Annotated in this window: 57 protein-coding genes; 29 read left to right on the top strand and 28 right to left on the bottom strand. The window is 67.9% G+C overall.

Annotated features, from left to right (window positions below; genetic code table 11):
* The 4 genes from VBO01S_RS12970 to VBO01S_RS12985 form a co-directional block, all read left to right on the top strand.
* The coding region (locus tag VBO01S_RS12970) for a Bug family tripartite tricarboxylate transporter substrate binding protein (RefSeq protein ID WP_062474632.1) at nt 1-852 on the top strand (852 nt) is incomplete at its 5' end.
* Nucleotides 853-897: 45 nt separating this feature from the next.
* A complete protein-coding gene (locus VBO01S_RS12975) occupies nt 898-1479 on the top strand; it encodes a TetR/AcrR family transcriptional regulator (protein ID WP_062474634.1) in 582 nt (193 codons plus the stop codon).
* Between the two features lie 93 nt (nt 1480-1572).
* Nucleotides 1573-2706 (top strand): thiolase family protein, encoded by a 1134-nt coding sequence (locus VBO01S_RS12980; RefSeq protein ID WP_062474636.1) that lies wholly within the window; start codon nt 1573-1575, stop codon nt 2704-2706.
* 39 nt (nt 2707-2745) lie between these two features.
* The gene (locus tag VBO01S_RS12985; protein ID WP_062474638.1) at nt 2746-3198 is read left to right on the top strand and encodes a MaoC family dehydratase; all 453 of its coding nucleotides are present in this window, start codon (nt 2746-2748) and stop codon (nt 3196-3198) included.
* A gap of 3 nt (nt 3199-3201) precedes the next feature.
* Here the strand turns inward: VBO01S_RS12985 and VBO01S_RS12990 are convergent, their stop codons facing one another.
* Both VBO01S_RS12990 and VBO01S_RS12995 read right to left on the bottom strand, forming a co-directional pair.
* Nucleotides 3202-3882, bottom strand: a complete 681-nt coding sequence (locus VBO01S_RS12990; RefSeq protein WP_062474640.1) for a pentapeptide repeat-containing protein — start codon at nt 3880-3882, stop codon at nt 3202-3204.
* Nucleotides 3879-4691 (bottom strand): ferritin-like domain-containing protein, encoded by an 813-nt coding sequence (locus VBO01S_RS12995; RefSeq protein WP_062474642.1) that lies wholly within the window; start codon nt 4689-4691, stop codon nt 3879-3881. The genes VBO01S_RS12990 and VBO01S_RS12995 overlap by 4 nt, the downstream gene beginning before the upstream one ends.
* 39 nt (nt 4692-4730) lie before the next feature.
* On the opposite strand from VBO01S_RS12995, the gene VBO01S_RS13000 reads away from it, so the two are divergent.
* Both VBO01S_RS13000 and hslO read left to right on the top strand, forming a co-directional pair.
* The gene (locus tag VBO01S_RS13000) at nt 4731-5255 is read left to right on the top strand and encodes a gamma carbonic anhydrase family protein (RefSeq protein WP_062474644.1); all 525 of its coding nucleotides are present in this window, start codon (nt 4731-4733) and stop codon (nt 5253-5255) included.
* Between the two features lie 31 nt (nt 5256-5286).
* Nucleotides 5287-6285, top strand: coding sequence for an Hsp33 family molecular chaperone HslO (gene hslO, locus VBO01S_RS13005; protein ID WP_062474645.1), 999 nt, complete (start codon nt 5287-5289; stop codon nt 6283-6285).
* A 12-nt stretch (nt 6286-6297) separates the two neighbouring features.
* On the opposite strand, the gene VBO01S_RS13010 is transcribed toward hslO, so the two are convergent.
* Both VBO01S_RS13010 and VBO01S_RS13015 read right to left on the bottom strand, forming a co-directional pair.
* Nucleotides 6298-7173: an NAD(P)-dependent oxidoreductase gene (locus VBO01S_RS13010; RefSeq protein ID WP_062474646.1), complete on the bottom strand. Its 876-nt coding sequence runs from the start codon at nt 7171-7173 to the stop codon at nt 6298-6300.
* A 28-nt stretch (nt 7174-7201) separates the two neighbouring features.
* Complete coding sequence (locus VBO01S_RS13015; protein ID WP_062474647.1) at nt 7202-7981, bottom strand: SDR family oxidoreductase; 780 nt, start codon at nt 7979-7981, stop codon at nt 7202-7204.
* Nucleotides 7982-8087: 106 nt separating this feature from the next.
* Between VBO01S_RS13015 and VBO01S_RS13020 the strand changes: the two genes are divergently transcribed.
* Nucleotides 8088-8963 carry an AraC family transcriptional regulator gene (locus VBO01S_RS13020; RefSeq protein WP_062474648.1) on the top strand — a complete coding sequence of 292 codons (876 nt, stop codon included), beginning with the start codon at nt 8088-8090 and terminating at the stop codon, nt 8961-8963.
* Nucleotides 8964-8965: 2 nt separating this feature from the next.
* Here the strand turns inward: VBO01S_RS13020 and VBO01S_RS13025 are convergent, their stop codons facing one another.
* The 8 genes from VBO01S_RS13025 to pyrG form a co-directional block, all read right to left on the bottom strand.
* Nucleotides 8966-9949, bottom strand: a complete 984-nt coding sequence (locus VBO01S_RS13025) for a hypothetical protein (RefSeq protein ID WP_062474649.1) — start codon at nt 9947-9949, stop codon at nt 8966-8968.
* 52 nt (nt 9950-10001) lie between these two features.
* The gene (locus tag VBO01S_RS13030) at nt 10002-10679 is read right to left on the bottom strand and encodes an AAA family ATPase (RefSeq protein ID WP_062474744.1); all 678 of its coding nucleotides are present in this window, start codon (nt 10677-10679) and stop codon (nt 10002-10004) included.
* On the bottom strand, nt 10676-11317 hold the full coding sequence (pnuC, locus tag VBO01S_RS13035; RefSeq protein ID WP_062474650.1) for a nicotinamide riboside transporter PnuC: 642 nt from the start codon (nt 11315-11317) through the stop codon (nt 10676-10678). The genes VBO01S_RS13030 and pnuC overlap by 4 nt, the downstream gene beginning before the upstream one ends.
* 153 nt (nt 11318-11470) lie before the next feature.
* Complete coding sequence (gene ftsB, locus VBO01S_RS13040) at nt 11471-11749, bottom strand: cell division protein FtsB (RefSeq protein WP_062474651.1); 279 nt, start codon at nt 11747-11749, stop codon at nt 11471-11473.
* Between the two features lie 15 nt (nt 11750-11764).
* Nucleotides 11765-13048: a phosphopyruvate hydratase gene (gene eno / locus VBO01S_RS13045; protein ID WP_062474653.1), complete on the bottom strand. Its 1284-nt coding sequence runs from the start codon at nt 13046-13048 to the stop codon at nt 11765-11767.
* A gap of 52 nt (nt 13049-13100) precedes the next feature.
* Nucleotides 13101-13391, bottom strand: coding sequence for a DUF1330 domain-containing protein (locus tag VBO01S_RS13050; RefSeq protein ID WP_062474654.1), 291 nt, complete (start codon nt 13389-13391; stop codon nt 13101-13103).
* Nucleotides 13388-14245 carry a 3-deoxy-8-phosphooctulonate synthase gene (gene kdsA / locus VBO01S_RS13055; protein WP_062474657.1) on the bottom strand — a complete coding sequence of 286 codons (858 nt, stop codon included), beginning with the start codon at nt 14243-14245 and terminating at the stop codon, nt 13388-13390. Before kdsA ends, VBO01S_RS13050 begins: the two co-directional genes overlap by 4 nt.
* Entirely contained in the window at nt 14242-15924 is a 1683-nt protein-coding gene (gene pyrG, locus VBO01S_RS13060; RefSeq protein ID WP_062474658.1) for a CTP synthase, read from the bottom strand. The genes kdsA and pyrG overlap by 4 nt, the downstream gene beginning before the upstream one ends.
* Before the next feature lie 124 nt (nt 15925-16048).
* Here pyrG and coaBC point away from each other — a divergent pair, with 124 nt between their 5' ends.
* The 4 genes from coaBC to VBO01S_RS13080 all read left to right on the top strand — a co-directional run bounded on the left by coaBC (nt 16049) and on the right by VBO01S_RS13080 (nt 18865).
* Nucleotides 16049-17272, top strand: a complete 1224-nt coding sequence (coaBC, locus tag VBO01S_RS13065) for a bifunctional phosphopantothenoylcysteine decarboxylase/phosphopantothenate--cysteine ligase CoaBC (protein ID WP_062474660.1) — start codon at nt 16049-16051, stop codon at nt 17270-17272.
* A complete protein-coding gene (locus VBO01S_RS13070) occupies nt 17272-17712 on the top strand; it encodes a hypothetical protein (protein ID WP_062474747.1) in 441 nt (146 codons plus the stop codon). The genes coaBC and VBO01S_RS13070 overlap by 1 nt, the downstream gene beginning before the upstream one ends.
* 16 nt (nt 17713-17728) lie before the next feature.
* Complete coding sequence (gene dut, locus VBO01S_RS13075; protein WP_062474662.1) at nt 17729-18175, top strand: dUTP diphosphatase; 447 nt, start codon at nt 17729-17731, stop codon at nt 18173-18175.
* Nucleotides 18176-18364: 189 nt separating this feature from the next.
* Nucleotides 18365-18865 (top strand): glycine zipper 2TM domain-containing protein, encoded by a 501-nt coding sequence (locus tag VBO01S_RS13080; protein WP_062474665.1) that lies wholly within the window; start codon nt 18365-18367, stop codon nt 18863-18865.
* A 70-nt stretch (nt 18866-18935) separates the two neighbouring features.
* Here the strand turns inward: VBO01S_RS13080 and VBO01S_RS13085 are convergent, their stop codons facing one another.
* Nucleotides 18936-19460: an FKBP-type peptidyl-prolyl cis-trans isomerase gene (locus VBO01S_RS13085; RefSeq protein ID WP_062474668.1), complete on the bottom strand. Its 525-nt coding sequence runs from the start codon at nt 19458-19460 to the stop codon at nt 18936-18938.
* 14 nt (nt 19461-19474) lie between these two features.
* Here VBO01S_RS13085 and VBO01S_RS13090 point away from each other — a divergent pair, with 14 nt between their 5' ends.
* The 3 genes from VBO01S_RS13090 to VBO01S_RS13100 all read left to right on the top strand — a co-directional run bounded on the left by VBO01S_RS13090 (nt 19475) and on the right by VBO01S_RS13100 (nt 21456).
* The gene (locus tag VBO01S_RS13090) at nt 19475-20617 is read left to right on the top strand and encodes a cupin domain-containing protein (protein ID WP_062474671.1); all 1143 of its coding nucleotides are present in this window, start codon (nt 19475-19477) and stop codon (nt 20615-20617) included.
* On the top strand, nt 20607-21113 hold the full coding sequence (locus VBO01S_RS13095) for a hypothetical protein (protein ID WP_062474674.1): 507 nt from the start codon (nt 20607-20609) through the stop codon (nt 21111-21113). Before VBO01S_RS13090 ends, VBO01S_RS13095 begins: the two co-directional genes overlap by 11 nt.
* 94 nt (nt 21114-21207) lie before the next feature.
* Nucleotides 21208-21456: a hypothetical protein gene (locus VBO01S_RS13100; protein WP_056583267.1), complete on the top strand. Its 249-nt coding sequence runs from the start codon at nt 21208-21210 to the stop codon at nt 21454-21456.
* A 78-nt stretch (nt 21457-21534) separates the two neighbouring features.
* Here VBO01S_RS13100 and VBO01S_RS13105 read toward each other — a convergent pair whose 3' ends face one another.
* The 8 genes from VBO01S_RS13105 to VBO01S_RS13135 form a co-directional block, all read right to left on the bottom strand.
* Nucleotides 21535-22314, bottom strand: a complete 780-nt coding sequence (locus VBO01S_RS13105; protein WP_062474678.1) for an MBL fold metallo-hydrolase — start codon at nt 22312-22314, stop codon at nt 21535-21537.
* A 5-nt stretch (nt 22315-22319) separates the two neighbouring features.
* Entirely contained in the window at nt 22320-23396 is a 1077-nt protein-coding gene (bamC, locus tag VBO01S_RS13110; RefSeq protein ID WP_062474681.1) for an NlpB/DapX family lipoprotein, read from the bottom strand.
* A gap of 157 nt (nt 23397-23553) precedes the next feature.
* Nucleotides 23554-24450, bottom strand: coding sequence for a 4-hydroxy-tetrahydrodipicolinate synthase (gene dapA / locus VBO01S_RS13115; RefSeq protein ID WP_370680965.1), 897 nt, complete (start codon nt 24448-24450; stop codon nt 23554-23556).
* Between the two features lie 71 nt (nt 24451-24521).
* A complete protein-coding gene (locus tag VBO01S_RS13120; protein ID WP_062474683.1) occupies nt 24522-25094 on the bottom strand; it encodes a class I SAM-dependent methyltransferase in 573 nt (190 codons plus the stop codon).
* Between the two features lie 43 nt (nt 25095-25137).
* Nucleotides 25138-25281, bottom strand: a complete 144-nt coding sequence (locus tag VBO01S_RS32680) for a hypothetical protein (protein WP_167395003.1) — start codon at nt 25279-25281, stop codon at nt 25138-25140.
* A 41-nt stretch (nt 25282-25322) separates the two neighbouring features.
* Complete coding sequence (locus VBO01S_RS13125; protein ID WP_062474686.1) at nt 25323-26549, bottom strand: MFS transporter; 1227 nt, start codon at nt 26547-26549, stop codon at nt 25323-25325.
* 131 nt (nt 26550-26680) lie between these two features.
* Nucleotides 26681-27877, bottom strand: a complete 1197-nt coding sequence (locus VBO01S_RS13130; protein ID WP_062474689.1) for an MFS transporter — start codon at nt 27875-27877, stop codon at nt 26681-26683.
* The gene (locus VBO01S_RS13135) at nt 27870-29066 is read right to left on the bottom strand and encodes a serine hydrolase domain-containing protein (RefSeq protein WP_062474692.1); all 1197 of its coding nucleotides are present in this window, start codon (nt 29064-29066) and stop codon (nt 27870-27872) included. The genes VBO01S_RS13130 and VBO01S_RS13135 overlap by 8 nt, the downstream gene beginning before the upstream one ends.
* A 90-nt stretch (nt 29067-29156) precedes the next feature.
* On the opposite strand from VBO01S_RS13135, the gene VBO01S_RS13140 reads away from it, so the two are divergent.
* The 5 genes from VBO01S_RS13140 (at nt 29157) to VBO01S_RS13160 (ending at nt 35781) form a co-directional block, all read left to right on the top strand.
* On the top strand, nt 29157-30068 hold the full coding sequence (locus VBO01S_RS13140; RefSeq protein ID WP_062474695.1) for a LysR family transcriptional regulator: 912 nt from the start codon (nt 29157-29159) through the stop codon (nt 30066-30068).
* A gap of 74 nt (nt 30069-30142) precedes the next feature.
* Entirely contained in the window at nt 30143-32131 is a 1989-nt protein-coding gene (locus VBO01S_RS13145; protein ID WP_062474697.1) for a DNA topoisomerase IV subunit B, read from the top strand.
* Between the two features lie 33 nt (nt 32132-32164).
* The gene (locus tag VBO01S_RS13150; protein WP_062474700.1) at nt 32165-33100 is read left to right on the top strand and encodes a lytic transglycosylase domain-containing protein; all 936 of its coding nucleotides are present in this window, start codon (nt 32165-32167) and stop codon (nt 33098-33100) included.
* 87 nt (nt 33101-33187) lie between these two features.
* Nucleotides 33188-35584, top strand: coding sequence for a DNA topoisomerase IV subunit A (gene parC / locus VBO01S_RS13155; protein WP_062474703.1), 2397 nt, complete (start codon nt 33188-33190; stop codon nt 35582-35584).
* Nucleotides 35584-35781 carry a hypothetical protein gene (locus VBO01S_RS13160; protein ID WP_253252366.1) on the top strand — a complete coding sequence of 66 codons (198 nt, stop codon included), beginning with the start codon at nt 35584-35586 and terminating at the stop codon, nt 35779-35781. Before parC ends, VBO01S_RS13160 begins: the two co-directional genes overlap by 1 nt.
* 22 nt (nt 35782-35803) lie before the next feature.
* Here VBO01S_RS13160 and VBO01S_RS13165 read toward each other — a convergent pair whose 3' ends face one another.
* The 4 genes from VBO01S_RS13165 to VBO01S_RS32400 form a co-directional block, all read right to left on the bottom strand.
* A complete protein-coding gene (locus tag VBO01S_RS13165) occupies nt 35804-36757 on the bottom strand; it encodes an ABC transporter substrate-binding protein (RefSeq protein WP_062474706.1) in 954 nt (317 codons plus the stop codon).
* A gap of 561 nt (nt 36758-37318) precedes the next feature.
* The gene (locus VBO01S_RS13175; RefSeq protein ID WP_082818122.1) at nt 37319-38446 is read right to left on the bottom strand and encodes an MBL fold metallo-hydrolase; all 1128 of its coding nucleotides are present in this window, start codon (nt 38444-38446) and stop codon (nt 37319-37321) included.
* A 216-nt stretch (nt 38447-38662) separates the two neighbouring features.
* The gene (locus VBO01S_RS31810; RefSeq protein WP_082818123.1) at nt 38663-40219 is read right to left on the bottom strand and encodes a hypothetical protein; all 1557 of its coding nucleotides are present in this window, start codon (nt 40217-40219) and stop codon (nt 38663-38665) included.
* A gap of 122 nt (nt 40220-40341) precedes the next feature.
* On the bottom strand, nt 40342-40614 hold the full coding sequence (locus tag VBO01S_RS32400; protein ID WP_157627362.1) for a hypothetical protein: 273 nt from the start codon (nt 40612-40614) through the stop codon (nt 40342-40344).
* A gap of 15 nt (nt 40615-40629) precedes the next feature.
* Here VBO01S_RS32400 and VBO01S_RS13180 point away from each other — a divergent pair, with 15 nt between their 5' ends.
* Nucleotides 40630-41166 (top strand): cysteine hydrolase family protein, encoded by a 537-nt coding sequence (locus VBO01S_RS13180; protein ID WP_062474711.1) that lies wholly within the window; start codon nt 40630-40632, stop codon nt 41164-41166.
* Between the two features lie 7 nt (nt 41167-41173).
* Here VBO01S_RS13180 and VBO01S_RS13185 read toward each other — a convergent pair whose 3' ends face one another.
* Nucleotides 41174-41923, bottom strand: a complete 750-nt coding sequence (locus tag VBO01S_RS13185; RefSeq protein WP_062474714.1) for a metallophosphoesterase family protein — start codon at nt 41921-41923, stop codon at nt 41174-41176.
* 297 nt (nt 41924-42220) lie between these two features.
* The gene (locus tag VBO01S_RS13190) at nt 42221-43915 is read right to left on the bottom strand and encodes a magnesium transporter CorA family protein (protein ID WP_062474759.1); all 1695 of its coding nucleotides are present in this window, start codon (nt 43913-43915) and stop codon (nt 42221-42223) included.
* Between the two features lie 135 nt (nt 43916-44050).
* Here VBO01S_RS13190 and VBO01S_RS13195 point away from each other — a divergent pair, with 135 nt between their 5' ends.
* From VBO01S_RS13195 to VBO01S_RS13230, 8 genes are read left to right on the top strand one after another with little or no spacing between them, the layout of a single operon-like run.
* A complete protein-coding gene (locus VBO01S_RS13195; RefSeq protein ID WP_062474717.1) occupies nt 44051-44722 on the top strand; it encodes an amino acid ABC transporter permease in 672 nt (223 codons plus the stop codon).
* A 31-nt stretch (nt 44723-44753) separates the two neighbouring features.
* Nucleotides 44754-45407, top strand: a complete 654-nt coding sequence (locus tag VBO01S_RS13200; RefSeq protein WP_062474720.1) for an amino acid ABC transporter permease — start codon at nt 44754-44756, stop codon at nt 45405-45407.
* A gap of 56 nt (nt 45408-45463) precedes the next feature.
* Nucleotides 45464-46261 carry a transporter substrate-binding domain-containing protein gene (locus tag VBO01S_RS13205; RefSeq protein WP_062474723.1) on the top strand — a complete coding sequence of 266 codons (798 nt, stop codon included), beginning with the start codon at nt 45464-45466 and terminating at the stop codon, nt 46259-46261.
* 32 nt (nt 46262-46293) lie between these two features.
* Nucleotides 46294-47049 carry an amino acid ABC transporter ATP-binding protein gene (locus VBO01S_RS13210; RefSeq protein WP_056583293.1) on the top strand — a complete coding sequence of 252 codons (756 nt, stop codon included), beginning with the start codon at nt 46294-46296 and terminating at the stop codon, nt 47047-47049.
* On the top strand, nt 47049-47792 hold the full coding sequence (locus VBO01S_RS13215) for a sugar phosphate isomerase/epimerase family protein (protein WP_062474727.1): 744 nt from the start codon (nt 47049-47051) through the stop codon (nt 47790-47792). The genes VBO01S_RS13210 and VBO01S_RS13215 overlap by 1 nt, the downstream gene beginning before the upstream one ends.
* Nucleotides 47793-47802: 10 nt before the next feature.
* The gene (locus VBO01S_RS13220; protein WP_062474731.1) at nt 47803-48756 is read left to right on the top strand and encodes a sugar kinase; all 954 of its coding nucleotides are present in this window, start codon (nt 47803-47805) and stop codon (nt 48754-48756) included.
* Nucleotides 48756-49736 carry a 2-hydroxyacid dehydrogenase gene (locus VBO01S_RS13225; protein WP_062474734.1) on the top strand — a complete coding sequence of 327 codons (981 nt, stop codon included), beginning with the start codon at nt 48756-48758 and terminating at the stop codon, nt 49734-49736. Before VBO01S_RS13220 ends, VBO01S_RS13225 begins: the two co-directional genes overlap by 1 nt.
* A 1-nt stretch (nt 49737) precedes the next feature.
* Entirely contained in the window at nt 49738-50766 is a 1029-nt protein-coding gene (locus VBO01S_RS13230) for a LacI family DNA-binding transcriptional regulator (protein ID WP_062474737.1), read from the top strand.
* Here VBO01S_RS13230 and VBO01S_RS13235 read toward each other — a convergent pair.
* A complete protein-coding gene (locus tag VBO01S_RS13235; RefSeq protein WP_062474741.1) occupies nt 50732-52393 on the bottom strand; it encodes a GMC family oxidoreductase in 1662 nt (553 codons plus the stop codon). The genes VBO01S_RS13230 and VBO01S_RS13235 overlap by 35 nt on opposite strands.
* 228 nt (nt 52394-52621) lie before the next feature.
* Between VBO01S_RS13235 and VBO01S_RS13240 the strand changes: the two genes are divergently transcribed.
* On the top strand, nt 52622-53072 hold a 451-nt coding region (locus tag VBO01S_RS13240), incomplete at its 3' end, for a hypothetical protein (RefSeq protein ID WP_255221114.1).

Consider the following 53072-nt stretch of genomic DNA (forward strand, 5'->3'; position numbering starts at 1 on the left):
GGCGTGAGCGACGTGGTCGCCCGCGCGCTCGGCGACCGGCTCGCCACGCAGCTGGGCACCACGGTGATCGTCGACAACCGCGCGGGCGCGAGCGGCGCCATCGGCATGGACGCCGTGGCCAAGGCCGCGCCCGACGGTGCGACGCTGGGCTTCTCGGCCATCAGCCCGCTGGTGCTGAGCCCGCACCTGGGCAAGCTGCCGTTCGATCCGCTGAAGGACATCGTGCCGGTGGCCAGCGTGATGTATTCGCCCGTGCTGCTGGTGGCCACGCCGGCCAGCAAGGCGAAGGACTTTCGCGCCCTGATCGCCGAAGCCAAGGCGCAGCCCGGCGCGGTGCGCTGGGCCACGTCGGGGCCGGCCTCGCTCGGGCACATCGTGCTCGAGCAAGTGCGCGCGACGGCCGGCGTGGACATCACGCACGTGCCGTACAAGGGCGGCGGCCAGCAGCTCAACGATGCGCTGAGCGGGCAGTTCGAGATCCTGTCGACCAACGCCAGTCCGACGCTCTCGGCGCACATCCAGTCGGGCAAGCTGCGCCCGCTGGCGGCCGGCGCACCCGCGCGGCTCGACAGCCTGCCGCAGGTGCCCACGCTGGCCGAACTGGGCTACAGCGCGGCCAACATCCATTCGCTGTTCGGCGTGTTCGCGCCCGCGGGCACGCCGGCGGCGCTGGTCGCGAAGTACAACGCCGAGATCAACAAGGCGCTCGCCAGCCCCGAGCTGCGCGCCAAGCTCACGGCCACCGACAACGTGCCCGCCCCGGGCACGCCGGCCGCCTTCGCCAAGGAAATCGCCAGCGAGTTCGAAAGCAACGGCCGCATCGTGAAGGCCGCGGGCATCAAGGCCGATTGACCCCGGCGCTTGCAGGGGCGGGTTTCCCTACCTTATAGTAGGTAGATGCACGACGCTTCCACCCTGGCCCCCGGCGGCACCCGCGATCAGATCCTCGCGGTGGCGCGCGGGCTCATCGAAACCCGTTCGTACCTGGGCTTCAGCTTCCAGGACGTGGCCAACGCGGTGGGCGTGCGCAAGGCCAGCCTGTACCACCACTTTCCCACCAAGGAGGCGCTGGGCATCGCGGTGATCCAGGGCGCCACGCAGGGCTTCAAGGACTGGGTGGCGGCGCGCGCGCGCGAGCCCAAGGACGCGCTCGAATCCTATTTCCGCATGTACCGCAACACGCTGAAGGCCGGCGCCGGCCTGTGCCCCGCGGGCGCGCTGGCGCCGGGCTGGGACTGCATCAACGAAGACCTGCGCCAGGCCGTGCAGGCCCTGCGCAACACGCAGGTGATGTGGCTCACCGGCGTGCTCGGCGCGCTGGTGCCGGCGCAGGCGCAGAAAGACAACCCCGTGGCCTCGCTCGCGGCCTTCGTGTTCTCGTCGTGCCAGGGCGCGCTGCTCGCGTCGCGCATGACGGGCCGCGTCGAAGACTTCGACGACGCCATCGCGCAACTGCGGCGCGCGCTGCCGCTGGACTGACCGATCCGTTTCACCACGGGCACGCCAGGCGTGCCTTTTTTGAACCCCGAAGCCTACCGATTGGAAGGTAGTTTTTCTCCAAGGAGTGTTCCCATGAAAGCCGTGATTTCCGCCTACGCCCGTTCCCCGTTTCACTTCGCTAAGAAGGGCGCGCTGGCCGAAGTGCGCCCCGACACGCTCGCCGCCGGCGTGGTGCAGGGCCTGCTGCAGCGCACCGACCTCGACCCGGCGCTGCTCGAAGACATCATCCTGGGCTGCGCCTACCCCGAGGCGTCGCAGGGCAACAACCTGGCGCGCATCGTCGGCCTGCTGGCCGGGCTGCCGCACGAGGTGGGCGGCATGACGGTGAACCGCTTCTGCGGCTCGTCGATGCAGGCCGTGCACATCGCCGCCGCGCAGATCGAGGCGGGCATGGGCGACGCCTTCCTGTGCGTGGGCGTGGAGTCGATGACGATGGTGCCGCAGGGCGGCTTCAACTTCTCGCCCAGCCCCGAGCTGCTGGCCAGCACCGATGCCTACATCTCGATGGGCGAGACCGCCGAGAACGTCGCGCAACGCTGGAACGTGAGCCGCGCCGACCAGGAAGCACTGGCCGTCGAATCGCACCGCAAGGCGACCGAGGCGCGCGCGCAGGGCCGGCTGGCCGGCGAGATCGTGCCGGTGCGCCTGGCCTCCGGTGAGGTGGTCGATGCCGACGGCTGCATCCGCCCCTCGACCTCGGCCGAGGCGCTGGCCAACCTCAAGCCCGCGTTCCGCCCCGACGGCGTGGTGACGGCCGGCACCTCGTCGCCGCTGACCGATGGCGCGGCGGTCGTGCTGGTCACCAGCGACGCCTTCGCCGCCAAGCACGGCCTGAAGCCGCTGGCGCGCATCCGCTCGTTCGCGACGGTGGGCGTCGACCCGGCCGTCATGGGCATCGGCCCGATTCCTGCCACGCGCAAGGCGCTGGCACGCGCAGGCCTGAGCGTGGCCGACCTCGACGTGGTCGAGACCAACGAGGCCTTCTCGTCGCAGGCGCTGGCCTGCATCCGCGACCTCGGGCTCGACCCGGCCACCGTCAACCTCGACGGCGGCGGCCTGGCCATCGGCCATCCGCTGGGCGCCACCGGCGCGCGCATCACGGGCAAGGCGGCTGCGCTGCTGGCGCGCGAGAACGGCCGCTACGCGCTGGCCACGCAATGCATCGGCGGCGGGCAGGGCATCGCCACCATCCTCGAGCGCGTCTGATCGTCCGAGAATGACGGGCAACGCAACAAGGAGACTTCCATGGACAAGCTGTATCTCGAAGACCTGAAGGTCGGCGACCGTTTCCAGAGTGGCGAACACCTGCTCGACGCGGCGCAGATCAAGGCCTTCGCGCAGCAGTTCGACCCGCAGCCCTTCCACACCGACGAAGAGGCCGCCAAGAACACCTTCTTCGGCGGGCTGGCCGCGAGCGGCTGGCACACGGCGGCGCTCACCATGAAGCTGCTGGTCGACAGCGGCATCCCGCTGGCCGACGGCATCATCGGCTCGGGCGGCGAGCTGCAGTGGCCCAAGCCGACGCGGCCCGGCGACGTGCTGCATGTGGTGAGCGAAGTGGTCGACATCACGCCCTCGCGCTCCAAGCCCGGTCGCGCGATGGTCTCGATGCGCTGCCAGACACGCAACCAGCGCGGCGAGGTGCTTCAGTACTTCACGCCGAAGCTGGTGGTGCACAGCCGCACCGCGACGTCCTGAATCTCAGACGACGCGCAGGCCCAGTTCCTCGACCAGCGCGGCGGCCTGCCGGTGGGAGATGGTCGCGCCCTTGAACGGCGCGGCGTTGGCCAGCCGCAGGCCGCCCAGGTCCACGTCGCGCAGGTCGGCGCCTTCGAAGCGCGCGAGCTTCAGGTGCGCGTTGCGCAGGCTGCCGCCTTCGAAGACGGTCTCGCGGAAATCGCAACCCGAGAGATCGGCCTCCGACAGGTCGAGCTGCGCGAGCGTCTGCTTGCGGAACGACAGGCCGCGCAGGTGCGCGTCGACCAGCAGCGAATCCTTGAACACCACGCCCAGCGCCGACACCTCGCCGAAGTGCGCGCCGGTGAGCTTCACGCCCGTGAAGAGCGCCGAGGCCAGCTTGGCGCGCGCCCACTGCGTGTTGTTGAGGTCGCAGTCCTGGAAGCGCGCGTTCGTGAGGTCGGCCAAGCCGAAGTCGGCCTGGCGCGCGCGGCAGCCGACCCAGCGCGTGTCCGCCAGCTGTGCGCGGTCGAAGGTGGTTTCGGCAAAGCTGCACAGCGTGAACTGCGCGCCGCGCAGGTCGAGGCGCGACAGGTCGGCCTCGTCGAAATGGCAGCGTTCGAAATGCGGCGGCGTGTCGCGGCCCTGCAGGCAGGCCTGCAGCTCGGCGCGTGACCAGGTCTGGTCGGAAATCACTTCGGTCATTCGGGGCGGGACTCGGTCAGCGCGCGCAGCTCTGCGGGGCTGAAGCCCGCCCGGCCGCGTGCTTCGAGGTTGAAAGGCGGCTTGTGGCGCGGCGCGTCGTAGCGCGCGACCAGGGCCGGGTAGTTGGCTTCGGCGTCGAGCCCGGCGCGCTCGCACAGCCAGCGGTACCAGTGGTTGCCGATGGCCACGTGGCCCACTTCGTCGCGCAGGATGATGTCGAGGATCTCGACCGCGCGCAGCGCGTCGGGCGTGTTCACGCGCTTGAGCTTGGACTGGATCAGCGGCGTGGCGTCGAGCCCGCGCGCTTCGAGCGTGCGCGGCACCAGCGCCATGCGCGCGAGCACGTCGTCCTTGGTCTTCTCGCACATGTTCCACAGGCCGTCGTGGCCCGGAAAGTCGCCGTAGCGCCAGCCCATGGCCTGCAGGTGCGTGTGCAGCAGCGTGAAGTGCTGCGCCTCCTCGTCGGCCACGCGCAGCCAGTCGCGGTAGTAGGCCTCGGGCATGCCGTCGTAGCGCCACACGGCGTCCAGCGCGAGGTTGATCGCGTTGAACTCGATGTGGCAGATCGAATGGATCAGCGCGGCGCGGCCTTCGGGGGTGAAGGGCGAGCGCTTCTGCACGGCGGTGGCGGCCACGCGCAGCGGGCGTTCGGGACGGCCCGGCACGCCTTCATCGTCGCCGGGCGTGCGCAGGGGCTCGAGTGCTATGGAAATGGTAGCTGCCTGTGCAGCCGTGGCGCGCGTGGCGGCCACCTTGTCGTCGGGGTCTGTCAGGCGCAGCGCGGCCAGCGCGCTCAATCGGGGGTGCATCCCTACAATTCTAGTTTTGCCCCTCCGGAGACAACCACGATGGCGATTTACGAATTGGATGGCGTTGCCCCGCGCCTTGGCGAAGGCGCATGGGTCGCGGACAGCGCCCAGGTCATGGGCAACGTCGAACTGGCCGAGAACGCGAGCGTCTGGTTCGGCGCCGTGCTGCGCGGCGACACCGAGGTGCTGACCATCGGGCGCAACAGCAACATCCAGGACCTGTCGGTGCTGCACGCCGATATCGGCTGCCCGCTGACCATCGGCGACAACGTGACGGTGGGGCACCAGGTGATGCTGCACGGCTGCACCATCGGCGACAACTCGCTGATCGGCATCCAGGCGGTGGTCTTGAATAACGCCAAGATCGGCCGCAATTCGATCGTTGGCGCCGGCAGCGTCGTGACCGAGGGCAAGGAGTTTCCCGACAACTCCCTCATCATCGGCTCGCCCGCCAAGGTGGTGCGCACGCTCGACGATGCCGCCGCCGCCAAGCTGCGGCAAAGCGCCGAGCACTACGTAGAAAACGCCCATCGCTTCGCGAAGGGCCTGAAAAAAATCGCCTGACCCGCGCAGGCACAGACAGAAAGATTCCGTTTTGAGCGAGCTGCACAAATTCCTGTTCGATGGCCTGCCGGTGCGCGGCATGATCGTGCGCCTGACGGATGCGTGGCAGGAGATCCTTGCGCGGCGCGCCTCCAACACCGCCACCGGCCCGTACCCGCCGCCGGTGGCCGAACTGCTCGGCGAGATGACGGCCGCGGCCACGCTGATGCAGGCCAACATCAAGTTCAACGGCGCACTCATCCTGCAGATCTTCGGCGACGGCCCCGTGAAGGTGGCCGTGGCCGAGGCCAAGCCCGACCTGAGCCTGCGCGCCACCGCCAAGGTGATCGGCGACCTGCCGGCCGACGCGCGCCTGCCCGACATGGTCAACGTGAACAACAAGGGCCGCTGCGCCATCACGCTCGACCCGAAAGACAAGCTGCCCGGCACCACGCCGTACCAGGGCGTCGTGCCGCTGTTCGGCGACGACGGCCAGAAGCTGGGCAAGCTCAGCGACGTGCTGCAGCACTACATGCTGCAAAGCGAACAGCTCGACACCACGCTGGTGCTTGCCGCCGACGACAAGGTGGCGGCCGGCCTGCTGATCCAGCGCCTGCCCATCAAGGGCGAGGGCAACCTCGAAGGCACCTCGCAGCAGACGCACGACGAGGCGCACCAGGACCAGATCGGACGCAACGAGGAATACAACCGCATCTCGATCCTGGCGTCGAGCCTCACGCGCGACGAGCTGCTCACGCTCGACGTCGAGACCATCCTGCGCCGCCTGTTCTGGGAAGAGAAGCTGCTGCGCTTTGAACCGCAGGCCGGCCTCCTGGGCCCGCACTTCGCCTGCACCTGCGGCCGCGAGCGCGTGGCGCAGATGATCCGTGGGCTGGGGGTGGAAGAGGCCGAGGAAATCCTCGCCGAGCGCGGCGACATCGAGGTCGGCTGCGACTTCTGCGGCAAGCAGTACCGCTTCGACGCGGTCGATACCGCGCAGCTGTTCAAGCCGCTGGGCGACCAGCTGCCGGGCAGCCCGGTCGTCCAGTAGGCGCGACGCGGTTCAAGCGGGCTGCAGCGGTTGCCGCAGCACCTTGACCATCGCGGCCAGGCGCTCGTTGCCCAGGCCCGCGCGCAGCGCGCGCTCGAACTGCCCCATCAGGAAATCCGGAAAGCCCGCGTCGAGCTGCGCTTCGCGCGCCTGCTTCACGAAGAGCCGGCCCGAGCCCGCGCAGGTGGCCATCGAGCTCTCGGGCTCGCCGTACCGGCCGGCGTGGATCGCCTCGCCCTCGGCCTGGATCATTTCGCCGAGCACCGGTGAGATCGCGCCGATCATCTGCGCGAACCCGTCCACGGGCAGCCCTTCGGCCTCGCAGATGCGCACGCCGTGAAAGAACCCACTCATCGCGCCGAACATGCACGACAGCGTGGCCAGGTCCCAGGCCGCGGCGTTGCCGATCGGCTCGCCCATGTGCTGGATGTTGCCGGCGATGGCTTCGAGCAGCGGCCGGCAGGTGGCGAGGGCGCGTGCCTCGCCGGAGATGAAGAGCGGCGTGTCGGGCCGGCCGATCTGCCCCGGCGTGGCGAGCAGGGCGCCGTCGAGGTACGCCACGCCACTGAGCGCGGCCCAGTCGTCGCGCGCGTCCTGCGGCGTGCCGGTGCTCAGCTGCACCAGCACCTTGCCGCGCAGAGCGTCGTGAACGCCGGGCGCGGCGAGGATCGCGCGCGACGCCGGGTAGTCGGCCACGCAGACCAGCACGACGGGGCTCGCCTGCACGGCGGCCAGAGCGGTCGGTGCGAGCACCGTGCCCTGGTTCAACAGAGGCTTTGCGCGCTCGGCGGTACGGTTCCACACCGTCAGCGTGAACTTCGACGATTGAAGGGCGCGCGCGAGGGCAACGCCCATGGGGCCGAGGCCGATGAGGGAAACGTCGGTCATGTTGTGAGGTCCTTGGTGAGAGATCGGATCAAGCGGCAGCCGGCGTCAGGCCCTGGCCCAGCCCGCCGTCGACGGTGAGGCGTGCGCCCGTCGTGAAGGTCGCCTCGAAGGCGAAGAACAGCACCGCGCGCGCCACTTCGGCCGAGGTGCCGTGGCGCCGCATCGGCGTGATCTGGTCGCCCAGGCGCATGAACTCGGCGCGCTCCTCGGCGCTCGCGTCGGTCACGCCGAGCGTGGGCGTGTCGATGAAGCCGGGGCTCACCACGTTCACGCGGATGCCGCGCGTCACCAGCTCGGCCGCGAAGCCCGAGGCCATCGAGCGCAGCGCGGCCTTCGTGGCGCTGTAGACGCTCATGCCGTGCATGCCGCCTTCGTCCGCGATGGACGAGGTGAAGACGATGGCGCTGCCCGCCGGCATCAGCGGCGCCAGGCGCTGCACGGTGAAGAACGGACCCTTGGTGTTGACGGCGAAGGCACGGTCGTAGCCGGCCTCGGTCACCTGCTCGAAGGGCTCGAGCGACGAGATGCCCGCGTTGATGTGCAGCAGGTCGATGCGGCCGAAGCGCTCGCGCACCGTGGCGGCGAGGGCGTCGATGTCGGGCAGCGAGGCCGTGTCGGATGCCAGCACATGGGCGCGCGGGCCGAGCACGCGGCGTGCGGCCTCCAGGTTCTGCGGGTTGCGGCCGGTCACGAGCACGTCGGCGCCGCCGTCGAGTAGCGCCTGCGCGGTGGCCAGGCCCATGCCGAGGGTGCCGCCGGTGATGACGGCCTTCTTGCCTGCGTAGGGGGTGTGGGGTGTGGTGTTCATGGCCGTCGATGATCCGGATCGCACGGCTTTCGGTCGCGCACGTTCGGCCGTGGGGGAGCACAAACGGCCGACGGCAAGCGCGCCGCGCGCGGCCCATAATGTTTCGATGAGCGATACCGATCTGGACACCGATCTGCACGGGCACGGTGGCGCGGCGTCCGAGGTGGCGCTGTCGGCCGACAGCTTCGTCGCGCCGCCCGCCACCGACAGCCTGCGCGTCGACGTGCGCCAGACCCCCGGCGGCGTGGTCGGCTACGAGGCGCTGCCCGATCACCGCCTCAAGCTGCACGCGGGCGCGCCGGTGGCGGGCGCCTGCCAGTTCCACCGCTTTCTCTACACGCGCGGCGACCTCGACATCCTGCCGGCCGGCAGCACCGACATCTGGCATGAAGAGTCGCCGAGCACCTCGGTCGTGGTGCGCATGGCGCCCGCGCTGCTGGTGCGCACGGCCGACGAGATGGGCCTGCCGGCCGAGCGCGCGGTGCTCGGCGAGCGCCACCAGTTCCGCGACCCGCAGATCGAGCACATCGCCTGGGCGCTCGACGCCGAGCGGCGCGCGGGCTTTCCCAACGGCCGGCTCTACACCGACAGCCTGGGCACCGCGCTCGCGGTGCAGCTGATCGCGGCCGGCCCGCAGGTGGCGCCGTCACCTGTACAGGGGCTGACGCGGTTGCAGCTGAAACGCGTCACGGAGTTCATCGAGGCGCACCTGGACGGCGACCTGTCGCTGGCCGCGCTGGCCGAGGTCGCAGGCCTGAGCGCCTCGCACCTGAAGACGCAGTTCAAGCGCTCCACTGGCCAGGCGGTGCATGCCTACGTGGTGCATCGCCGCGTCGACCGCGCGCGCAGCCTGCTGCTGAACAGCGAGCTGCCCGCCAGCCTCGTGGCGCTCGAGAGCGGCTTCTCGCACCAGAGCCACATGGCGCGCTGCATGCGCCGCGTGCTGGGCCTCACGCCCGGCGAGGTGCGGCGCGCGACCTGAGCTCAGCGCGCTTCGTCGTCGAAGCCGCCGAATGCGATGTCGGGCGCGCTGGTGTTGTGCTTGGAGGGCAGGCTGCGGCCGAAGCGCACTTGCGTGGCGTTCAGCGTCTTCACCTCGGGCAGCGGCAGCGCCTGCTCCGCCGCCTGCGGCGAGGCCTGCCAGCGCACCTCGCTCATGTCGGCGTTGTCGGGCGCCACGTACATCGAGCGCAGCACCGCGAAGGGTTGCTTCGCACTTGCTGTGGGTTGGGAGAGCGTCACGTCGAGCGCGGTGCGGGTGCGGCTGATCTCGGTCACGCGCGCCACAGCGCTGCCGCCGTCGGTGAAGCGCAGGTGGATGGCCAGCGGTTTCGGCACGACGCGGATCGACGCGATGTCCACCACCGGTCGCCCGGCCTGCACGACCGGGCCGAGCAGGAACGACGAACCGTACACGCCGTCGCCGAAGCGCGCCTCGGGCAGCGGCTTGAGGCGCCAGTAGCCGTCGGACGGGTACAGCACGATGGCCTCGAGCGCCTTGCCGTTTTCCTTCTTGAATACCTGCAGCAGGTGAAAGCCGCGGTCGTGGCGCGCGCCGACCTGCACCGGCACGCGCGCCGGACGCCAGAAGGTCGGCAGCGTCATGCCGACGATGCGCCACTGCGCGTTGTCGAGCAGCACGACGGTGCGTTGCTTGAAGCGGTGCGCCGGGTCGGTGGGGTGCGCGCCGCCGTCGAAATTGCAGCCCGAAAAATCGGGCGCGGTGACGTCGTTGCCGATGCTGCCGAGGTAGCTGGGCTGCAGTGCTTCGATGCGCAGGCGGCGGATGCCGTCGCCGCGCAGCACCATCGACACGTTGTCTTCCTCGGCGCAGGCCGTGGGGGTGGTGGCGTTCTCGACGGTGGCGGCAACGGGGGCCGCAGAAGCCGCGCCGGAGGTCAGCAGCAGGGCGAGGAAAGTGGCGGCGGGAGCGCGCGAGGCAAGGCGCGCAGCAATCGAAACGGGCATCGGGTCTCCGTTAAAGGGGAGAGGGCGCGCGAACGCGCAGGAGCCGAAAGGCTCAGGTGGGGTCGCGGCGCGCCATCAGGTCGCTGAAGAGCTTATGTTCGCATTCCGGGTCGGAGCACTTCTCGCAAGGCCATGTCCACGAGGCGGGCTTGGCGTCTCGGCGGGTGCGCGTGCGGGCACGGCCTTCGCTGCCGGCGATGGTGTTGATCGCATTCCAGGCATTCGCCAGCCGTTCTCCACCGCTGCCATGCACCACGGCGTACGAGAGCCCGGCGCGCGAGAGCGCGGCGCGCACCAGCGTGTCGGTCGGCTGGCGCGCATGCGGGCCGTCGCGCATGTCGTCGGCCACCCAGGGCAGGTCGAGCGCGGTGAGCAGCGTGATGGCATAGCGCCGCTGCGCGGCCAGGGCGCTGTCGTAGAGCGAGGTATCGGCGAACAGCTGCTCGCTGTAGACCGCCGTCATGAGCGCCGTGGTGTCGGCCACCACCACGCCCGTGGCGGCGGCGGCGTCGATGCGGCGCCTCTGTTCGTCGGCGATGACCTGCTGCTCGTCGGGGCGCGGCGTGCGGCCTTCGCGTTCGCACCATTCGCGCAGGTACTCGCCCACCAGCGTGACGGGCGTGCCGCGGTCTTGCAGGCGCTGTGCGATGGCGCGCGAGAGCTCGGTCTTGCCCGTGCTCTCGGCGCCCACGAGTGCGATGACGCAGCCGGTCGGCAGGTTCGGCGTCATGCCGGCACCGCCTTCGTCGTGGCCTTCGGCAGGCGTCGCTGCCATGCCAGGAAGCCGGCCACGCTGAGCACGGCGAACACCGCGTACAGCGCTGTCGTGAGCCACAGGCCTTTGTGGATGAACAGGCCCACGCTGACCACGTTCACGGCCAGCCAGATGAGCCAGTTCTCGATGAACTTGCGTCCGAGCAGGAACTGCCCGACCAGGCTCAGGCCGGTGACGAAGCCGTCCCACCAGGGCACGTCGGTGTTGGTGAAGCGGCGCAGGAAGAGGGCGACCACGGGCCACGCAATGGCGCAGGCCACGAGGGCGTACGCGGTCCCGCGCGGCGACAGCCGGCTGACCCGCAAGGCGCTGCCCTCGGCGCGAAAGCCGCGCAGCCATTGCGCCCAGCCCCACAGGGCGACGAAAGCGAAGAAAACTTGAAGGGCGGCGTCGCCGTAGATGCGCGCGTTGGCGAACACCACCACGTAGAGCAGCGAGCTGACGATCGCCAGCGGCCAGCCCCAGTGGATCTCGCGCATGTTGCAGCCGACCATCACGAGCGCGAGCGCGGAGGCCACGAGCTCGAGCCAGGTGACGGGAGAACCCCACAGCGCAAAGGCGGAGGCCGAAAGGAACTCGGGGAGGAGGTTCACACCGAGGCTGTGCGTCTTTCGGGTCGCTCCGTGAACCTCACGCGGTCTGGTCGTGGGACACCGCGGAACCGGCTTTGCCGGGCCGCTGGTGTCGCCCCCTGGAAGGGGGTTGGCGAAGCGACACGAAGTGCGCGGAGACTGGGGGTCATCCGATTACCTCGCGATCTGCACGAAGACTTCGTTCGGTTTGACCATGCCGAGTTCCGCGCGGGCGCGTTCCTCGACCATCTCGAGGCCGTCTTTCAGGTCATTGACTTCGGACGCAAGCCGCTCGTTGTTGAGGGCGGCCTTGGCGTTGGCGTCCTTCTGGTCGGCCAGCTGGGTTCTGAGCTGGGCGACCTCGCGCACGCTGCCGCGCCCGTTCCACAGCTGCCACTGCAGGATGACCAGCAGCAGCACCAGGATGAGAGGAGGGACGAAGCGCGCGCGCATGCAGGCTGCGAGGCGCTACTTGAGGTTGTAGAACGCGCCGCGGCCCGGGTAGACGGCGATGTCGCCGAGGTCTTCTTCGATGCGCAGCAGCTGGTTGTACTTGGCGATGCGGTCCGAACGCGACAGCGAACCGGTCTTGATCTGGCCGGCGTTGGTGCCCACGGCGATGTCGGCGATGGTGCTGTCTTCGGTTTCGCCCGAGCGGTGCGAGATGACGGCCGTGTAGCCCGCGCGCTTGGCCATCTCGATGGCGGCGAAGGTTTCGGTCAGCGTGCCGATCTGGTTGATCTTGATCAGGATCGAGTTGGCGATGCCCTTGTCGATGCCTTCTTGCAGGATCTTGGTGTTGGTGACGAACAGGTCGTCGCCCACCAGCTGCACGCGCTTGCCCAGGCGTTCGGTCAGGTGCTTCCAGCCGTCCCAGTCGCCTTCGTGCATGCCGTCTTCGATGCTGATGATCGGGTACTTGTCGACCCAGGTCGCGAGCATGTCGGTCCAGCTCTCGGCCGTGAGCGACAGGTTTTCGCCCGACAGCACGTACTTGCCGTCCTTGTAGAACTCGCTGGCCGCGCAGTCCAGGCCCAGGGCGATCTGTTCGCCGGCGGTGTAGCCGGCCTTGTCGATGGCTTCCAGGATCAGCTGGATGGCCGCTTCGTGGCTCTCGACGCTGGGTGCGAAGCCGCCTTCGTCGCCCACGGCCGTGCTGATGCCGCGGTCGCCCAGGATCTTCTTCAGGGCATGGAACACTTCGGCGCCGTAGCGCACGGCCTCGCGGAAGCTCTTGGCGCCCACGGGGATGATCATGAACTCTTGCAGGTCCAGGCTGTTGTTGGCGTGCGCGCCGCCGTTGATGACGTTCATCATCGGCACCGGCAGTTGCATGCCGCCCATGCCGCCGAAGTAGCGGTACAGGGGCAGGCCCGACTCTTCGGCCGCGGCGCGGGCCACGGCCATCGACACGGCGAGCGTGGCGTTGGCGCCCAGGCGGGCCTTGTTGTCGGTGCCGTCCAGGTCGATCATCGTGCGATCGAGGAAGGCCTGTTCGCTGGCGTCCAGGCCCAGCACGGCCTCCGAGATCTCGGTGTTGATGTTCTCGACGGCCTTCAGCACGCCCTTGCCGAGGTAGCGGCTCTTGTCGCCGTCGCGCAGCTCGATGGCCTCGCGCGAACCGGTCGAAGCGCCCGAGGGCACGGCCGCACGGCCCATGGTGCCCGACTCGAGCAGCACGTCGCACTCGACGGTGGGGTTGCCTCGGCTGTCGAGAATTTCGCGGCCGACGATGTCAACGATTGCACTCATCTCTATCTCTTTCTCTGGGTCTCTTGGTGGAGTGGACTGGCAAAAAACGGAATCAAAGGCCTTCGACCGCGATCATGTTCATGATGGCGGCGCCGGCACGCGCTTCACGCGCTTTCAGGTATTCGGGCGTCTCGTAGAAGGCCTTGGCCTTCTCGAAGCTGGGGAATTTGAGCACGACGACGCGGGTGGGCTTCCAGTCGCCTTCGAGCGGCTGCACCTGGCCGCCGCGCACGCAGACTTCGGCGCCGTGCGCCTGCATCGCGACGCTCGACCACTTCTTGTATTCCTCGTACTGCGTCGGGTTGGTGACTTCGACGTGGGCAATGACGTAACCGCTGCTCATGCTTGAAAACTGTCCTCGAGGAATGCGTTCTTCTTGGTGACCCGGTCGAGCGCGACGAGCGTCTCGAGCAGGGCCTTCATGTGCTTGAGCGGCACGGCGTTGGGGCCGTCGCTCAGGGCTTTGTTCGGATCGGGGTGCGTCTCCATGAAGAGACCGGCCACGCCCACGGCCACGGCCGCGCGCGAGAGCACCGGCACCATCTCGCGCTGGCCGCCCGAGCTGGTGCCCTGGCCGCCGGGCAATTGCACCGAGTGCGTGGCATCGAACACCACGGGCGCTTTCGTCTCGCGCATGATCGCCAGCGAGCGCATGTCCGAGACGAGGTTGTTGTAGCCGAAGCTGGCGCCGCGTTCGCAGGCCATGAAGCTGTCTTCGTCCAGGCCGGCTTCCTTGGCGGCAGCGCGGGCCTTGTCGATCACGTTCTTCATGTCGTGCGGCGCGAGGAACTGGCCCTTCTTGATGTTCACCGGCTTGCCCGACTGCGCCGCGGCATGGATGAAGTCGGTCTGGCGGCACAGGAAGGCGGGCGTCTGCAGCACGTCGACCACCTTGGCGGCCTCGGTGATGTCCTCGTGGGTGTGCACGTCGGTCAGCACGGGCAGGCCGAGTTCACGCTTCACCTTGGCCAAAATTTCGAGGCCCTTGTCGCGACCCGGGCCGCGAAAGCTCGTGCCCGAGGAGCGGTTGGCCTTGTCGAAGCTGCTCTTGAAGATGAACGGGATGCCCAGCGACGCCGTGATTTCCTTCAACGTGCCGGCCGTGTCCATCTGCAACTGTTCGGATTCGACCACGCACGGGCCGGCGATCAGGAAGAAAGGCTGGTCCAGCCCGATGTCGAATCCGCAAAGCTTCATGCCACTGCCTTGAGCGTCTTGTTGGTGCTGCCCGCGCCCTTGTCCTTGTGGTCGAGCGCCGCCTTGATGAAGGCGTTGAACAACGGATGGCCGCCCCACGGCGTTGACTTGAACTCAGGGTGGAACTGCACGCCCATGAACCACGGGTGCACGTTCTGCGGCAGCTCGACGATTTCGGTGAGGTGTTCGCGCTGCGTGAGCGCCGAGATCACGAGGCCGGCGTTGCGCAGCTCGTCCAGGTAGTTGACGTTGGCTTCGTAGCGGTGGCGGTGGCGCTCGGTGACCACGTCGCCGTAGATGCTGTGTGCCAGCGTGCCGGGCGAGACGTCGGAGCTTTGCGCGCCCAGGCGCATGGTGCCGCCGAGGTCGGACTTCTCGTCGCGCGTCTTCACGGTGCCGTCGCGGTCCTTCCACTCGGTGATCAGCGCGATCACGGGGGTGGGTGTTTCCGGGTCGAACTCGGTGCTGTTGGCGTTCTTCAGGCCAGCCACGTGGCGGGCGTACTCGATGGTGGCGACCTGCATGCCCAGGCAGATGCCCAGGTAGGGCACCTTCGATTCGCGGGCGAAGCGGGCGGCCGAGATCTTGCCTTCCACGCCGCGCTGGCCGAAGCCGCCGGGCACAAGGATGGCATCGTATTTCGCCAGGCGCGACACGTCTTGCGCCGTGATGGTCTCGGAGTCGATGTAGTCGATCTTCACGCGCGCATGGTTCTTCATGCCGGCGTGGCGCAGCGCCTCGTTGAGCGACTTGTAGCTGTCCGACAGGTCGACGTACTTGCCGACCATGGCGATCGACACTTCCTGTTGCGGATGCTCGACCTCGTACACAAGCTCGTCCCAGCGCGTGAGCTTGGCGGGCGGGGTGTTGATGCGCAGCTTGTCGCAGATCAGGCCGTCCAGGCCCTGTTCGTGCAGCATGCGGGGCACCTTGTAGATGGTGTCCACGTCCCACATGGAGATCACGCCCCATTCGGGCACGTTCGAGAACAGCGAGATCTTCGCGCGCTCGTCGTCGGGGATCGGGCGGTCGGCGCGGCACAGCAGGGCGTCGGCCTGGATGCCGATGGCGCGCAGTTCCTTGGCGGTGTGCTGCGTGGGCTTGGTCTTGAGCTCGCCGGCGGCGGCGATCCAGGGCACGTAGCTCAGGTGCACGAAGGCCGAGTTGTTCGGGCCCATGCGCAGGCTCATCTGGCGCACGGCTTCCAGGAAGGGCAGCGACTCGATGTCGCCCACGGTGCCGCCGATTTCGACGATGGCCACGTCCACTTCATGCGCCGTGCCGATGCCGGCGCCGCGCTTGATGTATTCCTGGATCTCGTTGGTGATGTGCGGAATGACCTGGACGGTCTTGCCGAGGTAGTCGCCGCGGCGTTCCTTCTCGAGCACGGTCTTGTAGATCTGGCCGGTCGTGAAGTTGTTGGCCTTGCGCATCCGCGTGTTGATGAAGCGCTCGTAGTGGCCGAGGTCGAGGTCGGTCTCGGCGCCGTCATCGGTGACGAACACTTCGCCATGCTGGAACGGTGACATCGTGCCGGGGTCGACATTGATGTACGGATCGAGCTTGATGAGGGTGACTTGGAGGCCGCGCGATTCGAGGATCGCGGCGAGCGAGGCGGAGGCGATTCCCTTGCCAAGGGAAGATACGACACCACCGGTGACGAAGACAAATTTGGTCATGCCAGTTCCGGACGCGTGAATCCGGGCAGTGGGAAATTGCGATTATAGGTGTCCCCTTTGTGCCTCCACGGCCGAAGGCCATCCGGTTCCTGATCTTGTCGGTATGTGAGCAACAATATGTCCCATGCAAGATCTCGCCGGCAAACACATCGTCCTCGGACTCACAGGGGGCATCGCCTGCTACAAATCGGCCGAGCTGTGCCGCCTGCTCGTGAAGGCGGGCGCCACCGTCCAGGTCGTGATGACCGAGGCGGCCGAGCAGTTCATGACGCCGGTCACCATGCAGGCGCTCTCGGGGCGCACCGTCTACACCTCGCAGTGGGACGCCCGCGAGCCCAACAACATGCCGCACATCAACTTGAGCCGCGAGGCCGATGCGATCGTGTTGGCGCCCTGCAGCGCCGATTTCATCGCGCGGCTGGTGCAGGGCCGCTCCGACGAGCTGCTGAGCCTGCTGTGCCTGGCACGCCCGACCGACCGCGTGCCGCTCTTGATCGCCCCGGCCATGAACCGCGAGATGTGGGCCCATCCGGCCACCCAGCGCAACCTGATGCAGGTGTCGGCCGACGGCGCGACCGTGCTGGGCGTGGGCAGCGGCTGGCAGGCCTGCGGCGAAACCGGCGACGGGCGCATGCTCGAACCGGCGCAGCTGCTCGAGGACATCACGGCCTTCTTCCAGCCCAAGCTGCTGGCGGGGCAGAAGGTGCTCGTCACGGCCGGCCCGACCTTCGAGGCGCTGGACCCGATTCGCGGCATCACCAACCATTCGTCCGGCAAGATGGGTTTCGCCATCGCCCGCGCGGCGCGCGAGGCCGGTGCCGAGGTCACGCTGGTGGCCGGCCCGGTGCACCTGCCGACGCCGCGCGGCGTGAGCCGCATCGACGTGCTGTCGGCACAGGAGATGCTCGAAGCCACCACCCGTGCTGCGCAGGTAGCTAGCATTTTTGTAGCAACGGCCGCCGTGGCCGACTGGCGCCCGGCGACGCACAGCGACCAGAAGATCAAGAAGGACGGCAGCGGCCAGACGCCGGTGCTGCACTTCGTCGAGAACCCCGACATCCTGCTCACGGTGGCCAAAAGCGAACGCGCACAGGCCAGGAAGCTGTTCTGCGTGGGCTTCGCCGCCGAGAGCGAGAACCTCGCCGAGCACGCCAAGGCCAAGCGCGAGCGCAAGGGCATTCCGCTGCTGGTGGGCAACATCGGCCCGCTGACCTTCGGGCAGGACGACAACGCCTTGCTGCTGGTGGACGCGAAGGGCGTGCGCGAGCTGCCCCGCGCGCCCAAGCTCCGGCTGGCGCGCGAGTTGATGATGGAGATTGCAGCGCGACTTCCTGATTGGAGGGCCTGATGAACACCGAATCCAACACACCACCCAACGGCGACTTCGCCCGCTACGTGGAGCAGCTGTCGGCGCGGGCCGGCCAGTCGGCCCGCGTCCCGGGCAAGGAGTCCGAGCACGGGCTGGACGTCGGCATGACGCCTTCGCCCGGCGCGCAGGGCACCGTGGCCACGCGGCGCGAATCGCCGGGTGGCGAGGCCGCGAAGGCAGACGGCAGCAAGGCCATCCCCCTGGGCACGCTCAAGGTGCTGGCCGGCATGGGGGCGATGGTGTTCCTGGTGCTGTGGGCCATCGGCGTGCCGCTCTCCGTGCTGGTCCTGGGCGCGGCCGCGGCGGCCTGGTTCGGCAAGCGTTTTCTCAAGGGGCTCAACCTGAGGCCCGGGGTCGCCAAGTGGCAGCAGGTGCTCGAAGAGGCCGCCCGCAGGCAAAAAGAACAGCAACAGAAATAAACAAGGCAGCAAGTCAGTGAAAGTAGACGTCCGAATCCTCGATCCGCGCATGGTGGATCAATTGCCCGCGTATGCCACCCCCGGAAGCGCCGGCCTCGACCTGCGGGCCTGCCTCGATGCCCCGGTCACGCTCGAACCCAATGCCTGGCAACTGGTGGGCACCGGCATCGCGATCCACCTGGCCGATCCGGCCTATGCGGCGCTGATCCTGCCGCGCTCGGGCCTGGGCCACAAGCACGGCATCGTGCTGGGCAACCTCGTCGGCCTGATCGACAGCGACTACCAGGGCGAGCTGAAGGTCAGCGCCTGGAACCGCAGCAACACGCCCTTCGTGCTGCAGCCGATGGAGCGGCTCGCGCAGCTGGTGATCGTGCCGGTGGTGCAGGCGCAGTTTCGCGTGGTCGCCGAGTTCGAGGCCTCGCAACGCGGCGAGGGCGGCTACGGCTCGACGGGCAAGCACTGAGCCTTTGCCCCAGCAAAGCTGAAGGGCACCTGAGTATCCAAGGCGTAAAGAACGGAACCGCCGGCGCGTGGTTCGTCTCGAAGGTTTCAGCGTGTGTCTTTCGTCATCGCGGCTTCGGCTGAGGCGTTAGACACAGGCAGGCATGCAGCCCGTCCGGGCGCGTGCTGTTTTCTTCGAGGAGCCTCTTTCATGAACATCTCAATGCGCTTCATTTCCGTCACGGCGTCCGTGCTCGCACTGGCCACGCTCACGGCCTGTGTCGCGCCGGCCCCGGTCTACCAGACCTCGCGCTACCCCTACCAGGCCCCGCCGCGGGCGATCCAGTACCAGGAAGCCGCCTACGTCGAGTACGGCCACGTGGCCAACATCGAGGTACTGCGCAGCGAAACCGCAGGCGTCGGCACCACGGGTGGCGGTGCCATCGCGGGCGGCCTCATTGGCGGCGTGGTGGGCAACCAGTTCGGACGCGGCAACGGCCGTGCCGCAGCCACTGCGCTCGGCCTCGTGGGCGGCGCCTTGCTGGGCAACACCATCGAGGCCCAGCAGAACGGCCCGCGCGCCTACGAGAGCTACCGCGTCTCGGTGCAGACCGACCGCGGCGGCTACCGTGCCTTCGACGTGCAAAACCCGGGCGACCTGCGCATCGGCGACCGCGTGCGCATCGACAACGGGCACATCTCGCGCATGTAAGCGGTCGGCCGCGCGCGCAAAGAAAAAAGCCGGGCACTGCCCGGCTTTTGCTTTGTGGAGTGGCGTGGTTTCAGTGCAGCATCTGGCCGCCCGGCGCCATCGGCGGGACCTTGAAGAAGGCGGTGCCTGCCGTGCCGCGGCCGACTTCTTCTTCGGTGGCTTCACGCACCGAACGCACCGTGATGTCCAGGCGGATCGCGATGCCCGCCAGCGGGTGGTTACCGTCGAGCACGAGGTGGTCGGGATAGATCTCGGCCACGGTGTAGATCGCGTCCTTGGGCATGGCCTCGCTCACGCCCTTGGGCAGGGCGGAGCCGTCGAAGGTCATGCCTTCTTCGGTGCCTTCGGGGAACAGCGAACGCGGCTCCAGGAAGAGCAGCTGGTCGTTGAAGTCGCCGAAGCCCTGCTCGGGCTCGATCTGCAGTTGCACGCGCGCGCCGGGCTCATGGCCCTGCAGGGCGGCCTCGATCACGTCGAAGAGGTCGTCGCCGCCCACCATGAATTCCACCGGCTCGTCGAGCACGTCCAGCACATCGCCGAGCGTGTCTTTCATGGTCCAGGTCAGGCCGACCACGCATTGTTCAGAGATTTCCATTGCAGAATTCTCCCATGGAGATCAATCAACCGCTGCCTTTGCTTGGCGGCCTGAGTCCCGCGCAGTTCATGCGCCGGTACTGGCAAAAGAAACCCCTGCTGATCCGGCAGGCCGTTCCCTCGATGGTGCCACCGATCGACCGCCCCGCGCTGTTCGCGCTGGCGGAGCGCGAGGGCGTCGAGTCGCGCCTCATCCGGCATGGGAAGGCCGGCTGGTCGCTCAAGCACGGCCCGCTGACCCGCCGCGCGCTGCCGCCGCTGAAGCAGCCGGGCTGGACGATGCTGGTGCAGGGCGTCGACCTGCACCACGACGGCGTGCACGAGCTGCTGCGGCAGTTCCGCTTCCTGCCCGACGCGCGCCTGGACGACCTGATGATCAGCTACGCGAGCGACACCGGCGGCGTCGGCCCGCATTTCGACAGCTACGACGTGTTCCTGCTGCAGGCGCAGGGGCGGCGCCGCTGGTCCATCGGCAAGCAGTCCGACCTGCGGCTGCAGCCCGACGTGCCGCTCAAGGTGCTCGAGCACTTCGAGCCCGAGCAGACCTTCGTGCTCGAGCCCGGCGACATGCTTTACCTGCCGCCCAAGTACGCCCACGACGGCGTGGCGGTGGGCGACGACTGCATGACGTACTCGATCGGGCTGCGCTCGTCTGCCGTGGGCGAGCTGGGCGCCGACCTGCTGGCGCGCGTGGCGCAGGCCTATGCCGAAGATCTGGAAGACGCGGGCCCGGCCGAACTGGCGCGTTATCGCGACCCATCGCAACCTGCCGTCGAGGCCCCGGCCGCGATGCCGGCCGCGCTGCAGGATTTCGCGCGCAAGGCCGTCGAGGCCGCGCTGCGCGACCCCGACGCCATCGACCGCGCGCTGGGCGAATCGCTCACCGAGCCGAAGGCCAACGTCTGGTTCGGCGAGGGCAACGAAGTGCCCGAGGTGCTGCGCGAGGTCGCGCTTGATCGCCGCACGCGCATGCTCTACGACGCGCGGCACATCTACATCAACGGCGAGAGCTTCCGCGCGAGCGGGGCCGACGCCACGCTGATGCGGCGGCTGGCCGACCAGCGCGCGCTCGGTGCGCGCGAGCTGGCCCGCGCCAGCGAGGGCGCGCGGGCGCTGCTGGGCGAGTGGTGCGAGGCGGGCTGGCTGCATGCCGAATGAAGGCGCCGTACCGGCCCTGAGCGAAGGCCGCTTCGATGGTCGCGAGGCGTTCGCCGACCTCGTTCGCGGGGCTTTGTCCGCCGCCGCGCACCAGGGCTGGAACGAGATCGTCTTCAGCGACCCCGACTTCGCCGACTGGCCGCTGGGCGAGCGCGCCAGCATCGAGGCGCTGCAGGCCTGGTCGGCCAGCGGGCGCCGCCTGTTGCTGCTGGCAGGGCGCTTCGACCTGATCGAGCGCGGCCATGCGCGCTTCGTGACGTGGCGCCGCACCTGGGACCACATCGTCGAATGCCGCGCGGCAGGCCGCTCAGGCACGGCCGAGGAGGTGCCCAGTGCCTTCTGGACGCCCACTTGGTGCCTGCACCGCATCGACCCCGAGCGCAGCCGCGGTGTCTGCAGCAGCGAGCCGCGTGCGCGGCGCGACCTGCGCGAAAGCCTCGACGAGCGCTGGCGCCAGGGGCGACCGGCCTTTCCCGCCTCCACGCTCGGCTTGTAAGCCAATGCCGCAAATACACCCCCGCGACATATCCGGGCGGGGTTGGCGGTCTAGAATTTTTTGGTTCCAGACCTTCATTGCCAAAGGAGTCCTCATGAAGAAGTCGTCGTCCGTCCTGATTGCCTCGTTGATCGCCGCTGCCGCCCTGGTGGCCTGCGGAAAGAAAGAGGACGCCGCCCCCGCGGTCGTGACCCCGCCGCCCGCTCCCGTGACCGAACCCGCACCCGCCGCACCGCCAGCCGCCGCGCCTGCATCGGCACCGTCGGCCGCCGCCTCGTCGGCCCTGGACGCCGCCAACGCCGCGACCGAAGCCGCCAAGAAGGGCGAGGCACCGAAGCAGTAATTCCGCTGCAGGTCCGCACCATGCAAAAAGCCGCCCTCGGGCGGCTTTTTCATTGGGGGAGGGCGATGCCCCGCCTGCTCAGACGTCGAGCCAGGGCGAGCCCTCGGCGGCGGTCGCCGTGAGCATCTCGGCCTCGTCGCCGCCCAGTGCCTCGGCCATGAGGCGTCGCACGATCTCGGGCCGGTTGTTCTGCTCGCTCAGGTGCGCCGCGACCACGTGGCGCAGCCCGTCGTGAAGCACGGCACGCGCGATCTCGGCGGCCGCGGTGTTCGACAGGTGGCCGTAGTTGCCGCCCACGCGCTGCTTCAGGAACGACGGGTAGGCCGAGCCGGCGAGCAGATCGCTGTCGTGGTTGAACTCCAGCAGCAGTGCATGCGCGCCGCGCAGCCGGGCCAGCACATGGCTGGTGGCGTGGCCCAGGTCGGTCAGCACGCCCAGCGTGCGGTTGCCGTCGGTGCAGCGCAGTTGCAGCGGCTCGCGGGCGTCGTGGGGCACGGTGAAGGGCTGCAGGCAGAGGTCGCCGACGGTGAACTCGGCGTCGTCGCGCGCCAGGTGCAGGCGGCCTTCGTAATCGCGCCCGCCGGTGGCAAGCCACGTGCCTTCGCTCATCCAGACGGGGATGCGGTCGCGCAGCGACAGGGCATGGGCGCAACCGATGTGGTCGCCATGCTCGTGGGTGATGAAGACGGCGTCGAGGTCTGCGGCAGCCAGGCCCGCCTGGGCCAGGCGCCGGTCGAGCTGGCGGATGCCGAAGCCGCAGTCGACGAGGAGGCGGGTGGTGCGGCCGGCGCTGGTCGTTGCTTCGACCAGCGCGGCGTTGCCCGTGCTGCCGCTGCCGAGGCTTCGGAAGCGGAGCATGGGGCTTACTTCAGGTCGTCGGCAATGACCTTGACGATGCGCTGCGCGTTGGCCGAGGTTTCGGGCGCGCCGGCGTCGTTCAGAACCGAGACCGTGGTGGCTTCGCCCTGGCTCTTGACCGAGATGCGGAACTTGATCGGCGCTTCGTCCTTCTTGGAGCTGAACAGCTTGCCGAAGAAGCCGTCGTCCTTCTTGTCGGGGTTCGGCGTCACGTAGCGCACGTAGTAGGTGCCGGCGCTGCGATCGCGGTCTTCGACGGTGAAGCCGGTGCGGTCCAGGGCCAGGCCGACGCGGCGCCATGCGCGGTCGAAGCCTTCGCTGATCTGCACGACCGGCTGGTTGCCGACGGTGGCCACGGTGGCGGTCTTGGGCGCCGCGGTGGTCGCGGCGAGGATCTTCGACTGCTCTTGCGACACACCGAGCTTGACCATCAGGCGGCGCAGGAACTCGGTCTCGAGCTCAGGATCGCTCGGGCGGGGCTGCCACACGGTCTGGTCCTGGCGGGAGTTGTTGTAGACCTCCTGCATGCCGCGGTGGCTGACGAAGATCTCGGTGCCGTTGGTGCTGCGCTCCAGGCGGGTGCGGAAGCGATCGAGTTCGCCGGTCGAGTAGACCGAGTCGACCAGCTTGCCCAGCGTGCCGCGGATGATGTCCTGCGGCAGCTTGGCGCGGTTCTCGGCCCAGTCAGTTTCCATGATGCCCAGGTTGCGCTGGTCGGTGGTCAGCAGGAAGCCGTTTTCCTGCCAGAAGTCCTTGACGGGCTCCCAGAGCTGGTCGGGCGTGCGGTTGATGACGATCCAGCGCTGCGTGCCCGAGCGTTCCATGCGCACGTCGCCGATGTTGGCCACGGCGGTGGGGATGCCCGGTGCGTTCGCGATGCCGGCCTGGTAGGCGTTGGCGGTGACGGCGCCGCCCGGCACTGCGTAGCGGTTGTCGCGCGAGAGCTGGGAAAGGTCGGGTGGGACTTCGAGCGTCGGGGCCTTGCCTGCGCTCTTGTAGTCGATCTTGTCGCTCTCGAGGACGGAGCAGGCGGCGAGGCTGGCAACGAGGGCCAGCAGTGCAAGTCGCGAAATGTTCTTCAACGTCGTCTTCCTTGGTGGAATGGTTCGGTCAATCGATGGGCCCCAGCGCCCCGCCCTCTCTGAGCACCGTTGCGGCAAAAGGTTGCTTGACCTTGCTGCGAACAGGGGGAAAGGGCGGACGGGAGGCGGTGTGATCGGTGGGGAAACCCGGGCTCGGTCAGTCCTTGAGCAGGCCGGTGGCGCGCAGGGCGCCCTCGACCGCCGGGCGGCTCGCTTCGCCGAGTTCCGTGAGCGGCAGCCGCAGGGCGCCGCCGCACAGACCCAGGCGGGCCATGGCCCACTTGAGCGGGATCGGGTTGGGTTCGACGAACAGGTTGCGGTGCAGCGGCATCAGTTCGAACTGCAGCTGCATCGCGCGCTTGACGTCGCCGGCCAGCGCGGCCACGCACAGCTCGTGCATCTTGCGCGGCGCCACGTTGGCCGTGACGCTGATGTTGCCTTGGCCGCCGCACAGCATGAGCGCGACCGCGGTCGGGTCGTCGCCGGAGTAGACGGCAAAGTGTTTCGGCAGGTCGCGGATGAGCCACTGGGCACGCTCGATGTTGCCAGTGGCTTCCTTGATGCCGATGATGCCGGGCACCTGCGCCAGGCGCAGCACGGTGTCGTGCGCCATATCGGCGACGGTGCGGCCGGGCACGTTGTACAGCACCACGGGCAGGTCGCCGACGGCTTCGGCGATGGCCTTGAAGTGCTGGTACTGGCCCTCTTGCGTGGGCTTGTTGTAGTAGGGAACGACCTGCAGCTGCGAGTCGGCGCCGACGCCCTTGGCGAACTTGGCGAGCTCGATGGCTTCCTTGGTCGAGTTCGCGCCGCAGCCGGCCATCACGGGCACGCGGCCCCGGGCCTGCTCGACGGATACGCGGATGATTTCGCAGTGCTCTTCCACATCGACCGTCGGCGATTCGCCGGTGGTGCCGACCACGCCAAGGCAGTCGGTGCCTTCGTCAATGTGCCAGTCGATGAGCCGCCGCAGGGCGGGGTAGTCGACACTGCCGTCGTCGTGCATCGGCGTGACGAGCGCGACGATGCTGCCTGTCAGTTGCTCCAAGGGAATCTCTTTGTCGGTGGACGAAAGCGGCCATTCTACTGACTCCGGCCGGGCCGGAGACAGTTGTGTCGGCCAGCTCAGCTGGCCTTCAGGAAGTGGCGCGGCGGGGCGCCCGCGGCCGCTTCGCCGGGCCGCACGGCGGCAATGCGCTGGACGAAGCGCGCCGGCTCCGGCAGGAAACCGTCTTCATAGGCGATCACCTGCAGGCTGGCGCAGGCCCCGAGCAGCTCGCCCGGCTGCAGCAGGAAGTCGGGCCGCGAGGGCTTGCCGACGGTTTCGTTGCCGGCCGCGAAGGTCTCGTACAGCAGCACGCCGCCCGGCGCCACGGCGGCCACGATGTCGGCCATGCGCGGGCGCCAGAGGTAGTTGGTGACGACCACGGCGCCGAAGCGCTGGGCCGCGAAGGGCCAGGGGCCCGATTCGATGTCGGCCGCCACCACCCGGCCGAAGGCGCCGGCCGCCTCGACGGCCTCGGGCGCCCGGTCGACGCCGGTCGTCGCATGCCCGCGCCCGGCGAACCACTGCATGTGCCGCCCGGACCCGCAGGCCACGTCGAGCACCGTGGCGTTCGGGGCGAGCAGGTGCGACCAGCGCACGATCCATTCGGAGGGCGCCGTGCTCGCATGCACGGGAATTGCTACATCTTTCATAGTGGCCTGGGCCCGTCAAGCGGGCGTTTCGGGGCGAAGTCGTTCAGAAACAGGACCACACCTGGTCGACCAGCGTGACCAGGAACGTCGGATGCACGTACAGCGCGAACACGCCGCCCAGCGCCGCCAGCACGGCGGCGAGCCAGGCGGCCTGGGCCAGGTAGTGGTTGCGTGTGCGGGGCGTCATGGCGATGGCTCCTTGCAAACAAGACAGAAAAGCGCGGGCCGTCAGCCCGCCACGGCGACCGGCCGGACCGCGCGCGCAATGGCGCTTTCCTTGACCGGCAGGTTGATCAGCGCCGCGAACACGCCCAGCGCGATCGAGATGTACCAGACGATGCTGTAGCTGCCCGTCGTGTCATACAGGAAGCCGCCCAGCCACACGCCCAGGAACGACCCCACCTGATGGCTCAGGAACACGAAGCCGCTGAGCATCGACAGGTGGGCCACGCCGAAGATGCCCGCGACGATGGCGTTGGTGGCCGGCACGGTCGACAGCCACAGGAAGCCCATGGCCGCCGAGAACACGTACACGCTCAGCGGCGAGATCGGCGCCAGCAGGAAGAGCGCGATCGACACCGCCCGCGCAAAGTAGATGGCCGCAAGAATCTTGGGCTTGGACAGCTTCTGCCCCAGCAGGCCGACCGTGTAGGTGCCGAACACGTTGAACAGCCCGATCAGCGCCAGCGCGTAGCCCGCCACTTCAGGCGACAGGTTCTTGTCGCGCAGGTAGGTCGGCATGTGGATGCCGATGAAGGCCAGCTGGAAGCCGCAGACGAAGTAGCCCGCCATCAGCAAGCCGAAGCTCGGGTAGCGGAAGGCCTCGCCCACGGCCTGCAGCACCGATTGGTCACGGTGGCCGGCCAGGGCCGCGGTCTTGGGTTCGCGCAGGCCGAAGGCCAGCGGCACGATCACCAGCACCAGCACCGCCACCACGGCCAGCGCCGTCTGCCAGCCGAAGGCCCCGATCAGGCGGCCTTCGATGGGCGCCATCAGGAACTGCCCGAATGAGCCGGCCGCCGCGGCCACGCCCATCGCCCACGAGCGGCGCTCGGCCGGGATCTGCCGGCCGATCACGCCGTAGATCACGGCGTAGGTCGAGCCCGCCTGCGCCGCGCCGATCAGCACGCCCGCGCTCAAGGTGAACAGCAGCGGCGTCGGCGAATGTGCCATGCCGAAGAGGCCCGCCGCGTACAGCAGCGAGCCGCCGATCAGCACGCGGAACGCGCCGAAGCGGTCGGCCAGCATGCCCGCGAACACGCCGAAGATGCCCCACGACAGGTTCTGCACCGCCAGCGCGAACGAGAAGGTCTGTCGGTTCCACTCCTGTGCCTGCGTGATGGGCTGCAGCCAGAGGCCGAAGCCGTGGCGGATGCCCATCGAGAGCGTGACGATCATGGCGCCGCAGAACAGCACCTGCTTGATCGAAAGGGTGGGAGCGGGGGAGGCTTGCATCCTTCGAATGTAGCGAAATGGATGCTGCGGCAGGTGGCGCGGTGGCCATGGCCATTGATGATTTGTGGGCGCGGTTTCAATGCGCGGACCGCATCAAAGAAAGAAGGCAGGCGCGGGGCCTGCCTGTGGGGTCAGCGCGCCGGTGCCGCCGCCGCGCCACGCGCGTCCGGAAAGCCGTGCTCGCAGGCCCGCCACGCCAGCACCAGCCCGGGCACCAGCAACGCCAGCAGCGACCAGGGCAGGCTGCCCGCGCCGCCGCCCTGCAGCAGCAGGCCGCCCACCAGCCCGCCGCCCGCGATGGCGAGGTTCCATGTGGTCACGACCATCGACTGCGCCACGTCCGCCGCGTCGCCGGCGGCCTGGGCCGAGGCGGTCTGGAACAGCGTCGCGGCGCCGCCGAAGGCCAGGCCCCAGACCGTGACCGCGAGGTACACGCCCGCCGCCGATCCGCCCGCTGCGGCGAGCATCAGCGCCGCCAGCGCGAAGGCGCCCGTGCCGGCCAGCACCAGCGTGCGCAGCCAGCGGTCGATCAGCACGCCCGTGAGCCAGATGCCGCCCAGCGACGCCGCGCCGAACACCAGCAGCACCCGCCCGACCTGCGCGCCGAGCCCGGCGTGCGCCAGGAAGGGCGCGATGTAGGTGTAGAGGATGTTGTGCGCCAGCACGAAGGCGAACATCACGGCCAGCACCGGCCGCACGCCCGGCAGCAGGAACACGCGGCGCACGCTCTGCTGGCGCCCGGCCTCCTGGCCTGGGAAGTCGGGCACCTGCCAGCGCACCCAGCCGAGCAGCAGCACCGACAGCGCCGACATGATCAGAAAGGCCGGCCGCCAGCCGACGCTCGCGCCCAGCAGCGTGCCCGCGGGAATGCCCAGCGACAGCGCCAGCGGCGCGCCCAGCATCGCCACGGCGATGGCCCGGCCCTGCTGCGACGGTGCCACCATGCGCGCCGCGTGCCCGGCCAGCAGTGCCCACAGCAGGCCCGCGAACACGCCGGCGAAGAAGCGCGCGACCAGTGTCAGCGTGTAGTCGTGCGACAGCGCCGTCACCGTGTTGACCACGGCGAAGCCGCCGATCGCGCCCATCAGCAGCGGCCGGCGCCGCCAGCCGCGCGTGAAGGCCACCAGCGGAATGGCCGCCACCAGCGAGCCCAGCGCGTACACGGTGACGAGCTGGCCGACCAGCGCGGGCGCCACGCCCAGGTCGGCGCCGATCTGCGGCAGCAGGCCGGCCGGCATCGCCTCGGTGAGGATGGTGATGAAGCCGCCGGCTGCCAGCGCCAGCAGGCCGGACAAGGGCAGGGGGGAGGAAGAGGTCGTGTCACGCATAGACGGCGTCCCTCAACTCGGTGACGAAGCGGCCCGACATGCCTTCATAGAGCGTGTTCGTGAAGGCCACCACGCTGAGCCCGCGCGCCCGGTCGACGAACCAGGCATGGCCGTAGGCGCCGCCCCAGCGCCAGGTGCCGGGCGATTCGGGCGTCTGCGTGGGCTGCGGGTCGTGCAGCACCGAGAAGCCCAGGCCGAAGCCCCAACCCGGCGCGTCCGGGGGGCCCCAGGCGCCCGTGTGGTTGCGGCCCATGGTGTCGACGGTGGCGGCGCCCAGCAGCGGGGCGCCGCCGGTGCGCAGCGTGTCGAGCAGGCGCAAAAAGTCGCCCGCGCTGCCGACCATGCCGGCGCCGGCCGAAGGCCAGGCGTTGGCGTCGAAGGCGCGCGCCGGGTCGAAGCGGATGCCGACGGCGCCCTCGAACGGGGTGGCGACGACGGGGCCGTCCATGCGCTGCGGCGGCGTCGCGTCGGCGCCGTTCACATAGGGCGTGGCCAGCCGCGGGTCGTCGGGTGCGGCGGCGAAGCCCGTGTCGTGCATCTGCAGCGGCCCGGTCACCAGCGCGCGCACCGCCTCGGGCAGCGGCAGGCCGCTGGCCGCCTCGACCACCGCGCCGAGCACGTCGATGGCCAGCGAATAGAGCCATCCGGTACCGGGCGGGTACAGCAGCGGCACACCGGCCAGGCGTTGCAGGTTGCCGGCCAGCGTGAGGCCGTCGTCGTGGTCCATGCCGTCTGACACGCCGGCGCGCGCGTACGGGCCGTCGTCCGTGCTTTCGAGGAAGCGGTAGCCCAGGCCGGCCGTGTGGGTCAGCAGCTGCCGCAGCGTGATGACGGCTTCGCCGCCGCCATCGGGAAGGCGCGGGCGGAAATCCGGCAGCCAGCGCGTCACCGGGGCGTCCAGTTCGAGCCGGCCCTGGTCCACGAGCACCATCGCGGCGGTCGAGACGATGGGCTTGGACACCGAGGCCAGCCGGAACAGCGCGTCCTCGCGCATCGGCCGGCCGGCCTCGCGGTCGGCCAGCCCGGCGGCGCGCCGGTGGACGAGGCGGCCGTCGTGGCTTACCAGCACCACCGCGCCAACCAGCCGCTGCTCGGCCAGCGCGCGGTCGATGGCGGCGTCGATGCGCGACGGGTCCGGGCCCTGCCACGCAGGGGTGAAAGTGGGGGAAATGTCGGGAAGAAAGGTCATGCGGCCCACGATAGGAAGAAGCCGACTTCGGATAAAGACGGCTACAGTTCCGCTCAATGCGGACGTTCAAGTCCGCAATGGAGATTCCCCATGGACAGCCTCAGCGGCTTTGCCGTCTTCGTTCAGGTCGCCGAAACCCGCAGCTTCGTGGCGGCCGGGCGCGCGCTCGGCGTGTCGGCCTCGGCCGTGGGCAAGCGCGTGGCGCGGCTCGAGGAGCGGCTGGGCGTGCGCCTGTTCCACCGCAGCACGCGCAGCATCACGCTCACCGCCGAGGGCGCGCTGTTCCTGGCGCGCAGCCGCCGTGTGCTGGCCGAGATCGAGGCCGCCGAGCAGGAGCTGTCGCACGCCGCCGAGGCGCCGCGCGGGCGGCTGCGCGTGAGCCTGCCGCTGGTCAGTTCGCTGGTGCTGCCGGTGCTGGCCGACTTCATGGCCGCCTACCCGGCGATCGAGCTCGACCTCGACTTCAGCGACCGGCTGGTCGACGTCATCGAGGAAGGCTTCGACGCCGTGGTGCGCACCGGCGAGCCGGCGGATTCACGGCTGTCGTCGCGCCAGTTGGGCGAGTTCTCGCAGCTGCTGGTGGCCTCGCCCGCGTACCTGGCGCACCACGGCACGCCCGCCTCGCCGGACGACCTGGCCCGCCACGCCTGCCTGCACTACCGCTACCCGGCGACCGGCAAGGTCGAGGTCTGGCCGCTCGCGCCCGGGCCCGACGGCGTCGAGGTGCGCCCGCCGGTCTCGATGATCTGCAACAACATCGAGACCCGGCTGTGCTTCGCCCTGCGCGGGCGGGGCATCGCCTGCCTGCCCGACTTCAGCGTGCGCGCTGCGCTGGCCGAGGGCGCTCTGCAACCCGTGCTGGCCGACCACCTGCGCCGGCCCCGTACCATCGCGTTCCGCGTGCTGTGGCCGTCGGGGCGCCATCCGTCGCCCAAGCTGCGGGCGTTCATCGATTTCCTGGGCGCGCGGATGTTCGGTCCGCCCGCAGAAACTCCCGCCTGATGTGCGAAAAGACCGAAGCCGGTGCCTGTATGGGTATCCAGTCATTTCAACCCAACTGACTACAATCCGCCCCCATGGCGACTTCCCCCAAGACATCTTCAGACTCCGCTTCCGGCTATTCGGAAGGCTCCATCCGCGTGCTCAAGGGCCTCGAGCCCGTGAAGCAGCGCCCGGGCATGTACACCCGGACCGACAACCCCCTGCACATCATCCAGGAAGTGCTCGACAACGCCGCCGACGAAGCGCTGGCGGGCTACGGCAAGAAGATCAAGGTCACGCTGCACACCGACGGCTCGGTCAGCGTCGAGGACGACGGCCGCGGCATTCCCTTCGGTCTGCACCCCGAAGAAAAAGCCCCCGTGATCGAGCTGGTCTACACCCGGCTGCACGCCGGCGGCAAGTTCGACAAGGGCTCGGGCGGCGCCTACAGCTTCTCGGGCGGCTTGCACGGCGTGGGCGTGTCGGTGACCAACGCGCTGTCCAAGCGCCTCGAAGTCAGCTCGCACCGTGAAGGCTCGGTCGCCAAGCTGGCCTTCAGCGCCGGCGACGTGATCGAGGCGCTCGAGATCCGCAAGCTCGAAGCCGGCGAACGCAAGCAGGGCACCACCGTGCGTGCCTGGCCCGACGCCAAGTACTTCGAGACCGCCGCGCTGCCCATGGGCGAACTCACCCACCTGCTGCGCAGCAAGGCCGTGCTGATGCCCGGCGTGAGCGTCACGCTGGCCGTCGAGAAGACCGGCGAAAGCCAGCAGTGGCTCTACAAGGGCGGTCTGAGCGACTACCTGATGCAGACGCTCAACGGCGACCCGGTCATTCCGCTGTTCGAAGGCAGCGGCCATGCCGACAAGAACGCCGACAACTTCGCCGAAGGCGAGGGCGCCGACTGGTGCGTGGCCTTCACCGAAGACGGCCAGCCGGTGCGCGAGAGCTACGTCAACCTGATTCCCACCAGCGCCGGCGGCACGCACGAAAGCGGCCTGCGCGACGGCCTGTTCAACGCGGTGAAGAGCTTCATCGAGCTGCACTCGCTGCTGCCCAAGGGCGTGAAGCTCCTGCCCGAGGACGTGTTCGCGCGCGCCTCGTACGTGCTCAGCGCCAAGGTGCTCGACCCGCAGTTCCAGGGCCAGATCAAGGAGCGCCTGAATTCGCGCGACGCCGTGCGCCTGGTGTCCAGCTTCGTGCGCCCCACGCTCGAGCTGTGGCTCAACCAGCACGTCGACTACGGCAAAAAACTGGCCGAGCTGGCCATCAAGGCGGCCCAGACGCGCCAGCGCGCCGGCCAGAAGGTCGAGAAGCGCAAGGGCTCCGGCGTGGCCGTGCTGCCCGGCAAGCTGACCGATTGCGAGAGCAAGGACATCAGCCACAACGAAGTCTTCCTGGTCGAGGGCGACTCCGCCGGCGGCAGCGCCAAGATGGGCCGCGACAAGGAAAGCCAGGCCATCCTGCCGCTGCGCGGCAAGGTGCTCAACACCTGGGAAGTGGAGCGCGACCGCCTGTTCGCCAACACCGAAATCCACGACATCTCGGTGGCCGTGGGCGTCGATCCGCACGGCCCTGCCGACACGCCCGACATGAGCGGCTTGCGCTACGGCAAGATCTGCATCCTGTCCGATGCCGACGTGGACGGCTCGCACATCCAGGTGCTGCTGCTCACGCTGTTCTTCCGGCACTTTCCCAAGCTCATCGAAGCCGGCCACGTGTATGTCGCAAAGCCGCCATTGTTCCGGGTCGATGCGCCCGCGCGCGGCAAGAAGCCGGCCTCCAAGGTCTATGCGCTGGACGAGGGCGAACTCACCGCCACGCTCGACAAATTGCGCAAAGATGGCGTGCGCGAAGGCGCCTGGAGCATCAGCCGCTTCAAGGGTCTGGGCGAAATGAGCGCGGAACAATTGTGGGAAACCACGCTCAATCCGGACACCCGCCGCCTGATGAAGGTCCAATTGGGGCGGTTCGATTTTTCGTCCACCCAGGGCGAGATCACCAAGCTGATGGGCAAGGGCGAAGCGGCGGCGCGGCGCGAGCTCATGGAATTGCGCGCAGACGACGTCGACATCGACGTCTGACAGTTTCCTTTTTCTTTCCTTCTTCTCACACGCATGTCGGTTTTCGAGCGTTCGCTGTGGTTGGCCCTTCTGCTGTGCATGCAGCAGGGGCTCGCGCACGCGACCGACATCTATGGCTACATCGACAGCAACGGCGTGGCGCACTTCGCGGCCGAGAAGGTCGACGAGCGCTACAAGCTCTTCTTCCAGGGCGGCCAGAGCTTCGACACCGCCAAGGGCCTGTCGCCGCTGGGCCGCGCCGGCATCCGCCGCCGGCTCGACGGCAAGGTGTCGCCGGCCTCGCAGAACCTGCTCGCCATGTTCGAGGCCTCGCCCGGCTACAAGACCGCCAAGGCGGCGCTGCGCGATGCGTCGAGCAAGCACGCGATCGACTACGAGCTGCTGCAGGCGCTGGTCGCCACCGAGTCGGGCTTCGATGCGAAGGCCGTCTCGCCCAAGGGCGCGATGGGGCTCATGCAGCTCATGCCGGCCACCGCGCAGCGCTACGGCGTGGCGACGGACAAGCGCGGCACGATCGAGAAGAAGCTGTTCGACCCGCACATCAACATCGCCGCCGGCTCGCGCTACCTGCGCGACCTGATCGCGATGTTCCCGGGCCAGATCGAGCTTGCGCTGGCCGCCTACAACGCGGGCGAGGGCGCGGTGCAGCGCGCGGGCAACAAGATCCCGAACTACAAGGAAACGCAGAACTACGTGCAGACCGTGCTGCAGCTGTATGCGTACCTCAAGCCCTCGGCCGTGACCGTGGGCGGCAACCTGCGCAGCGGAAGCGGCAGCAGTGGTGGCAGGACGCCCGGGCGCATCCGCATGGAAATGTCGGTGCCCAAGGGCGGCGCGATCGGGCGCGGCAACATGCCGTCGGAGTCGCCGCGCAACGTGCCGACCATGCCCGATATTCCCGAGCCGTCCGACGTGCCCACCAGCGCGGCGGAGCCGGGCGACGCTTCGCCGCCGTCGCCGCTGTCGTGATCCCGCAGGCCGCCATGCACCCCACTTTCATTTTGGGCTGAGCGCGAACGCACGCCGCCCGTCACTGTTTTTCTTTCTCTCTTCTTCATGGACGACTCTCAACCTCCGCTCGACCTTGCAGGCCCCACCGACGGCGACACCACCCTCACGCTGGCCGACTACGCGCAGACCGCCTACCTCGAATACGCCCTGAGCGTGGTCAAGGGCCGTGCGCTGCCCGACGTGTCCGACGGCCAGAAGCCGGTGCAGCGGCGCATCCTGTACTCGATGTCGCGCATGGGCCTGGGCTTCGGCGGCACCAACGGCACCGTGGGCGCCAAGCCCGTGAAGAGCGCGCGCGTGGTCGGCGACGTGCTCGGCCGCTTCCACCCGCACAGCGACCAGGCCGCGTACGACGCGCTGGTGCGCATGGCGCAAGACTTCTCGCAGCGCTATCCGCTGGTCGACGGCCAGGGCAACTTCGGCAGCCGCGACGGCGACGGTGCCGCGGCCATGCGCTACACCGAAGCGCGCCTGGCACGCATCACCAGCCTCTTGCTCGACGAGATCGACGAAGGCACGGTCGACTTCATTCCCAACTACGACGGCAGCACCGAAGAGCCGCGCCTCTTGCCCGCGCGGCTGCCGTTCACGCTGCTCAACGGCGCCAGCGGCATCGCCGTGGGCCTGGCCACCGAGATCCCGAGCCACAACCTGCGCGAGATCGCCGACGCCTGCGTGGCGCTGATCAAGTCCAACGGCAAGCTCAGCGAAGAAGAACTCTTCGCCCTCGTGCCCGGCCCCGACTACCCGGGCGGCGCGCAGATCATCAGCAGCGCGAGCGACATCGCCGACGCCTACCGCACCGGCCGCGGCTCGCTCAAGGTGCGCGCGCGCTGGAAGATCGAAGACCTCGCGCGCGGCCAGTGGCAGCTCGTGGTCAACGAACTGCCGCCGGGCGTGAGCACGCAGAAGGTGCTCGAAGAAATCGAGGAAATCACCAACCCGAAGGTCAAGGCCGGCAAAAAGGCCCTGAGCGCCGACCAGACGCAACTGAAGGCCGCGATGCTGTCGGTGCTCGACGTGGTGCGCGACGAGTCGAGCAAGGACGCCGCCGTGCGCCTGGTGTTCGAGCCCAAGACCTCGCGCATCAGCCAGGACGAGTTCGTGACCACGCTGCTGGCGCAGACCTCGCTCGAGACCTCGTCGTCGATCAACCTCACGATGGTCGGCATCGACGGCAAGCCCACGCAGAAGTCGCTGCGCCAGATGCTCAACGAGTGGATCGCATTCCGCGAGATCACCGTCGAGCGGCGTTCGCGCCATCGCCTGGACAAGGTGCAGGACCGCATCCACATCCTCGAAGGCCGGCAGCTGGTGCTGTTGAACATCGACGAGGTCATTGCCATCATCCGCGCGGCGGAAGACCCGAAGGCGGCGCTCATCGCGCGCTTCAACCTCAGCGAACGCCAGGCCGAGGACATCCTTGAAATCCGGCTGCGCCAGCTTGCGCGGCTCGAGGCCATCAAGATCGAACAGGAGCTGGCCGGCCTGCGCGAAGAGCAGAAGAAGCTCGAAGACATCCTCTCCAGCCCGGCCACGCTGCGCCGCCTGCTGGTGAAGGAAATCGAGGCCGACGCCAAGACCTTCGAAGACCCGCGCCGCACGCTCATCCAGGCCGAGAAGCGTGCCGTGGCCGAGGTGAAGGTGGTCGACGAGCCCGTCACCGTGATCGTGTCGCAGAAGGGCTGGGTGCGCGCGCAGAAGGGCTGGGCCAGCGAGAAGGCCGCCGGCAACGGCGGCACCGCGCCCGAATACAGCTTCAAGTCGGGCGACACGCTCTACGGCGCCTTCGAGTGCCGCAGCGTCGACACGCTGCTGGTCTTCGGCAGCGCCAAGGACAAGAGCGTGCGCGTCTACACCGTGCCCGTGGCCTCGCTGCCCGGCGCGCGCGGCGACGGCCAGCCCGTCACCACGCTCATCGAGCTCGACGCCGGCACGCACGTCACGCATTTCTTCGCGGGCCCGGTGGGCGCCTGCCTGCTGCTGGCCAACACGGGCGGCTACGGTTTCATGGCCACCATCGAGAACATGATGTCGCGCCAGCGCGGCGGCAAGGCCTTCATCGACGTGGGCGAGGGCGAGCAGCTGTGCCGGCCGTCGCTGGTGGGCGGCGCGAGCGGCGCCGAGCCGATGCCGGCCGCCACGCACGTGGCCTGCGCCTCGACGGGTGGCCGCATCCTGACCTTCGACATCGCCGAGCTCAAGAGCCTGCCCAAGGGCGGTCGCGGCCTGACGCTGATCGACCTCGAGGCCAAGGACACGCTGGCCGGCGCTGCCGCCTACACGCGCAGCGTGCGCATCGACGGCATCGGTCGCGGTGCCAAGGAGCGCGACGAGACGCTGGAGATCCGCACGCTCAACAACGCACGCGGCAGCCGCGCACGCAAGGGCAAGGCGGCCGACCTGGGCTTCAAGCCGGCGAGCATCGTGCGGGTGCTCTGATGCTGGGCGGCATCGACATCAGCATCCTCGGCGTGATCCTCGCCGTGGTCACGGGTTTCGGCAGCTACATCCTGGGGCGCCGCATGCGTGAGAAGCGCCAGGGCAAGCGGCGCGCGAAAGACCGCGCCGCCGCGCAGGCCAACGAGACGCGCCAGGTGCGTCGCGCACGCGAGCGGCGCGAGCAGGAAGGCAAGTAAGCAGGCAGGCCGAGGGGCTTGCTCACCAGCCCCCGTAGCCGTCGACGTTCTCGCGCGTCACGAGCTTCGATGGCAACAGCAGCACGCGCTGCTGGGGAGGCTGGCCCTTCAGGAGCTTCAACCCGATCTGGGCCGCCCGCTGGCCCATCAACGTGGGCGACTGCGTGGCGCTGCCTGCGATCAAGGTGGCCGGGTCTTGCAGCCGCTGCGCCACCTCCGGCGAACCGTCCATCGCCGTGATGACGATGTCGCGCCGGCCCGCGACCTGGGCCGCCAGTTCCGCGCCGATGCCGCACAGGTCGTTGATCGCGAACACGCCCGACAGTTTCGGATGGCGCGCGAGCAGCCGCGTCATCTGTTCGACGCCGCCGTCCTTGGTGGCGCCGCCATTGAGCGCCATCGACACGACGCGCACGCCGGGTGCGGCGTTCAATGCCTCGCGGCAGCCGTTGACGCGGCCCACCGCGGCCGTGTTCGGCGGGCCGTCGATGATCGCCACTTCGCCTTTGCCGCCGAGCGTGCGCACCAGATGTTCGCAAGAGAGCTTGCCAGCCGCGCGGCTGTCGGTCACCACGGCCGCGTCCGCGCCTTGCACGAGCGCATCGACCGCCACCACCTTGATGCCGGCCGCGCGCGCCTCCGTGACGCGCGCGTGCAGGGTGGTCGAATCGACCGGCGTCACGATCACCAGCTGCACGCGCTGGCGGATCATTTCCTTGAGCTGCTCGTCCTGCCGCTGCGGATCGAACCCGCTCGACACGACCGTGATGTGCGCCGCGTTGCGACTGTCTGCGGCCAGCGTGGTTTCCACTGCGCGCGCGATGTAGGCAAAGAAGGGGTTGCGCAGGTCGCTCACGAGCACGCCGACGCGCGGGCCTTTGCCATGGTTGGCATGTGTCGCGAGCGCGCTGCCCACGGGGCCCACGGCGAGGAGGAGGGCCAGCAGCCAGGTGCGCCAGGGACGTTTCATGGGCATGGGTGCGAGGGCCTCGTTGCGAGAGGGGGCCGGTGAAGGGGTGGGGATGATGACATGTTCCGCAGCGCCTCGCATCCGCGATCTGCGGGGGCAAGCATGGGGGAATGGACGGACCTGCCGGCCCCGGTCGGTGCCGATGTTGTCGCGGGTCGGCAGCGTGGGCGGCGGCAGTGTCAGACCTGGAGGGAGAAGGGGTTGCCCGGGTCGCTGACGATCAGGGCGATGTGCGGCGCATCGGGGGGGCGACGGCCCCTGCGCCCGCGATCGATGCCAGCACGCGCCCCGTGGCGAAACCCCTGGCGATGCGCGCCAGGCGGCGCCTCGGGGCGCGCGTCGAGATGGCGGGAATGCCGCCTCCTTTCTTGCCGGTTCTTCTTGTGATCACCTTGCTCCCTGTGGCTGCTGCCTTGCAGATGACGGTGTCGTCCGCGATCGGCGTCCGGTGAGGGATTCGTCGCGGCGACACGGCGATTGAACCGGCCGCTGGTTAACTGTCTGTAAACCTTCCAAAAGTGGCGAGCAACATTTGAAATACACACCGCCGCGTGGACGGTGCGTTCCTTACTTCAGCCCGGTCCACCAACGCACGTTGGTGCGCGCCTGGCCCACCGTGAGCACTTCGCCGATCACCGGCGTGGCCAGGTCGATCTTCTTGGCCTGCGCCAGGTCGGCGATGCGGTCCAGCGGGTCGTGCCAGGTGTGGAAGGCCAGGTCGAAGGTGCTGTTGTGCACCGAATAGAGCACCTTGCCGCGCAGGTCTTCGAAGGCCTGAACGCTCTGCTCGGGCGTCATGTGCACGCCGGGCCAGTAGGCGTCGTAGGCGCCGTTTTCCATCAGCGCCAGGTCGAAGCCGCCGAAGCGTTCACCGATCTGCTTGAAGCCGGGGAAGTAGCCCGAGTCGCCGCTGTAGAAGATGCGCTGGTCGCCGCTTTGCACCACCCACGAGGCCCACAGCGTGCGGTCGCGGTCGGTCAGCGTGACCGCGCGGCCCGAGAAATGCTGCGCGGGCGTGGCGGTGAGCTTCACGCCCGCGTGCTCGCCGCCCTGCCACCAGTCGAGCTCGGTGACGCGCTCGGCGGGCACGCCCATTTCGATGAGCCGGGCGCGCACGCCCAGCGGTACGAAGTAGCGTTGCACACGCGTGGCGAGGTACTCGATGGTGGCGACGTCCAGGTGGTCGTAGTGGTCGTGCGAGAGGATCACCGCTTCGATCGGCGGCAGCTGCTCCAGCTGGATCGGCGGCTTGTGAAAGCGCTTCGGCCCGACCCACGTGAAGGGCGAGACGCGCTCGCTGAACACGGGGTCGATGAGCCAGTACTTGCCCTTGAGCTTCAGCAGGTGCGACGAGTGGCCCAGGCGCACCACATGGTTAGCGTCGGCCGCGAGCGCATCGAGCGCCTGGGGCGTCAGGGCGCGCACCGGAATGGGGTCGACCGGCACGGTGTCGACCTTGCTGCCGACGATGAAGCGCGACCAGATGCGCCAGGTGCTGGCGGCGGGCTGCAGCTCGGGGTTGGGCATGTTCTGGAACACGCCACCTTTGAACTGCGGCGAGTTCTCGTAGCGCGTTTCCCCGCCGCCGGCGCTGCTGCAGCCGGCGATCAGCGCTAAGGCCGCAGCCGACAGCGTCGGGCGGACGTAGGTATGCCGAGGAAGAAGGAGTGCCCGAAGGGCCGTTATACGCGACATAAACAGGAGACCTCGTGCAGGCAGTGCGACTTTCGCGGCGCGAGCTTAGCTGGCCTTGGTCTGGCGATGGTTTCATCGGCAGAAACATGTCAGACACAAGGGCATTCGGCCTCGATCCGCCGCGCGGGTCTCTGTCTCTGTATGCGCACTCGTTCGTACTGAACTCGCGCTAAGGCACTCCTGCCTCCAGCATAAGTGATCGTCTCTTGAGCAGCACTACGCTACTTCATCTGCTAGTAATGCAGTTTCAACATTTTCAGGAACTGCGACGAACAGCGATTGAAAGTGGCTTTCTTCGAGAATTGGAGACGATCTGAGTTGATCCTTTGCGTTGTCTCGAGAGACGTCGAGCTCTGAAAATCTACCATCTAATTTTCTCAAATGAGCATAGCAGCCAATGTCTACAACAAATGCTTGGAAGGTCCCTGGTTGTGACTTGTGAGTTAATGCAGAGGCTGTGTTGTGAATTATTCTATAGTCTAGTAGGCGATATATCAAGCTTCGAAAGTCGTCATTTTGTTGCAGAATTTTTTCTGAAACCAAGAAGGCATTCGTGCCTTTTGAAAGGCAGAACTCACGAATTACGTAGATCCCGCGCATCAGTACGTCCTGTTCGCCACCTTCGGAGTCTTGCTTAAGTTCTTCAATTCTCTTTTCAAAATTTGATTTACTCATCAGTCGAACATCATCTTTTCCTATCTTATCATTTCCTTCTGATTTAACAGTTCCTAGGACCTCAAGAAATAGTGAAAGTGTGTCGCGAGGAACTCCGCCTCCTGCCATCACCAACCTGTCAAATCCCGCGCCCTTGAAGAGGCTGCTGATGTCACCTTCGGAGATGCCTACCGCCTTTCCAAATTCATTGAGAATTTTTCTGTTTTGTTCTTTTGTTTTTGGAAAGTCCGCAAAGGTGTAATCAATATTTATTGGCTGGTAGTCATGTCGTTCTTGTGCGCCGATTGGTTGATTATCTAGATCCATGTATAAGGATGAAGCATGTCGTAGTGTGGCTACCTTAAAATACAAGGGCAGGTCTTTGCAGAGTCGGTGTATGTAATCAATGACAAATGGTTGATCTGATTTTTTGAGATGATACAAATCGTCGATTTGCAAAAAAACTGCAGTTACAGACGATGAAAGATCAAAAAACTCGCGAACTTGCTCTTTTAATCGGGGTAGCCATATGTCGAGCTCTTTGAGTTTTTCACTTCTCAATGAAAAACTTCGCTCTGTTTGCTGCTTGGTTTGCTGGCTTGTACTTTCATTTAGCTTGAATTGAAGGACTTCGAGTTTTCCTTCTATTCCAGCTTCGTTTTTTTCACTCGCCTCGGATGAGTTGCTTGTCTTGATGGTCTCTTCTTGAACATCCGCTTTGGAGCGAAGAGAATTTAACTCTACTCGTATGTTGCTGATGAGAAGCTTCGATGCTTTGCTACGCCCAAACCATCCATGAAGGTGACGTTCGAGTTCTCGAAAAAGTGCATCTAGAATTTCGACCAGAACATTTGGAAACGAGTGACGCTTAAAATCCTCGCAATTTAAATAGACGGTACGAGTTTTTGTTTTTGCCAACTGCTTCGTTGAGTGATGAAGGAGTAGTGTTTTCCCACAACCTCGACGCGCAAATATAGTGTGATTTTGCTTGGCGCAAACATCGCCAACTATGTTGGCGGCGTCCATATACGGAACTGGCTCACTTGTATCGCGTTGGATTCGAAGGCCTTCCGTGATTTTTTGGCGCAAGGAGTTTAATTTTCTGTCGCTAAGTGCCATTGAAATTTTCCGTAGAGGGATGGGAAAACCTATGGTTACATAAATTGCGAAGGATGCCTACTCTGATAAGATCAAGAGAAGCCGCGTCGACCAGTACGTGAATATGTGAATTTTTTCACGATTTATTGCTTGCTGCGCTTGCTGCGCTTGCTGCGCTTGCTGCGCTTGCTGCGGCCTTGCGCCGCAATTGGTTTTAACCCTTGGTTGCCGACGGGTTTCGTGGTTTGCGAGAGTACGGAAGATCTTGAGACGTCATTTTTCCGTGCATTTGAGTTTTTAAAGTTCGCTTGGACTTTGGGTTTCAGAGTCGATGGTGGTGCTCTTTGCGCCTTCAGCGAGATACATTGCTGTTCTTTGCAGCGCTGTTCAGTTCGCCATCTTTTTGCCGGAAGCATGCGCTGTATATCGCCATGAAAACTGCCATCCTCGTCATTGACATGCAGCGCAGCCTTTGCGACGATCCGCCCCGGCCGTACGAGGCCGAAGCGGTCATCGGGCGCATCAACGCGCTCACGGTACGGGCCCGCGCGGCCGGCGTGCCGGTGGCTTTCGTCCAGCACGAGAACGCGATCGACCTGGAATTCGATTCCGAGCGCTGGCAGCTGGCCGATGCCTTGCAGGTGACGCCGGCCGACGCGCGCCTGCGCAAGACCACGCCCGACTCGTTCCTGCGCACGCCGCTCGAAGCGTGGTTGTCGGGGCAGGGCGTTCGGCGCGTGGTGGTCTGCGGCTATTCGTCGGAGTTCTGCGTGGACACCACCGTGCGCCGCGCCGCCGCGCTGGGCTACGAGGTGGTGCTGGCGGCCGACGCCCACACCTCGCACGACAAGCCGCATGCCAAGGGCGCCTTCATCCGCGCGCACCACAACGCGACGCTGTCGGACATCACGAGCTTCGGCGTGCCGATCCGGGCGGTCGACAGCGCGGACATCGCTTTCGGCGATTGATCTGGCGCTAGGGCATGCGCCCGGTGGCCAGTGCGTGGGCCCAGTCCGCACGCCCATTGGCAGCAGCCAGTGCCGCCATGGCCGTGTGGTCGTAGGGCACGGTGACCAGCGTGCAGGTCCACTGCCCGTGGTCGTGCCGTTCGACCAGCGCGTAGCGCGCATCGGGTGAGCCGGTCTCCACGTGGTGCGGATGCGGATGCGCGTCGCCATAGGCCTGCAGGCCGACGCTGCCCGGGTTGACGATCAAGATGCCATTGGATGCGCGCATCACGCGCGGCAGGTGCGTGTGGCCGCAGGCGACCAGTTCCGTGCCGGCTTCCACTGTGCCGAGGCGCGCATCGATCTCCGCCGCAGTGGCCATGCGCAGTTGCGTCGGCTCGACCGTTTCTAGGAAGTAGGTGAGGTCGCTGTCGGGCGTGCCGTGGCACAGCAGCACTTCAGGGCTGAAACGCAGGCACGGCGTGAGCGAGGCGATCCATGCGAACTCTGCCTCGCCGAGTTGGGCGTGTGCGAAGGCGTCGGACTCGCCGCGCTGGCCGGAGGTTGGCAACGTGAGCAGTTGCCGTTCGTGGTTGCCGGCGAGCTGGACCCAGTCCTGCGCCATCAGGAACTGCGCAGTCTCCAGCGGCATCAGCGGGCCTGAGAGGCTGTCGCCGAGGTTGACGGTGGCATCCACGTTGCGGCGTGCGATGTCTTCGACGACGGCTTTCAGTGCGGGGAGGTTTCCGTGGATGTCGGAGACGAGGGCGATGCGCATGCGTGGCTTCTTTGTGAGGGCGGTGATCTTAGTTCGGGGTGCGTGCGCAGGCCACCGGGTACTTCCCTCCGCGAATGTCCCCCGGCCTGCGGCCTCCTCCTTGATTTCGCTGCGGGAAGCACCCAGTGTCCTGCGCACTGGACGCGCTGCAGGTGCTCGCCGATCAACGACTGCACTGCCCAACGCTCACGTCGATGGGGTGCCTTGCGCAGCGAAATTAAGGGGGAGGCCGCAGGCCGGAGGACATTCGCGGAGCAAGGTGCCGCGTCGGCGTGAGCGTCGCCCTGAACCAACCCTTCAGTCCGCCCCCGCCCGCCACACCCGCGCCAATGCCGCCAGCTTTCCCCTGAAACTCAGCCGGTCATTCGACAGCGCATCGATGAAGTCCGACAGCCGCTGCGACTTCACCATCGTGTAGATCGTGAGCCAGGTGGTGAACACGAACACCACGCCGAACCAGATCGCCTTGCGCCACAGCGGCGCGTCGGCTTCGGCCAGCAGGTTCATGCCGAGGAAGCCGGTGGTGACGGTGCCGATGAGGCCGAACAGCGTGACCACCGTGAGCCGCACCACGGTGCTGGCCTGCCGGCGCAGGCTGTCGGCATCGAGGTAGGTGTTCATGTCGGCGATGCGCGCCTTGACCTCGTCGTACAGCGGGTCGAGGCCGAGGTGCGCGGCGCACATGTGCGAGAGCGCGCGCACCTGCGCCTGCTCCGAAATCTCGTGGAACCAGTAGCGGTGCGTGAAGCGAAGAAAGCGCTCGAAGCTCGCGCGGATGGCGCGCTTGAACTGCTTCACGCTCGGCGTGCTGCGGATGTCGAGCTTCTTCAGTGCCTCGACCAGCTGGTCCGAGAACATCAGCAGCGAGGCCTTCTGGAAATGCGCGATGAGGAACAGCAGGAAGTGCTGGTGCCTGAACTGCGCGAGCACGCCGCGGTCGCGGCAGCAGAAGAACTCGGAGCGCGCGTCGCCCACCACGATGAGCGCGTGGCCGTTGCACAGGTAGCGCGTGTTGGGCGCCGCGCCCGTGTTCACCCAGAAGCGGTCGTAGCAGTACTTGTGCTCGAAGTCGGCCAGGTGATGCTCGGCATAGGGCAGGTGGGCGTCGGCCCCGCCCGCGCCGGTGACGAGCGCGAGCCGCACGAAGTCGTCGCGCGTGAGGCGGCGCGGGTCGTCCAGCGACAGGTACGCCATCACCGGCATGCGGTAGTACTCGATCTGGCGGTAGCGCAGCACGCCGGGGTCGTCCGAATGGTCACTCACCAGCGGCTGCATCAGGTAGGCCCAGTGCGCCGCGATGCGCGGTGCACGGTGCTGGGCCACGTGCGACAGGAAGGCGTCGCGCTGCTGCGCGTCGGAGGCGGCGAGCACGCGGCCGTCGGCGTCCAGCCATTCGACGCTGGCCATGCAGTGCAGGGCGGCGCCGTCGGGCTCCCAGCCCGAGGGGTAGGCGCGGCCGAAGCGGTAGAGGATGTCCTGCGCCTGCGCCAGGCTCAGGTGGTCGGTGCCGACCTCGAGGTTGAGCAGCACCACGTCGATGTCGAAGAAGAAGTACAGGTCGCAGTGAATCACGTCGAGGGTGATAGGCGCCTCACCGGGGTGCGCCACCAGCCGCACGGCCGCGATGTCGCGGCGGCGGAACACGCGCATCGGCGAATCGCCGTCGCTGCCTGCGGCGTCGGTGCTGCCGCGCGATCGGCCTTCGCCGTACAGGAAGCGCTGCACGTACGGCAGGAAGCTCACGAACTCGTTGTAGTGGCGCTCGTGGAAGCGGCCGCTCTCGCCGGTGTATTCGTCGACCTCTTCGCGCCAGGGCGAGGCCTCGCCCAGGTCGCGCAGCACATGCCAGGGGCCGTGGTGCGTGGGCGCCGCGCCGGGCGCCGGCACGAGGCGCAAGGGCCAGAGCAGCGCCTGCCGGAAATGCTGCACGACGGGGCCGGCGGCCGAGGTGCCTGCCGGGGAAGAAGTGGGGTCCGCGTGGGGGTTCGGCATCGCGCCAGTGTAGGCAGGCGGGTAGGGCAAAACGCCCACCTAGGGGAATCCCTAGCTAGGCCTGAAACCGGTTTCATTTAAGCTGCAAGCATTCCTTTCAGGGTCTGCGCACGGCCTGGCCGTGCACGCTCCGCCATGAACTACCAGTTCCAATTCGACGCCGTCTTTGCCGCCTGGCCGCTGCTGCTCAAGGGCACGTGGATCACGGTGCAGCTCTCGCTCACCGCCACCTTGCTGGGGCTGGTGGTGGCCATCTTCTGCGCCTGGGGCAAGACCTCGGGGCCGGGCTGGCTGCGTTTCATCGTCAATGCCTACATCGAGGTGATCCGCAACACGCCGTTCCTCGTGCAGCTGTTTTTCTTCTTCTTCGCGCTGCCGGCCATCGGCCTGCGCTGGTCGCCGCAGACGGCCGCGCTGGTGGCGATGGTGGTGAACCTGGGCGCCTACGCCACGGAAATCATCCGCGCGGGCATCGAGTCGATCCCCAAGGGCCAGATCGAGGCGGGCCGCGCGCTCAACCTCAAGCCCTGGGAAATCTTCCGCTTCGTGATCATCAAGCCCGCGCTGAAGGCGATCTACCCGGCGCTCACGAGCCAGTTCATTTTGTTGATGCTGAGCTCGGCCGTGGTGTCGGTCATCTCGGCCGACGACCTGACCTCGGTGGCCGCCAACCTGCAGTCGCAGACCTTCCGCAGCTTCGAGATCTACATCGTGGTCGCGGCCATCTACCTCGCGCTGGCACTGGCTTTTTCGGCCATGTTCAAGCTGATCTACAAGCGCACGCTCAACTACCCGGACCGCCGGTAACTGACTGACCACGACGGACGGAGCACACACCATGCGCACCTTCGGTTTTCCCGAATTCCTTTTCATCCTCGAAGCCGCCCAGTGGACGCTGGCGCTGTCGGCCATCGCCTTCGTCGGCGGCGCGATCCTGGGGCTGCTCATCGCGCTGATGCGCACGTCGGAATCGACGTGGGCGCGCGCCGTGTCGACCACCTTCATCCAGATCTTCCAGGGCACGCCGCTGCTGCTGCAGCTGTTCCTGGTGTTCTTCGGCGCGCCGGTGCTGGGGCTGGACATCAACCCGTGGGTGGCCGCGGGCGTGGCGCTGGTGCTGAACAGCGCGGCCTTCCTGGGCGAGATCTGGCGCGGCTGCATCCAGGCCATTCCGCGCGGCCAGTGGGAGGCGGCGCAGGCGCTGAACCTGCACTACGTGGCGCGCATGCGCGACGTGGTGCTGCCGCAGGCCTTCAAGATCGCGCTGGCGCCCACGGTGGGCTACCTGGTGCAGATCATCAAGGGCACGTCGCTCGCGGCCATCATCGGTTTCGTCGAGGTCACGCGCGCCGGGCAGATCGTCAATAACGCCACCTTCCAGCCGCTCATCGTGTTCTCGGTGGTGGCCGCCATCTACTTCGTGATCTGCTGGCCGCTGTCATTGCTGGCGGCGCGCATGGAGCGCAAGCGCGCCCAGGCGCTCGCACGTTGACCCTTTTCGCTTTTCCTTTCTCGTCGCTTCCTTTCTTTATTCAGGAGACACATCCAATGACCGTTACCACCACCCGCCGCGCTGCCATCGCAGCCCTGGGCCTCGGCGCCGCGCTGACCGTGTTCGCTCCCTTCGCTTCGGCGCAAAGCGTGGCCGACATCAAGAAGAAGGGCGAGATCACCATCGGCATGCTGGTCGACTTCCCGCCCTACGGCACCACCGACGCCAAGAACCAGCCCGACGGCTACGACGCCGACGTGGCCAAGCTGCTGGCCAAGGACTGGGGCGTCAAGGCCAACATCGTGCCGGTGACCGGACCGAACCGCATTCCGTTCCTCTTGACCAACAAGGTCGACCTGCTGGTGGCTTCGCTGGCCGTGACGCCCGAGCGTGCCAAGCAGGTGCAGTTCTCGCAGCCCTACGCGGCCGCGACCATCGTGCTGTACGGCGCGACCAAGACCTCGATCAAGGCCGCAGGCGACCTGAAGGGCCTGCGCGTGGGCGTGGCCCGCGCATCGACGCAAGACGTGGCCGTGACCAAGGCCGCGCCCGAAGGCACCGAGATCCGCCGCTTCGACGACGACGCCTCGGCCATGCAGGCGCTGATCTCGGGCCAGGTCGATGCGATCGGCTGCTCGGTCACGGTGGCGGCGCAGATCGCCAAGCGCGTGCCGGCCAACACCTTCGAAAACAAGTTCACGCTGGTGCAGCAGTCGATGGGCATCGCGATGCGCCCCGGCCAGGAAGAACTCACCAAGGCCGTGAATGCCTTCGTGCAGAAGAACACCGCCAACGGCGAGCTGAACAAGCTCTATCAAAAGTGGCTGCAGGCCGACCTGCCCAAGATGCAGTGAGCCCCCGCGGCTGAAGAAGAAGGAATCCTGGCATGACGACGGAATCGATCATCCGCATGGAAGCGGTCAACAAGTGGTACGGTGAATTCCAGGTGTTGACCGGCATCGACCTGTCGGTACGCCAGGGCGAGCGCATCGTGATCTGCGGGCCCTCGGGCTCGGGCAAGTCCACGCTCATCCGCTGCATCAACCGGCTCGAGACGGTGCAAAAGGGCCGCATCGTGGTCGATGGCATCGACCTCACCGCGGGCGGCAAGAACGTGGACGCGGTGCGCGCCGAAGTCGGCATGGTGTTCCAGCAGTTCAACCTGTTCCCGCACCTCACCATCCTGGAGAACTGCACGCTGGCGCCGATGCGCTCGCGCGGCATGACCAAGGCCCAGGCGGAAGAGGTGGCCATGAAGTACCTCACGCGCGTGCGCATTCCCGAGCAGGCGAAGAAGTACCCGAGCCAGCTCTCGGGCGGCCAGCAGCAGCGCGTGGCCATTGCGCGCGCGCTGTGCATGTCGCCCAAGATCATGCTGTTCGACGAGCCCACCTCCGCGCTCGACCCCGAGATGGTCAAGGAAGTGCTCGACACCATGATCGGCCTGGCCGAAGACGGCATGACCATGCTGTGCGTCACGCACGAAATGGGCTTTGCCCGCAGCGTGGCCGACCGCGTGATCTTCATGGCCGACGGCAAGATCGTCGAGCAGGCGCCGCCGCAGGAGTTCTTCGGCAACCCCAAGGACGAGCGCACGCGCCAGTTCCTCGGGCAAATCCTCAGCTCGCACCAAGCCCACTGATGGCCTTCGAAGTCCTGATTTCTCTGTCGTCCTTCGGTGCGGCCGAGGTGGGGCGGCACGGCCAGCTCTGGTGCTCGCAACTCTCGCGCGCGGCCGGTGCCGATTCGGTGGAAGTGCGTGGCGAGATGCTGCGTGATGCCGATGCGGAACTGCCCGCGCTGAACGGTCTTGCTTCCGTGTACTCCAGCCCCGAAGGCCTGTGGGCCGAAGGCGGCTGGCTCGACAGCGCCGCGCTGCAACGCGGCATCGCCGCCGCCACGCGCGTGGGCGCGAAGCGGCTCAAGATGGCCATCGGCGATTTCCAGCCCTCGTCGCACGGCTCGCTCTGGGGCCTGAAGGTGGCGCTGGCCGAGACCCGCGTCGAGCTGCTGATCGAAAACGACCAGACGGTGCGCGCCGGCACGCTGGCCGCGCTGCAGACCTTCTTCGACGTGGCCGACCGCGCCGGCGTGCCGCTCGGAATGACCTTCGATATGGGCAACTGGCACTGGCTCGGCGAGTGCCCGCTGCAGGCCGCGCAGGCGCTCGGCCACCGCGTGCGCTACGTGCATTGCAAGGGCGCGCAGCGCCTGCCGCACAAGTGGGTGGCGGTGCCGCTGGGCGACTCGGTCGCGCCGTGGCGCGCGGTGCTGCGCGCACTGCCGGCCGATGTGCCCCACGCCATCGAATACCCTCTGGTGGGCGACGACCTGCTGGCCGTCACCCGTACGCAGATCGACTTCATCCGCGCCGCACGGGCGTAGGAACACACACATGACGCAACCCACCGCCTTCGACGTCGCGCTGTTCGGCGAAGCCATGCTGCTGCTCGTGGCCGATCGGCCCGGCCCGCTGGAAGACGCAGAGGCGTTCCACAAGCGCACCGCCGGTGCCGAGACCAACGTGGCCATCGGCCTGTCGCGCCTGGGCCTGAAGGTCGGCTGGGCCAGCCGCCTGGGCACCGACTCCATGGGCCGCGCGCTGCTGGCCGCGATGCGTGCCGAAGGCATCGATTGCTCGCACGTGATCACTGACGCGACACAGCGCACCGGCTTCCAGTTCAAGGGACGCGTCACCGACGGCAGCGACCCGCCGATCGAATACCACCGCAAGGGCTCGGCCGCCAGCCACATGGGTCCGGCCGATGTCGACGAAGCCTGGCTGCGCTCGGCGCGCCATCTGCACGCCACCGGCGTGTTCGCCGCCATCTCCGAGACCAGCCTGCAGGCCGCGCTCAAGTCGATGGACGTGATGCGCGCGGCCGGCCGCACCATCTCGTTCGACACCAACCTGCGGCCCACGCTGTGGTCGTCCACCGAGACGATGCGCCACTGGGTGAACGAACTCGCCTCGCGCGCCGACTGGGTGCTGCCCGGCATCGAAGAGGGCCTGCTGCTCACGGGTCACGACAAGCCCGAAGACGTGGCGAAGTTCTACCGCGAGCGCGGCGCGAAGCTGGTCGTCGTCAAGCTCGGCGCTGCGGGTGCTTACTACGACAGCGACGTGGCCGGCACCGGCCATGTCGACGGCTTCCCGGTGAAGGAAGTGATCGACACCGTGGGCGCGGGCGATGGCTTTGCCGCCGGCGTGGTGAGCGCATTGCTCGAAGGCCGCAGCGTGCCCGACGCGGTGCGCCGCGGCGCCTGGATCGGCGCGCGCGCCGTGCAGGTGCTCGGCGACACCGAAGGCCTGCCGACGCGGGCGCAACTCGAAGAAGCGGGACTGTGATGACCAAGAAGAATGTGCTGGTGTTCCGGGCCCTGCCCGAAGACCAGCTGGCGCGGCTGCAGGCGGTGCACCACGTCACCGTGGCCGATCCGCGCAAGGCGCCCGAGGCCTTTGCCGCCGCGCTTGCCACTGCGCACGGGCTGATCGGTTCGAGCTATAACGTCGACGCTGCGCTGCTGGATGCGGCGCCGCAGCTCGAAGTGATTTCGAGCGTGTCGGTCGGCGTTGACAACTATCCATTGGCCGAGCTGCACAAGCGCCACATCGTGCTGTGCCACACGCCCGACGTGCTCACCGAGACGGTGGCCGACACGGTGTTCGCGATCCTCATGGCCACGCAGCGCCGCGTCGTCGAGCTGTCGACGATGGTGCGCGAAGGCCGCTGGACCAAGAACATCGGCGAGGAATTCTTCGGCACCGACGTGCACGGCAAGACGCTGGGCATCCTCGGCTTCGGCCGCATCGGCCAGGCCGTGGCGCGCCGTGCCGCGCTGGGCTTCGGCATGCCGGTTCTCTATCACTCGCGCCGCCCGGTCGACCTGGCCGCGCAGGCGCCCGAGCTGCAAGGCCGCGCCACGCACACGCCGCTCGATGATTTGCTCGCGCGCGCCGACATCGTGCTCGCGATGCTGCCGCTGACCGACGCCACGCGCGGCATGATCGACGCCGCCTTCTTCGCGCGCATGAAGCCGGGCGCGTCGTTCATCAACGGCGGCCGTGGCGCCACCGTGAACGAAGCCGCGCTGCTCGACGCGCTCGACCACGGCACCTTGCGCGCAGCAGGGCTCGACGTGTTCGCGAAGGAGCCGCTGCCGGCCGAATCGCCGCTGCGCACGCACCCGCGCGTCACGCCGCTGCCGCACATCGGCTCGGCCACGCACGAGACGCGCCACGCGATGGCCGAGCTGGCCACGACCAACCTGCTGCAGGTGCTGGCCGGCCAAAAGCCCACGGCACCCTACGACACCGCCGCCGCCTGACATGAAGCCCACAGGCCGCGCCACCATCGCCGACGTCGCCGAAGCCGCGGGCGTCTCCAAGGCCACCGTCTCGCGCTTTCTGAACCACCGCGAGCGCCTGCTGAGCCCCGACATCGCCGCGCGCGTCGAGGCCGCCATCGCCAAGCTGGCGTACTCGCCCAGCCCGATGGCGCAGGCGCTGAGCCACGGCCGCTCGCGGCTCATCGGCCTGATCGTGGCCGACATCACCAACCCGTACTCCGTGGCCGTGCTGCGCGGCGCCGAGAAGGCCTGCCAGGACGCCGGCTACCTCGTGATGCTGTTCAACCTGGGCAACGAGAGCGAACGCGAGCGCGAGGCCATCAATGCGCTCGCGGGCTACCAGGTCGACGGCTTCATCCTCAACACGCTGGGGCGCGGCAGCAACGTGGTCGATGCGGTCACGCTGCACGGCAAGCCGGCCGTGCTGGTCGACCGCCGGCACACGGGCATGCACACCGACTTCGTCTCGCTCGACAACCACGCGGCGATGCGCGACACCTGCGGCCACCTGGTCGAGGGCGGTTACCGCGAGCTGCTGTACGTCACCGAGCCGCAGAAGGGCGTGAGCTCGCGGCGCGAGCGCACGGCCGCCTTCGGGGCCTGCGTGGCCGCGCACGAGCCGCGCGTGGCGGGCGAAGTCTTCGAATCGGTCGAGGGCGAGAACGACGCGCTCGACGAGGCCTTGCGCGCGCTGCGCCAGCGGGCCAAACGTGGCCGGCGCGCGGCGGTGGTCGCAGGCAATGCCGTGGTCACGCTGCGCGTGGCGCAGGCCATGGCGCGGCTCGACTGGCGCTTCGGCGCCGACCTGGGTTTCGTGGGCTTCGACGATCCCGAATGGGCCTCGCTCATCGGGCCGGGCCTGAGCACCGTGGCGCAGCCGACCGACGAGATCGGCCGCGCGGCGGCCACCTGCCTCATCGAGCGCCTGCGCGGGCTCGACGCGGCGCCGCGTCAGCTGCTGCTGCCGGGCGAACTCATGGTGCGAGGCTCATCGACGGCACTGCCGTAGCGGATGCCGCGAAGGAGGCGGGCCCGCGCATCCAGCCGGCCGCGCGCTCCGCGATCATGATCGTCGGCGCGTTGGTGTTGCCGCCGATCAGCGTCGGCATCACCGAGGCATCGACCACGCGCAGGCCCGCGATGCCGTGCACGCGCAGCTGCGGATCGACCACCGCCATCGCATCGACGCCCATCTTGCAGGTGCCCACCGGGTGGTAGATGGTGTCGGCGCGCGCGCGGATGTGCTGCTCGAGCTGCGCGTCGGTGTGGGCGTCGGCGGTGTAGACCTCGCGGTGACGGTATTTTTCGAGTGCGGGCGCGCGCATGATCTCGCGCGTTTTCTTCACGCCCTGCAGCAGCAGCGCCATGTCTTCCGGGTCGGCCAGGAAGCGCGGGTCGATGCGCGGCGCCGAGTCGGGGCTGGCGTCGTTCAGCCGCACATCGCCCCGGCCCTTGGGGCGCAGCACGCACACGTGGCACGAGAAGCCGAAGCCCGCATGCAGCTTGCGCGCATGGTCGTCGGTGATCGCGATCACGAAGTGCAGCTGCAGGTCGGGCCGGCGCAATTCGGGCGACGACTTGATGAAGGCGCCGCCTTCCGCGAACGGCGTGGCGACCAGGCCCGTGCCGTCGCGGCGCCACTGGCCGATGGCCTTCAGCAGGTGCAGCCCGCCGACCGGGCCGATGCCGAACATGTCGGTCTGCTTGGACTTGTAGGCGACGATGAAGTCGCAGTGGTCCTGCAGGTTCTGCCCCACGCCGCGCAGCGCATGTCGCACTTCGATGCCGTGGCGCGCGAGCTCGTCGGGGTCGCCGACGCCCGAGAGCATCAGCAGCTGCGGCGAGTTGAAGGCGCCGCCGCACAGCGCCACCTCGCGGCGCGCGCGAATGGTTTCGACGTTGCCGCCGCGCCGCACCTCGACGCCCACCGCGCGCCGGTCTTCGAGCACCACGCGCAGGGCCTGCGTGCCGGTCATCACCGAGAGGTTGGGGCGCTGGTCCATCACCGGGTGCAGGTAGGCCGCGGCGGCCGAGCAGCGCTCGCCGTTCTTCGCGCCGCCGTGGAACTGCGTCACCTGGTAGAGCCCTGCGCCTTCCTGCTCGGGACCGTTGAAGTCGTCGTTGCGCGCAATGCCGCACTCGGCGGCAGCGCGCACGAAGGCCTCGGTGATGGCGCGCGGGCTTTGCTGCTCCGATACCTGCAGCGGCCCGTCGGCGCCGTGCAGCGCGCTGGAGCCGCGCTGGTTGCCTTCGGTGCGCAGGAAGTGCGGCAGCACCTCGTCGAAGCTCCAGCCGGCGCAGCCTGAACGCGCCCAGTCGTCGTAGTCCTCGCGGTGGCCGCGCACGTAGAGCATGGCGTTGATCGCGCTGGAGCCGCCCAGGCAGCGCCCGCGCGGCTGGTAGCCGCGCCGCCCGTTCAGGCCGGGCTGCGGCACGGTCTGGTAGGCGTAGTTGTTGATGCGCGGACGGCCCGGCAGCATCGCCACCACGGCGGCCGGCGCCCGCACGAGGATGCCGCGGCCGTCGCCGCCGGCCTCGATGAGGCAGACCGTCACCGATGGGTCCTCGCTCAGGCGCGAGGCCAGCGTGGCGCCGCCCGAGCCGCCGCCCACGATCACGTAGTCGAATTCCGCCATGGCATCTGTCCTTCTTGTCGTTGGATGTTGGGGGCGCCGAGGCGCCGATGCGTGCACCGGCATTGTGGCCAGCGACCCCGGGTTCGGGCCCAGCGGGTTTCCCCTGCCGTGAGCGCACCCCGGGGCTTTACTGCGGCTTCACCCAGCGGACAAATTGCAACGCGCCGCCCGTGGCCCAATGCGCCTTCGGAGCGGCCGACCCGCCGCCCGCCATTCCACGCTCTGCCCATGCACCTGCTTTCAGACGCGACGATATTCACCGAGGTCCGCTTCTGGGCGCTGGTGCTGTGCTCGCTGGTGCTGCCCGCCGCGATCTTCGTCACGCTGTTCGTGCGGCGCGAGTTCTCCAAGACCACCGTGCTGGCCTTCGGCCTGCTCCTGATCGCGCTGGCGGGCGCGGACATCTTCCTGCTGCGCGCGCTGGCGCGGCTGGCGCAGGCCACGCCCTCGCTGGCGGACGACCTCGTCTTCTCGTCGGAGCTGTCGATCGCGCTGTACATCTTTCCGGCGGCGTTCGGCACCATCGGGCTGAACATGGTCTCGCATGTGCTCATGCACTACCTCAAGCAGAAGGAAGCGCGCTTCGAGGCCCACCGGCAGGCACCGCCGTCGGCACTGCCAGGGCGCCGAGGTTCGCGCGTGCTGCGCCACCGTCGCGCGGCACCGCGCGCGTCGCCCC

It is taken from the genome of Variovorax boronicumulans NBRC 103145, assembly GCF_001591345.1.
Classification (GTDB): domain Bacteria; phylum Pseudomonadota; class Gammaproteobacteria; order Burkholderiales; family Burkholderiaceae_C; genus Variovorax; species Variovorax boronicumulans.

What these genes read in the sequence shown, in the direction of transcription:
- VBO01S_RS13030 (WP_062474744.1), bottom strand. Translation starts at nt 10,679, where the DNA reads ATGACGCCGAACCTGCCGACCGGCTGCGTCATCGCACTCGTGGGCGCC.
- VBO01S_RS12980 (WP_062474636.1), top strand. Translation starts at nt 1,573, where the DNA reads ATGAAAGCCGTGATTTCCGCCTACGCCCGTTCCCCGTTTCACTTCGCT.
- VBO01S_RS12990 (WP_062474640.1), bottom strand. Translation starts at nt 3,882, where the DNA reads ATGACCGAAGTGATTTCCGACCAGACCTGGTCACGCGCCGAGCTGCAG.
- kdsA (WP_062474657.1), bottom strand. Translation starts at nt 14,245, where the DNA reads ATGAAGCTTTGCGGATTCGACATCGGGCTGGACCAGCCTTTCTTCCTG.
- VBO01S_RS12985 (WP_062474638.1), top strand. Translation starts at nt 2,746, where the DNA reads ATGGACAAGCTGTATCTCGAAGACCTGAAGGTCGGCGACCGTTTCCAG.
- VBO01S_RS13205 (WP_062474723.1), top strand. Translation starts at nt 45,464, where the DNA reads ATGACCGTTACCACCACCCGCCGCGCTGCCATCGCAGCCCTGGGCCTC.
- parC (WP_062474703.1), top strand. Translation starts at nt 33,188, where the DNA reads ATGGACGACTCTCAACCTCCGCTCGACCTTGCAGGCCCCACCGACGGC.
- VBO01S_RS13175 (WP_082818122.1), bottom strand. Translation starts at nt 38,446, where the DNA reads ATGTCGCGTATAACGGCCCTTCGGGCACTCCTTCTTCCTCGGCATACC.
- VBO01S_RS13220 (WP_062474731.1), top strand. Translation starts at nt 47,803, where the DNA reads ATGACGCAACCCACCGCCTTCGACGTCGCGCTGTTCGGCGAAGCCATG.
- VBO01S_RS13105 (WP_062474678.1), bottom strand. Translation starts at nt 22,314, where the DNA reads ATGCTCCGCTTCCGAAGCCTCGGCAGCGGCAGCACGGGCAACGCCGCG.
- VBO01S_RS13235 (WP_062474741.1), bottom strand. Translation starts at nt 52,393, where the DNA reads ATGGCGGAATTCGACTACGTGATCGTGGGCGGCGGCTCGGGCGGCGCC.
- coaBC (WP_062474660.1), top strand. Translation starts at nt 16,049, where the DNA reads ATGCAAGATCTCGCCGGCAAACACATCGTCCTCGGACTCACAGGGGGC.
- VBO01S_RS13190 (WP_062474759.1), bottom strand. Translation starts at nt 43,915, where the DNA reads ATGCCGAACCCCCACGCGGACCCCACTTCTTCCCCGGCAGGCACCTCG.
- VBO01S_RS13050 (WP_062474654.1), bottom strand. Translation starts at nt 13,391, where the DNA reads ATGAGCAGCGGTTACGTCATTGCCCACGTCGAAGTCACCAACCCGACG.
- VBO01S_RS13095 (WP_062474674.1), top strand. Translation starts at nt 20,607, where the DNA reads ATGCCGAATGAAGGCGCCGTACCGGCCCTGAGCGAAGGCCGCTTCGAT.
- VBO01S_RS13125 (WP_062474686.1), bottom strand. Translation starts at nt 26,549, where the DNA reads ATGCAAGCCTCCCCCGCTCCCACCCTTTCGATCAAGCAGGTGCTGTTC.
- VBO01S_RS13200 (WP_062474720.1), top strand. Translation starts at nt 44,754, where the DNA reads ATGCGCACCTTCGGTTTTCCCGAATTCCTTTTCATCCTCGAAGCCGCC.
- VBO01S_RS13070 (WP_062474747.1), top strand. Translation starts at nt 17,272, where the DNA reads ATGAACACCGAATCCAACACACCACCCAACGGCGACTTCGCCCGCTAC.
- VBO01S_RS13010 (WP_062474646.1), bottom strand. Translation starts at nt 7,173, where the DNA reads ATGACCGACGTTTCCCTCATCGGCCTCGGCCCCATGGGCGTTGCCCTC.
- VBO01S_RS13180 (WP_062474711.1), top strand. Translation starts at nt 40,630, where the DNA reads ATGAAAACTGCCATCCTCGTCATTGACATGCAGCGCAGCCTTTGCGAC.
- VBO01S_RS13025 (WP_062474649.1), bottom strand. Translation starts at nt 9,949, where the DNA reads ATGCCCGTTTCGATTGCTGCGCGCCTTGCCTCGCGCGCTCCCGCCGCC.
- VBO01S_RS13210 (WP_056583293.1), top strand. Translation starts at nt 46,294, where the DNA reads ATGACGACGGAATCGATCATCCGCATGGAAGCGGTCAACAAGTGGTAC.
- VBO01S_RS13195 (WP_062474717.1), top strand. Translation starts at nt 44,051, where the DNA reads ATGAACTACCAGTTCCAATTCGACGCCGTCTTTGCCGCCTGGCCGCTG.
- VBO01S_RS32680 (WP_167395003.1), bottom strand. Translation starts at nt 25,281, where the DNA reads ATGACGCCCCGCACACGCAACCACTACCTGGCCCAGGCCGCCTGGCTC.
- VBO01S_RS13135 (WP_062474692.1), bottom strand. Translation starts at nt 29,066, where the DNA reads ATGACCTTTCTTCCCGACATTTCCCCCACTTTCACCCCTGCGTGGCAG.
- VBO01S_RS13225 (WP_062474734.1), top strand. Translation starts at nt 48,756, where the DNA reads ATGACCAAGAAGAATGTGCTGGTGTTCCGGGCCCTGCCCGAAGACCAG.
- VBO01S_RS13090 (WP_062474671.1), top strand. Translation starts at nt 19,475, where the DNA reads ATGGAGATCAATCAACCGCTGCCTTTGCTTGGCGGCCTGAGTCCCGCG.
- VBO01S_RS13085 (WP_062474668.1), bottom strand. Translation starts at nt 19,460, where the DNA reads ATGGAAATCTCTGAACAATGCGTGGTCGGCCTGACCTGGACCATGAAA.
- VBO01S_RS13165 (WP_062474706.1), bottom strand. Translation starts at nt 36,757, where the DNA reads ATGCCCATGAAACGTCCCTGGCGCACCTGGCTGCTGGCCCTCCTCCTC.
- VBO01S_RS13000 (WP_062474644.1), top strand. Translation starts at nt 4,731, where the DNA reads ATGGCGATTTACGAATTGGATGGCGTTGCCCCGCGCCTTGGCGAAGGC.
- VBO01S_RS13120 (WP_062474683.1), bottom strand. Translation starts at nt 25,094, where the DNA reads ATGAAAGATGTAGCAATTCCCGTGCATGCGAGCACGGCGCCCTCCGAA.
- eno (WP_062474653.1), bottom strand. Translation starts at nt 13,048, where the DNA reads ATGAGTGCAATCGTTGACATCGTCGGCCGCGAAATTCTCGACAGCCGA.
- VBO01S_RS32400 (WP_157627362.1), bottom strand. Translation starts at nt 40,614, where the DNA reads ATGCTTCCGGCAAAAAGATGGCGAACTGAACAGCGCTGCAAAGAACAG.
- VBO01S_RS13215 (WP_062474727.1), top strand. Translation starts at nt 47,049, where the DNA reads ATGGCCTTCGAAGTCCTGATTTCTCTGTCGTCCTTCGGTGCGGCCGAG.
- pyrG (WP_062474658.1), bottom strand. Translation starts at nt 15,924, where the DNA reads ATGACCAAATTTGTCTTCGTCACCGGTGGTGTCGTATCTTCCCTTGGC.
- VBO01S_RS12995 (WP_062474642.1), bottom strand. Translation starts at nt 4,691, where the DNA reads ATGCACCCCCGATTGAGCGCGCTGGCCGCGCTGCGCCTGACAGACCCC.
- VBO01S_RS13185 (WP_062474714.1), bottom strand. Translation starts at nt 41,923, where the DNA reads ATGCGCATCGCCCTCGTCTCCGACATCCACGGAAACCTCCCCGCACTG.
- VBO01S_RS13160 (WP_253252366.1), top strand. Translation starts at nt 35,584, where the DNA reads ATGCTGGGCGGCATCGACATCAGCATCCTCGGCGTGATCCTCGCCGTG.
- VBO01S_RS13015 (WP_062474647.1), bottom strand. Translation starts at nt 7,981, where the DNA reads ATGAACACCACACCCCACACCCCCTACGCAGGCAAGAAGGCCGTCATC.
- VBO01S_RS13145 (WP_062474697.1), top strand. Translation starts at nt 30,143, where the DNA reads ATGGCGACTTCCCCCAAGACATCTTCAGACTCCGCTTCCGGCTATTCG.
- VBO01S_RS13140 (WP_062474695.1), top strand. Translation starts at nt 29,157, where the DNA reads ATGGACAGCCTCAGCGGCTTTGCCGTCTTCGTTCAGGTCGCCGAAACC.
- VBO01S_RS13080 (WP_062474665.1), top strand. Translation starts at nt 18,365, where the DNA reads ATGAACATCTCAATGCGCTTCATTTCCGTCACGGCGTCCGTGCTCGCA.
- VBO01S_RS13100 (WP_056583267.1), top strand. Translation starts at nt 21,208, where the DNA reads ATGAAGAAGTCGTCGTCCGTCCTGATTGCCTCGTTGATCGCCGCTGCC.
- VBO01S_RS13130 (WP_062474689.1), bottom strand. Translation starts at nt 27,877, where the DNA reads ATGCGTGACACGACCTCTTCCTCCCCCCTGCCCTTGTCCGGCCTGCTG.
- VBO01S_RS13230 (WP_062474737.1), top strand. Translation starts at nt 49,738, where the DNA reads ATGAAGCCCACAGGCCGCGCCACCATCGCCGACGTCGCCGAAGCCGCG.
- VBO01S_RS13020 (WP_062474648.1), top strand. Translation starts at nt 8,088, where the DNA reads ATGAGCGATACCGATCTGGACACCGATCTGCACGGGCACGGTGGCGCG.
- VBO01S_RS13150 (WP_062474700.1), top strand. Translation starts at nt 32,165, where the DNA reads ATGTCGGTTTTCGAGCGTTCGCTGTGGTTGGCCCTTCTGCTGTGCATG.
- ftsB (WP_062474651.1), bottom strand. Translation starts at nt 11,749, where the DNA reads ATGCGCGCGCGCTTCGTCCCTCCTCTCATCCTGGTGCTGCTGCTGGTC.
- VBO01S_RS31810 (WP_082818123.1), bottom strand. Translation starts at nt 40,219, where the DNA reads ATGGCACTTAGCGACAGAAAATTAAACTCCTTGCGCCAAAAAATCACG.
- VBO01S_RS12975 (WP_062474634.1), top strand. Translation starts at nt 898, where the DNA reads ATGCACGACGCTTCCACCCTGGCCCCCGGCGGCACCCGCGATCAGATC.